Genomic DNA, 57,671 nt, shown 5'->3' with positions numbered 1-57,671 from the left:
ATCGACCTGACCAGGCCAAGGCCGATCGCCATCTCGTAGCTACGGCCTTCTTCCACCAGACCGCACGCGAAATGGCCCGCACTGCACAGGTGTTGGGCCGCACGGAAGATGCAGCGTGGTTCTCAGAGGTCGCCGACAGGGTTCGTGCAGGATTCCGCGCCGAGTACGTCAGTTCCAGCGGCCGCATCACCGGCGAGTGCGCGACGGTCTACGCCCTGGCCATCCGGTTCGGTCTGCTCGACGACAACCAACTGCGCCGCGCCGGCGCGCGCCTGGCCGATATCGTGCGGCGCGACGGCTACCGCATCTCCACCGGCTTCGCGGGCACCCCGCACGTGGCACACGCTCTGACAGAGACCGGGCACACGGACGACGCCTATCGCCTGCTGCTGCAGACACGGGCGCCATCGTTCCTCGATCCGGTCGTCCGCGGGGCCACCACCATCTGGGAGCGGTGGGACGCCATCCTCCCCGACAACACCGTGAACCCATCGGGAATGACATCCCTCAACCACTACGCGCTCGGCTCGGTCGCACACTGGATGCACACCGTCATCGGCGGGGTGCGGGCGACAAGTCCGGGCTACCGGACCATGCGCATCGCGCCTCGGCCCGGCGGTGGCCTGACCCGAGCCAGCGCAGCGCACGACACCGTTCACGGGCGGGTGAGCGTGGAGTGGGAACGAGAGGACGACACCATGACCGTCCGCGTGACGATCCCGGACGGCACCACCGCGGAGGTGGCGCTGCCCGAGCACCCCGCTCGGGCGGAGCGCACCGTCTGTGCGGGCCGGCACGCCTGGACGTACGCGCTCGCTACGACACCCGCCCCACTCACACTGGACAGCCCGGTCGAGTGTCTGGCCATGCATGACGCGCTCCTCGCGTCGGTGTCGGGGATCCTGCGCGAGTACCTGCCTCCGCACATGGACGTGACGAAGCTACTGGACCAGTCCATGGTCCTGCCGTTGTCGGTGCTGCTGAACGAACTCCCCGGAGTGACCGACCGCATGCGCCGCGAGCTGACGGCAGCCATCGAGCGCCACCACACCCCGTCCGAAAGGGCTTTGCTGTCATGACGTATTCCGTGCAGCTGTACTCCGTGCGCGACGCGCTGGAAGCAGACTTCGATGGGGCGATCCGGCGCCTCGCCGAGATCGGCTACCGCCGGGCCGAACCCTGCGCCTTCGAAACCCGTGTCGAGGCTTTTGCCGCGGCGTTCGCGGAGCACGACATCACGGCCCCCACGGGCCACACCTTCGTGATCCCTGTCGGCGAGGTTTCCCCCGACCTGGACCAAGTCTTCACCGCCGCGCGGCGTCTCCGTATCGGCACCGTGGTCCACCCCTTCATCCCGCCCGAGCGCTGGCACGACATCGAGGCGATCCGCGACACCGCGGCCCACCTGAACGTCGCGGCGAAGAAGGGCGCCGAATACGGGGTCCGGGTCGGATACCACAACCATGACTGGGAGATCTCCTCGAAGATCGAGGACACCACGGCACTGGAGGCCCTGGTGTCCCTGCTCGACCCCGAAGTGGTCCTTGAGCTCGACACCTACTGGGCCGCGGTGGGCGGCGAAGACCCCGTGAGGCTCCTGGAACGGCTGGGGCAGCGTGTGAGTGCCATCCACATCAAGGATGGTCCGGTCACGAAAGACACGTCCGCTCAACTCCCGGCAGGGCAAGGCCAGATGGATGTGTGGGGCATCATCGAAGCCGCGAAGCACCTGGAGGTGGGCATCGTCGAGTTCGATGGCTACGCCGGTGACATCTTCGACGGCGTCACCGCCTCGCTGCGCTACCTCGAGGCGGGCCCCCACGACCGCCCGAAGGGCGGTGCCCGATGAACCGCGGGCCGGTCGGGGTCGCCGTCATCGGCGCCGGTGTGATCAGCAAGGAGTACCTGAACAATCTCACGGCGTTCCCGGACCTGATCGTTCACGCCGTCACCGACCTCCTCCCAGAAGCCGCGAAGACCCGGGCGCGAGAATACGGGATCGCCGAGCATGGCACTCCCGAACTCGCCCTGGACCACCCAGACGTCGAGATCATCGTCAACCTCACGACACCGACAGCCCACGTCGAGATAGCGACCGCGGCGCTGCGGGCGGGCAAACACGTGTGGAGCGAGAAGCCCTTCGCGCTCGACCGCGAGAGCGGGCTCGGACTGCTGAAGGAGGCGGACGACACCGGGCTACGCCTGGGGTGCGCGCCGGACACCTTCCTCGGCGCGGGCCTGCAGACCGCCCGACGGGTCATCGAGCGAGGAGACATCGGGGTGCCGCTCACGGCCCAGACCATCCTCCAGTACCCGGGACCGGAATCGTGGCACCCCAATCCGGCTTTTCTGTTCCAGCGTGGCGCGGGGCCACTGTTCGACATGGGCCCGTACTACCTCACCGCGCTGGCGCAGACCTTCGGTAGCGTCCGCCGGGTTTCCGCGGTCGGTTCCATGGCCAAGGCCATGCGCACCATTGGCTCGGGCCCGCGCACGGGCGAGGAGTTCGAGGTCGAGGTGCCCACGCATGTGAGCGCCCTGATCCAATTCGCGTCCGGTGGCTGCGCGAACAGCATCTTCAGCTTCGATTCCCCGCTCGTCCGGGCGGGGTTCGTAGAGATCACGGGCACCGAGGCCACGCTCTCACTGCCCGACCCGAACGCCTTCGACGGAGAGCTGAAGATCTGGCCCACTGGGGCCGACGAGTGGACCACCATTGGGGCAACGGGCCCTGCGGACGGCCGGGGCCTGGGCGTGCTCGACATGGCGCGTTCCCTGCGCCGCGGTGAACCGCACCGCGCGACAGGGGAGTTGGCACACCACGTCCTGGACACGATGGTGTCCGTTTCCGAGTCGATCGACACAGGTTCGTTCATCGACGTCGTCAGCTCCGCCCCGGTATCCAGCCCCGTTCCGGAGGACTGGTCACCGCATGAAGCCACTTCGTGACACCCCGCTCGAGGCAGAACGGTGCCGAACAAGCTGGAAGGAACAGCAGTAACCGATGAAGCGCACTTCTTTCAACGACGGCTGGGAGTTCGGGCCGAAAGCCAATCCGTTCGCCGAGCTCTCCGGCGCCACCACGCCGTTCCGGCCCGTGTCGGTCCCGCACGACGCCATGCTCGGCCGACGGCGAACCGCCGAAGGGACCGCAGCCGCGGCCTTCTTTCCCGGCGGCGCCTACGAGTACCGCAAGACCTTCCAGGTGCCGGCCGAGGACGAGGCCAAGCGGATCCTCGTCGAGTTCGAGGGCGTTTACCGGGACGCCATGGTCTACGTCAACGGCACCTACGTCACTCAACGCCCGTACGGTTACTCGCAGTTCCGCGCGGACATCGGGCCCCACCTGCGCTACGGCGCGAGCAACGAGATCCGGGTCGAGGCGCGAACCCACCAGGACTCCCGCTGGTACACGGGCGCAGGCATCTACCGGGACACCTGGCTCCTGGTCGGAGATCCGGTACGCATCGCACCCGAGGGCGTTCGTGTCACGACCCTGGAGTGCGACCAGGAACAGGCGGTGGTGGAGGTCGCCGTCCGGATCGAGAGCGACGAGCGTGCGGTGCGCACCGTCCGGCTCGGAACGGAGATAGCGGGAGCCGATGGCCGCACGCTGACGACGGGATCGACACCGGTCACCGTGGAGCCGGGGCAGCAGGCGATCGCCCGGCAACGTCTGTACATTCGCGACCCTGCCTTGTGGAGCCCCGACCAGCCCGCGCTGCACACCGCCGCCATCACGTTGGACGATGACCGCGACACCGAAAACGTCACCTTCGGTATCCGTACCCTGCACCTCGACCCAACGCACGGCCTGCGCCTCAACGGGGATCCGGTGAAGCTGCGCGGCGCCTGCGTGCACCACGACAACGGCCCCCTCGGCGCGGCCACGTACGCCCGTGCCGAGGAACGCCGCGTGGAACTCCTCAAGGATGCCGGATTCAACGCCCTCCGGATGTCCCATCACCCCATGAGCAGCGCCATGTTGGAGGCCTGCGACCGGCTCGGCATGCTCGTCGTTGACGAGGCCTTCGACATGTGGACATCAGGGAAATCCGCCTTCGACTACAGCCTGTACTTCGCCGAGTGGTGGGAGCGGGACCTGGAGGCGATGGTCGCCAAGGACTACAACCACCCCAGCGTCATCATGTACTCGATCGGCAACGAAATCCTCGAAGCCGGCTCTCCTGCCGGAGCCGCGTGGGGTCGGCGTCTCGCTGAGAAAATCCGTGCGCTCGACTCCACCCGTTACGTCACCAACGCCATCAACACTGCCTTGGCCGTCATGGCCGATCTGGCCGATCTGAAGCAGGATCAGGACGCCGAGCGGGCGGAGAGTGAAGGCACGGGCATCAACACGTTCATGGCCGATCCCGCCGCTCGTCTGGAGGCGCTCGCCACCTCCGAACTGGTCACGCACAAGACCGAGGAGTCCTTTGCACTGCTTGACGTCGCCGGGATGAACTATGCCGAGGCCCGCTACGCACTGGACCGCAAGCTCTTCCCCGACCGCATCATCCTCGGCACCGAGACCTTCCCCACCCACATCGACCGCATCTGGCGCCTGACCGAGGAACACGGCCATGTGATCGGCGACTTCACGTGGACCGGATGGGACTACCTCGGCGAGGTGGGTATCGGCCGACCCTTGTACCGTACGGACGACGAGCAGCCGGCGGGCTTCATGGCGTCGTACCCGCATCTGACGGCCGACTGCGGCGACATCGACATCACCGGCCACCGCCGCCCCGCCTCCTATTACCGCGAGATCGTCTTCGGTCTGCGTACCGACCCCTACCTCGCGGTCCGACGCCCGCAACACCACGGAAGTACCTACGTCGCCACGCCTTGGGCGTGGAGTGATGCCATCTCCTCCTGGACGTGGCCCGGCTTCGAGAAGGCACCCGTCACGGTCGAGGTGTACGGAGCGGGAGACGAAGTCGAATTGCTCGTCAACGGACGCTCGCAGGGCCGACGGCCCCTGGCGGCCTTCCGTACCGAGTTCGAAGTTCTCTACGAGCCGGGGGAGTTGCAGGCCGTTACCTACGCCGGTGGAATGGAGAGCGGCCGGCACGTAGTACATACGGCCGGCGCCCCGGAGCGTCTGCGGGCGGACAGTGACCGTGCCGTCGTCACGGCCACCGGAGGAGACCTGGCCTATGTGTCTCTCACCCTCACTGACGCGGCCGGTACCTGCAACCCGTCCGCCGACCGCCCCGTACGCCTCGAAGTCACCGGCGACGGCGTTCTCGCCGGCTTCGGAAGCGCCTGCCCCTCGACCGACGAACCCTTCGACTCGCTGGACCACCACACCTACGAAGGTCGCGCGATCGTGATTCTTCGTCCCACAGGGCCTGGCGAGATCTGCCTGGTGGCCTCGGCGCTCGACTGTGCCCCCGTGATGGTGAAGGTCGCGGTACAGGCGGGCCGTTGAGGCCCGTTCGTGTTTCGCGCAGCCGGTCATCGGACTGCCCCGTCAGAGCAACTGCCTCGTTGGGAGGACCCATGATTCACTCGTCGTTCAGGAGGCGTGGTGGCAAACTCCTCGGCCGTGGTGGCTCCACACGCCCTGCCCCTTCGCGGAGATACGCCCACGGGATACTGTCTCGTACCGTACTTGCCGCGACGGCCGTGGCAGGCTGCCTGGCGCTCGCCACCGCTCCACCCGCCCTCGCCGTCGACCGCACGGACACCGCGGGCGGCGAGGGGCGCGTAGACCACCGCACCTACCAGGCGTCCACGGGGGTGAACGACTACCTGGTCTACGTACCCAAGGGATGGAAGCCGTCCGAGAAGCTCCCGCTGTACGTCATGGTGCACGGCTGCGGCACCACGGCCGAGCAGCAGATGCACGCCAATCTGCTCAATCCGCTCGCGGACCGCGAGCGCTTCCTCGTTGCGTATCCCGACAACGGCGGCCAGTGCTGGCGCGCAGTCATCAACGACAAGGCAAGCACGACCCGAGGAGGCGGCGGCGACGCGGACATCGTCGCCGGGATCACCCGCGAGACCAGCGCCGCGTACAAGGCCGACACCGACCGGGTCTACCTCATGGGCATGTCGTCCGGCGCCTTCCAGACGAGCGCGACCGCCACCGCATACCCCGACCTGTACGCGGCAGCCGGAGTGTCCGCGGGAGGCGGCTACGGCATGGACTTCCTCACGTGCATTGCCGCACTCGATGCGACCGCCCCGCTGTACGCACCCCAGGCCGTCGCGCAGATGGGGGCGCGGGCGCACGTGATGCCCTTCTTCTCCATCGGCGGTACCAGCGATGCGCTCGGCGAGCAGCCCGCGCCCGGTGGGTGCGCCCGGCAGGCCTACCTGGAGTGGTTGGCCGTCAACAACCTGCTGAAGCCGGGGGAGGATGGCGCCACCTTCAGCGACGACCCGGCCTCGACGCGGACCGGCCAGGTCCCCGACGGCTATACGTGGAGCAGCAAGGTGGCCCGGGGCAGAGACGGCTGTCAGATCGCCGAGCGGTGGATCGTGGACGGCATGTCGCACTTCTGGCCCGGCGGCACCACCGACCCGAAGTACGCGGGCACCTTCAATGACCCCAAGGGCCCGAATGCCTCGAAGGCCTCGTGGAGCTTCTTCGAGCAGTTCACCCTCAGCGGAGGCAACACCTCATGTCGCAAGTGATCCTGCGGCGTCGCAGCGTGTTGGGGCAGCTCGCTCCGTATCCACACAAGTGCAGTTCACGCATGCGCAACTGTGCAATGTCGACGCATTCCCAGCACCGTGCCGGCTCCCTAGCGTTGCGGCCACCGCAGTTCCGCCTTCGGGAGGCGTGCCGGATGACCTCATGCGCTGGGGTCGGCAACGTTCTGCCTGATTCCGAGGAGAGGCCATGAGATCCACCCTTGTGAGCACACTGGCAGCAACCGTCATCGCAGTGCCCACGCTGGTCGCGTTGCCGGCAACGGCCGGGGCCGCGACGGGGCCGCCCGTCAGGTGCGAAGAACTCGCCGAACTGGCCGTCCCCGCCGACGCCTTGGGCCTCCCGACATCGGGAGGACATGTCACCGACGCGAAGACCGTCCCCGCCTCCGGCGCCGGGTCCGGGGCCGTCGGTGAGTACTGCCAGGTCGATGCGGAAATCTTCCCCGTCGACCCCGAAGCCCCGAACATCGAGATGCGCGTCGCGCTGCCGACCGAGTGGAACGGCAAGGGGATGATGTTCGGCGGCGGCGGCTACGACGGCGCCATTCCCTCGCTCACCACAGACGTCCCCTTCGGCGATGCCGGCGCGGGTACCCCACTCGCCCGCGGATTCGCCGTCTTCGCGAGTGACTCGGGCCACCAACTCGGCACGAACGACTGGAACCACGCGGGCTCGTTCGCACTGAATGACGAGGCGCTGCGCAATTTCGCCGCCGACGCGCTCAAGAAGACACGCGACGCCGCGATGTTCCTCATCGGTGAGCGTTACGGCAGGCAGCCGAGCCACTCCTACTTCGCCGGTGTGTCCAGCGGCGGCCGTGAGGCTCTGGCCGTGACACAGCGCTGGCCCCATGACTTCGATGGTGTGATAGCGGGGGCTCCGGCATGGAACGCCGCCACGCTCGACCTGTGGTTCGGCCATATGGCACAGATACTGCAGCGTCCGGGCGCCTTCCCGAGCTCCGAGAAGCAAAAATTGATCTACGACCGGGTCATGCGGAGTTGCGACGGCGACGACGGGGTACGCGATGGTGTCATCTCCGACGAGGCCGGATGCGACTTCGACCCGAAGGTTCTGCGCTGCCCCGGCGGCGAGGACAGTGGCGCCACCTGCCTTTCTGACGCTCAGATCAAGGCGGTCCGGGATCTGTCCTCGCCCGTCGAGTGGGGCTACAAGCTGGCCAGTGGTGAACGCGGCTACCCCGGCCTTCCCTTCCTGTCGGGTGCGGACATGGGCACGCCCGGGCTCGGGATCGGTACCAGGGCGCCGACGCAGCCGCTGGACCTCACGACAGGTTTCGCGGCTCTGTTCTGGGACCAGTGGGCAAAGTACTTCATCACGCGTGATCCTGACTTCGACGGACTGAAGCTGGATCCGCAAAAGCCCGGAAAGTGGAAGGAACGCATCAGTGAGCTGACCGCACTGCAGGACATCAACAACCCTGACCTCAGTGCGTTCGCCAAGGCCGGCGGAAAGCTACTGCTCGTGCACGGGACCGCGGATCCAGTCGTCAGCCCTCGCTCAACTGCCGAGTACTACCAGAGGGTCCGCGCCACGATGGGGGCACGAGCCACCTCGAAGTTCCTGCGGATGTACACCATGCCCGGCATGGGCCATGGAGGCCCCGCCGCGTTCACGGCCGGTTGGGATTCGCTGAGCGCCCTGCAGCGGTGGAGCGAGAAGGGCATCGCACCGCACGAGCCGGTCGTCACCGACCTCAACCCGTCCGCCTCCGGGCGTACCCGGCCGCTGTGCGAGTACCCGGAATGGCCGCGGTACAACGGTCTCGGTGACCCCGACCGGGCCGAGAACTTCACGTGCGTGCGCTCATGAGTTGAGCTTCTCATCCGGGGATGTCATGTGCCCGGAGCCGCGGTGGTGGACAGTACGTCGCCCATCTCCCGCATGGTCCGCCTGAGTTGAGTCACCATGGCGGCGACCGCGGGACGTCGCAGGGTGTCCTCGCGGGCGACGAGCCAGTAGGCCATCTCAACCGTGACCTCGTCGGGCAGTAGCCGGACGAGGTCACGGTGTGGAGCGATCATGAAGGTGGGCAACAGTCCGATGCCGCCACCGGCACATGTGGCCTCGATGTGGGCGAAGACATTGGTGGATGTCACCGCGTCGCGCATCTCAGGGAGATAGCGCCGCCCCACGTCCAGGTCGTCGACCTGAAGCATGGACGAGATGAAGTAGATCAGGCGGTGGCGGGCCAGATCGTCGAATCCTGTAGGCGTTCCATGACGCTCCAGGTAGCCCGGGGTGGCATACAGGCCCAGGACGTACCCACCGAGCCGGAGCGCGCGGGCCCGCATGACACGTGGCTCTCCGACGACGATCTCTATGTCCAGGCCGGAGCGGTGCTGCGCGGCCCGCCGGGTCGCGGAGACGATCTCCACGCTGATTCCCGGGTGGTCCTGGTGCAATCGGGCCGCCGCAGGGGCGGCGACGAACGTGGTGAAGCCGTCAGGGGCCGACAGCCGGACGACGTCCTCGATCTCCGCACCGACCTCTGAGCCCGACTCCAACTTCTGCAGCACACCATCGACTTGCTCCGCCGCGGCCAGCGCACGGCGGCCGAGGTCGGTGAGCTCCCACCCGGAGGCCGCACGAACGAGCAACTTGCCGCCGACCGCCCGTTCCAGCGTGGCGATACGCCGAGAAACGGTGACCTGGTTGACCCGCAGGGACTCGGCCGCCCTGCTGAACCGGCCACTGCGCGCGACCTCCAGGAGAACCAGCAGGTCGTCGGCGCTCGCACGGGAGGGATGCATCTGCACATTTTTGCAGGGCCGCCTTGCGAATCAAGCCCTTCACGGTGCATTGACCTGACATTCCTGTCGATCGAAACTCTGTCGCACACCCCCCTTGGACCTGGTGCACCCGGGCCGGCTCCGTCCTGCATCGACCACGGACAGGAACTTCCATGCCTCACAACCCCGCTCCCGAAGGCGCGCGCGGGCCGGCACTGCGACGCATCGTGTACGCGTCCATGGCCGGCACGGTCGTCGAGTGGTACGAGTTTTTCCTCTACGCCACGGCGGCGACGCTGGTCTTCGGAAAGCTGTTCTTCCCGCCGGGCAACAGCGAACTGGAGGGAATCCTCGCAGCGTTCGTGACGTACGCGGTCGGGTTCGCCGCCCGTCCGCTGGGCGGCCTGGTCTTCGGTCATTTCGGCGACCGCCACGGCCGCAAGACCCTCCTCCAGGTCAGCCTCGTCCTGGTGGGCATCGCGACATTCGGGATGGGATGCATCCCGAGCTTCGATGCCATCGGTTACGCGGCACCGGTACTCCTCGTCGTCCTGCGCTTCGTCCAGGGCTTTGCGGTGGGCGGCGAGTGGGGAGGCGCGGTGCTTCTGGTCGCCGAGCACAGCCCCGACGAGCGACGCGGCTTCTGGTCGAGCTGGCCGCAGGCGGCCGTCCCGGTCGGGAACATCCTCGCCACCGCCGTACTGCTGCTCCTCACCTCGACCTTGTCCGACGAGGCGTTTCTCGCCTGGGGTTGGCGCTTCGCCTTCTGGCTCTCCGCGGTGATCGTACTGATTGGCTACTACGTGCGCACACACGTCACTGACGCGCCGGTTTTCCAGGCGGCGCAGGCCGAGGCGGCTCAGCGCTCGGCCGAGCAGTTCGGCGTGTTCGAGGCGGTGCGCAGCTACCCCCGTGAGGTGCTCACCGCCATGGGCCTCCGGTTCGCCGAGAACCTCATGTACTACCTGGTGGTCACCTTCTCGATCACTTACCTGTCGGTCGTCGTGGAGACCGGCACCGACCGCATCCTGCGGCTCCTGCTCCTTGCTCACGCCGTGCACTTCGTGGCGATACCACTGGCAGGCGCCCTCACGGACCGGATAGGCCGTCGCCCCGTCTACGCGGCCGGAGCCGTCCTCGGGGGAGGCTGGGGCTTCATCGCCTTCCCGATGATGGACACCGCCCAGGACGGCGTCATCCTCGCCGCGATCGTGATCGGCCTGCTCGTGCACGCGTTGATGTACGCGGGGCAGCCCGCGCTGATGGCAGAGATGTTCCCCACCCGGATCCGCTACTCCGGGATCTCCCTCGGCTACCAGGTCACCTCGATCGCAGCCGGCTCACTCGCGCCGATCATCGCCGTCGCGCTCCTGGAACGCTTCGACAGCTCGGTCCCGATCGCCCTGTACCTCGCCGCGGCCTCGGTCGTCACTCTCGTCGCGGTCGCCTGCGCCAGGGAGACACGGGGCATCTCCCTGGCGTCCCTCGACCGTCCCGTCGGCTCTCACCAGCACAAGGAAATCCGGACATGATCTCCGATACGTTCCAACACACTTGGGACTCGGCCGTAGGCCGAAACCCCCACTCTCCCTTCCTTGTCTTCCGTGCGGAGTCGGGCGAGATCACCCAATGGACATACGAGGAGTTCGACGCCGTAGTGGCCCGCACGGCCGGGGCCCTGCGGGCCGCCGGGGTCGTCCACGACACGGCTGTGCACGTCGCCCTGCGCAACTGCCCCGCCTTCGTAGCGCTTTGGCTGGCGGTGGCACGCCTGGGCGCCTGGATGGTGCCGGTCGATCCGGCCTCGTCCGTGCGTGACATCGACCGGCAGGTGCGTCGGGTGCGGCCCGTGGTCGGCGTGTGCGCGTTCACCCGTGACCACGTCTACCGCGAGGGCGTGGGCGACAGGATCCCGGTAGTTCTGGCGCTGGGGGAGGACGCTGGTGATGTGAACGGCGTCAGTGGGCCCCTCTTCGGCGCGCATCCCGTGGAGAGGGGCGAGCCGGTACGGCCGGTGGACCGTCTCGCGGTCATGTTCACCTCCGGTACCACCTCCGAGCCCAAGGGAGTTGTTCTCACACAGGCCAACTACGCCCACGTCGCAACCGTGATGGCGGAGGCGGCACAGTTGCGGCCGCGCCACCGCTGGCATGTCACCCTTCCCTTGTTCCACGCCAACGCCCAGTACTACTGCTTCGCACCGGCTATTGCCGTCGGCGCGAGCATCGCGCTGAGCGCCGCCTTCAGCGCCTCCGGCTGGGTGGCGCACGCCCGCGAACTGAGGGTCACCCACGCGAGCCTGTTTGCCGCTCCGGTGCGAATGATCCTGGCCCGTACGCCGAGTGAAGAGCCGCCGCTCCAGTTGGAACATGTGTGGTTCGCACAGAGCCTGGGCGCCGAGCACTACGAACGATTCGCACGACTGGTCGGCACCCGCCCCCGGCAGTTGTACGGCATGACGGAGACGGTCGCGATCGTCACCGCCGACGCGGGCACGCACCCTGTCCACGACGCGATCGGCTCCCCGGTCGCAGGCCGCCGCATCCGTGTGACGGACCCGGCGAGTGGGGATGAGGCGGCACCGGGTGTGCCGGGAGAGCTCCATGTGCTCGGCACACCCGGACGCGATCTCTTCGTCGGCTACCTCAATGACGAGAAGACCACCGCCAGGGCTTTCACCACCAGTCCGGAGGGCACATGGTTCGCCACGGGCGACCTCGTCGCCCGCAGTGCCGACGGCGTGCTGCGATTCACCGGCCGCGTCGACGACGTCATCAAGGTGGCGGGCGAGAACGTCAGCCTCACCGAGGTCGAAGCCGCGGTGGCTCAAGCCCCCGGTGTTCTGGAGGCCGCGGTGGTCAGTGTGCCCGACCCCGTACGCGACACGGTGCCCGTCGCCTACGTCGTGGCCCGCGATCCCGGCGAGCCACCTCGCGCGGACGACCTGGACGCGTGGGCCGCCCGTAACCTCGCGCCCGCGGCCCGGCCACGCGCCTGGCACCTCATCGACGAACTCCCGCGCACCAGTGTCGGCAAGGTCCGGCGCTTCCGCGTCGGCAAATGACACCTCACCCACGACAGCACCCGGAGCACGCCCGTGAGCGCACCAACCGCATCACTGAACCCGCACCGCCGCGTCGCCCTGGTCACCGGCTCCGCACAAGGCATCGGTGAAGCCATTGCCCAACGCCTCATCGCAGACGGTGACATCGTCGTACTCCTCGACATCGTGCCGGCGGTCAAGGACACCGCGACCCGCATCGGGGCGGCCGACGCGCTCCGCGTGGACGTACGCGACATACTCGCCCTTCAAGCGGCCGTGCACGATGTTGCCGCCCGCTTCGGCCGACTCGATATCCTCGTCAACTGCGCGGGCACCTGTGGTCGCGAATCTTTCGAGGAACTCACTGTCGCCACCTGGCAGCGGGACCTCGACACCAACCTCACCGCGATGGCGTTCGCCTGCCAGGCAGCGGTCTTCCCGCACATGAAGCAGCAGGGAAGCGGGCGCCTGATCAATATCGCGTCCGTCTCCGGCAAGGTCGGCGGCATCGGCCCGGTCGACCCGGCCGGCAGCGGTGGCCGATCTGGCGCCGCCTACGCCTCCGCGAAGGCCGGAGCGATCAACTTGACTCGCTGGATCGCCCGACAGACCGGTGCCTGGGGAATTACGGCGAACGCGGTGGCTCCCGGGCCGATCGCGTCGCCCATGGCGGCAGGAGCCGAGTACGGAGTGTCCCAATCACCTGTACCCCGCATGGGTGAGCCCGCCGAAGTGGCGGCGGCCGTTGCCTACTTGACGGGGCCCGGCTCCTCCTACACCACGGGCACCTGCCTCCACGTCGACGGAGGGTACGTGCTGGCGTAGGTGTGAGGGCGGACAACTCGCCCGGCTCGTCCTGAACCTCGGTTTCGATGTGCGCCGTGCCCGTGTCCGCGGGGCTGCGCCGGGAGGACCAATGGCCCATTCATCTGTGAAGTGTCCCTGGAACAACAACAGTCGTGGCACATCTTGGCGCTCTGGATCCGCACGCGGATCGACCCGGCCGACGTGGCTTCGTGCGGTGCTGGCCGTGCTCGCCGCAGCGAGTCTCCTGGTGTTCGGGGCCGCTCCCTCCGGCAATGCCTCAATCGATGACGCCGGCGGTGGACAAGGCCGAGTCGACCACCGGACGTACAGCGCGTCGACCGGCGTGAACGACTACCTGGTGTATGTGCCGGAGGGGTGGAAGGAGACCGACGAGCTCCCTCTGTATGTGAATTTGCACGGCTGCGGGACGACGGCTGAGCAGATGATGAACGCCACCCAGCTCAACCCCATGGCGGACCGTGAGCGGTTCCTTGTCGCCTACCCCGACAACGGCGGGCAGTGCTGGGGCGCGGTCGGCGATGACAAGGCCCACAAGACCCGAGGGGGCGGCGGTGACGCCGATATCGTGGCCGGTATCACTCGTGAGACCAGCGCCGCCTACCGTGCGGACCCCGACCGTGTCTATCTCATCGGCGGGTCGGCGGGCGCCTTCCAGACGAGCGCCACGGCTGGGGCTTATCCCGACCTGTATGCGGCCATCGGCTTGGTCGCGGGCGGCGGCTACGGCATGGATTTCCTCACCTGTACCACGATGTCCGACCTGGCTGCTCCGCTCTACGCACCACAGGCGGTCGAGCAGATGGGGCCGCGGGCGCATGTGATGCCCGTCGTCACCCTCGGGGGGACCAATGACGTCCTCGGGGAGCAGCCGGCACCAGGAGGGTGCACCCGACGTGCCTACCTCGCGTGGTTGGCGACCAACAATCTCCTGAAACCAGGGACGGACGGTGACACGTTCCGGGATGATCCGGCCTCGACCGTCACCGGACAGGTCCCCGACGGCTACGCGTGGACCAAGAAGGTTGCACGGGATCGGAGCGGCTGCCAGATCGCCGAGCGATGGATCGTGGACGGAATGGGGCACGCATGGCCGGGCGGGCCGACGGCCCCGGATGATGCCGGCAGCGACCCTCAGGGCCCCAGCGCCTCCGAAGCGTCGTGGAGTTTCTTCAAGAAGTTCACACTCGGTGGAGGCAACACAACCTGTGACGGGTAGCTCCATAACCGGGCCCGGTGGGTCGGCGTTTCGGCCTCATGGGGAGTGGGACGGTACGAGGAGGTCGTCGATGAAGGCACGTACGGTCGCCCGCATGTCGACCTCCTCGGGGTCCAGGAGCCACTGCAACTGGACGCCGTCCAGGACGCTGAGCAGCAGTGTGGCCAGGGTGAGGGGCGGCACGGAGGTGCCGATCTCGCCACGTTCGGTGGCTGCTTCGAAGGCCTCGGTCAGCAGTTCCCGGGCCTTGCGGTAGCGATCGCGGAAGTGCTCGTGCGCCGGGTGCTCGACGGAGGTCGCCTCCGCCGAGAGAACGCAGTGAAGTTCAGCCAGGCCGGGATGCGCGATGTTCTCGGTGAGAATCCGCATCACGTGATCAGTGATGTCTGTGCGCGAGGGGGACGGAGGGAGCGCGGTGCCCTCCGTCACGGCGGGGCGGTCCCGTTCGTCGAGTACGGCGGCGAGCAGGGCGTCTTTGTCCGGGAAGTAGTACGTCAGCCCGGCGGCGGTCATGCCGAGTTTTGTCGCCACGTCCTTGAAGGTCGCTCCCCTGTATCCGGTGGCGCCGAAGAGTTCGGCCGCGGCTTCGACCGCTGCCGCCCGCACCCGGGCGCTCTTCGCGTAGGGTCCCCTCGCGCTCGCCACCGCTGAACCAGCCTCTCTTTACGTGGTCGGGACTCGCCGACAGGAAAACTTACTCCAGTGAGATTTTAGGTGCCTCATGCCGCGGTGACGTCCTGCCCGCCGTAGCCGTCACGGGCGACCCTCCCGAGCCAGCTCAGACTCGGCTTCGGGGTGCGTTCGAAAGTCGTCCGGTCGACTGCGATCAGGCCGAACGTCGGCCCCCAGTGGCCCCATTCGTAGTTGTCGAACGCTGACCAGTGCAGGTAGCCGCGTACGTCGATGCCGTCGTCCACGGCGGCGAACAGTGCGCGGAGCGCCTCGGAGGTGTAGCGGATGCGGAGCTGATCGTCCCGGGTTGCGATGCCATTCTCGGTGACGATGATCGGGGTCCCGTTCGTCACCTCGGCGGCGTTGCGGACGGCGATACCGAGAGCGTCGGGGCGATAGGCCCAGCCGGTGAGGGTGTTGTCCGGGTGTGCGGGGTGGGGGACGATCCCGTTCGCGTCGACGGTCTGGCTGGTGTAGGTCTGCACGCCGACGAAGTCGTCGCCGCGGGAGTGTTCCAGGTAGAAGTCCTCCCAGACGTGTTTCACCTCGGCGAATTTGGCCTCGCTGCCCGGGGCCGGGGTAAGCGCCTGGCAGGCGACGGTCCAGCCGGTTTTGGCGTCGGTGCGCGTATGAAGAACGTCCTGGGCGGCGGCGTGCGCCTCGGCCAGGACCGCACCGATTCGGGGATCGGGTGTGGGCAGGGCTGAATTGGGTCCGGCCGCGACGGTCATCGATGTCGCCCGCCCCGAGACGAACCGGTCGACCATGCGCGTCGACAGTGTCAGGACGTTGGGCTCGTTGATCGTGCACAACCACGGAACGTCCTTGATGATCGTGGCCACCTGCTCCACGTAGCGGGCGAAGCGGTCGACGCCCTTCCCGCTTTGCCAGCCGCCCTCCTGGACGAACCACAGGGGGTGGGTGAAGTGCTGGAGGGTGACGACGGGCGTGAGGCCCAGTTCGAACGCGGTGTCGATCATGCGGCGGTAGTGGGCCAGGACGTCGCGGTCGAACTCACCGGGCGCTGGTTCGATACGGGCCCATTCCAAGCTGAAACGGTATGAGTTGAGGCCCGCTTCGGCCAGCAGGCTCATGTCCTCGGGGTAGCGGTGATAGCTGTCGATGGCCTTCCCGCTGGGCTCCATGGCACTCTTCGGCTGGTTCTCGAGCCACCACCAGTCGTTGTTGGTGTTGTCTCCCTCGATCTGGTGGGCCGACGAGGCGGCGCCCCACAGGAAGTTCGGTGTGTTCGACATGGGTTCCTTCTGTTTCTAGCGGGTGGTCGCGGCATGGTCGGAGCACACGGCCGTGGTCGTACAGGTGAATTGGTGGTGGCCTGCTCCCCGGTGTTGAACGTCGCCATCGGGCAGGACGACCTCAGCGGTCGAGGTCGGGGGAACGTCGACGTCGAGCGTGAAGTGGGTGCCGTCGAGGGCCCAGTTGACGTCGATCGGGCCGCGCGGGGTGAGATGGCAAAAGCGGGCCGCTGTGAGTCCGCCGCCCGGGTACGGGCGGACGACGAAGTGCTCCCAGCCCACCGACGACGAGTGTTGCCGCAGCCCCGCCACGTAGGCATGCAGGAACTGGATCACCGCGCCCTTGCTGTAGTGGTTGAGTGAGGCGTGGGCGTTGCCGTTCTCATCGACGCCTTCCCATTCCTCCCACATGGTCGTCGCGCCGCGGTCGAGCATGCCCAGCCAGGAGGGGATGCCGCGGCGCAGGAGGAGGGCGTACGCCAGATCGGTGTGGCCCGCCTCGGCGAGGGTCGGCAGCAGGAGGCCGGTGGTGAGGAAGCCGGTGCCGATCCGGTCGTCGTTTTCATGGATGAGGGCGACAAGGCGGTCAGTGGCGGCGTCGCGCAAGCCGCCGGGGAGGAGACCGAAGGCGAGCGCGCGCACGTACGCGGCCTGGGTGTCGGCGGCGGTGTGTCCGTCGGGGCGCAGGAACTCGGTGCGCCAGGCGTCGCGTACGCGTTCGGCCAAGGTGCCGTAGTGGGCGGCCTCTTGGGGGCGTTGGAGGACGGTGGCCATGGCGCTGAACCGGGTCAGCGAGCGGAACAGGTAGGCGGTGGCGACCTCGCCCTGGTCGGTGGCGAACAGGTTCGCGACGGACAGCGGTGGGTCGTCGGCGCGGCGCGGCTCACACCACTCGCCGAAGTGGAATGGGCCGTCCCAGACGTACTGTTCGTGTGGCGCGGGCGCGGCGGTGCGGGAGGGGTGGCGTATCTCGCGGGCACAGCGCAGGGCGTATTCGATCCAGGCCCGCATGCTTTCCCAGCTCTCCGCCAGGATCTGGGTCTCGCCGTACTCGGTGTACAGCGTCCACGGCACGTCGATCAGGGCGTCGCCCCAGCCCGCGGAACCGCCGCCGACCAGCCCGCTGTGGTCCGGGTGTTCCCGCATCCGCTCGGAGTCGGGGGAGAACATGGCGGGCAGCCCGCTGTCGAGTTGGTCGTCTCGGACGGACCGCAGCCATTTGTGGCCGATGCCGGCGATGCCGTAGAGGCGCGCGGCGACAGGCGCGTAGAGGCCGAAGTCCCCGGTCCAGCCGGAGCGTTCGCGGGTGGGGCAGTCGGTGGGGATGTCGACGATGTTGCCTCGGAAGCTCCAGTCGGCCGCCCGGTGGAGCCGTTCGAGTTCGGGGTCACTGCAGCTGAACCAGCCGCGTTGCTCCAGGTCGGTGTGGACCGCCACGACGGTGATGTCGTTGCGGTCCAGGGCGCGGCCCGGGTGGGTGACACGCACGTAGCGGAAGCCGTGGACGGTGTGGCGGGGCTCGAACTCCTCGCCCGCGTTGCCCGCGGCGGTCACTTCGTCGATCTGGCGGCAGGGCAGGGGTGTGCCGTCGGGCTTGGCCAGGTCGAGGTGGGCGGTGGTCAAGTCGCCGTCCACGGTGAGGTGTTCGCCGAATTCGAGGCGGGTGTGCGCTCCGTTGGCGCCGAGGTTGCGCAGGCGCAGCCATCCGGAGATGTTCTGTCCTGCATCCACGATCGACACACCTTGGTGTAGCGGGGTGACCGAGCGGGGGCGCCACTGCGCTACGCGGCGCACCGGCGGCGCGGGGGACCAGCTCGGGGTCGGTGCTGTGACGGTGTCCACCCGGACCGGTTCATCGGGCTCGTCCGCGGGCCGGATCCGCAGGTCGATTGCCTGCCCGTGCATCAGGTCGGCCCGTGTGATCGGCGAGGGGCGAGTGGTCCAATCGGGGCCGGTTGCAGCGGCCGTCGTGACCGTGCCGGAGTCGTCCTGCGTCTCCAACTCGGCCCGTACGGCGAGGATTTTGCCCCAGACGTCCCGCATCTGCTGGCCGCCGTTGCGGCCGCGGAACCAGCCGTCCGAGACGGTGAAGGCGAGGGTGTTGGGGCCCGGGCGCAGTAGAGAGGTCACGTCGTACGCCTGGGCATGGAGCGTTGTTTGGTAGCTGGTGAAGCCGGGGGCCAGCTCGATGTCGCCGACCCGGGACCCGTTCAACGTAACCTCGTAGATGCCCAGTGATGTCGCGTACAGCCGTGCGTGCGAAGGGAGTTCGGCGAGTTCGAACGACGTGCACAGCTCCCAGGCGGCGCGGTCGACGGCATCGGTGTCGTGGTCCGGCGGCGAGATCCAGCGGCCTGTCCAATCCGTCTCGTGCCAGAGCGCGGAGCGCACGGTCAGCGTGTCCGACCAGGAGGACGAGTCCCCTCCCGCCACCCGCACGCGGAGGTCGACGCGCGTACGGCTCGGGATCGGGGGCCACGGCCAGACGGCCCGTGGTGCGGGGCCCTGAGTGCGGTGGTGTTGCGGCGCACCACCGTTCCAGCGGGCCTCGATCTCGTACCCCGTGCGGGCGCCCGGACCTGCTGGTGGTAGCCACCTGAGCGGGGGAGTGCGAGTCGCGAGGACTCCCGAGCCGGGCTGCTCGCCGGCGGACAGCCTTGTGGGCCGGGGGTCGAACTGCGTCATACTTGTCGCTCCTTGCTGTGAAAGGGAGGCGTGGGGGTGCGTCACCTGCCCGCTGGTCGTGTCCTCCAGGTGTGAAGGATGGTCAGACGAGGCCGCGCACGCGGCGCACAACCACGCCGCCGATGATCGCGACAGCGCCTCCGGCGAGGTAGAGAACCGGATATCCGCCCAGAGCCGTCATTCCGCCGAGTGCGAGGATCGCGGGCGCCAGCATTGGCCCTATTGAGCGGGGGAGTTGGTCGGCGATCACGAACAGGGACATGAACTTGGCGTTGTCCTTGTCGCCGCCGGGCAGCACGCTGATGACCAGCACCCCGTCGGTGGGAATGAAGAACCCGGTAGCGAGTGCGATCAGCGCACTGCCGACGAAGAAGAGCGGGACCGAGGGGGCGAAGGCAACGACGGCGCTTCCGGTGGCCAGTAGCAGTGCGGAGATCAGGACCAGAGGCTTGCGGCTGCGCACCTTGTCCGTGACGAAAGAGCCAACGATGGTGCCGACCAGCGCGCCCAGCATGCTGAGCACGCTGTTGGCCGAGATCAGCGAGGGCAGTTCCTTCTTGCCCACCCCGAGGTGGTCCGTGAGGTAGTAGATGGCAAAGGACCCTGTGAACGCGATGCCGAAGGTGATGAGGAAGCGGCTGAGCCACACCCAGGAGAAGTCCGGCGCGCTCTTGGGGTTGAAGATGTATGCCCGTGCCACGGTGCGGACAAGAGGTTGTTGCGGGACCTCCGTCGGGCTCAGTGTGCGGTCCCGGTAGATCCACACGCCGATGACGAAGGTGACGATGAGCAGCGGCACACCGCCGGCGGCCATCAGGAACTGATTGTCGATGAACTGCGGCCCCACGATGCCGGCGATGAGCGCGGCGAGCAGACCGAGCATCGACTCGAACCCGACGACGCGTCCTCGGGCATGCTCGGGAATGCTGTCCGGAGTCATGGCCGAATGGGACGCGTTGGCGAGTGCCTGCCCGATGGCGAGGACCACCAACGCGCCGAAGACGGCAGGCAGGCTCCCGGCGAGGCCGAGCCACGTGAGGCCCACGACGGCCAGCGCGGCGCCGATAGCCAGGCCCGGCCTACGCATGCCGTAGCGCGAGGTGGTGCGGTCGCTCAGCGCACCACAGAGGGGGGCGAGGATCATACCGCCGAACGCCGTGATGCCCGTGGCGACGCCCAGTGCCGTCTCCTTGTTGTCCGGCGCGATGCGCTCCATGATCAACGGCAAGGCCACCAGCGCGGGCAGCATGGCCGCCACGGTGTTGCCGAACCTCATGATCAGGATGGCGGTGACGGCCCGCTTGGACACCTTTTCCACTGACACTTGGTCGGCTGGCCCGTCGGCCTCGGTGGAAACCGCGGCAGCGGAGCGTCCCCCGGCGGAGTCCAAGGCATGGGACTCGTGCGTGGAGGTGGCCAGGTCTGGTTGCGGCTCGGGCTGGGGCATCGCAGATCTCCTGTGATCGGCGAGGGAAATCTAGCCGGTGCTAGATATTGACGGTCGGGACCGTAGCAACTAATTCTGTCTGCGCATAGATTTTCGGTTGACGGAAATCCGCGACCCCCGAGGTGCCCGTCCGGCCCGGGCCGGAGTCCCGTGTCACACCTCGAACTGCCGAGGAGAGGCGATCCATTGATATCCGACAGCAGCACCCACCTGGCCTCCCTTCACGCCCACATTCAGAAGGCCGTGGACGACGGGATCTGGCCGGCCGCGCAGTTTGCCGTCGCTCGACACGGCGAGATCCTTGCCCACGAATCTTTCGGTGAGGCGAGGGACAGTGACCGATTCTGCCTCTTCTCCACCACCAAGCCGATCGTGGCATCCGTGATGTGGCAGCTACTGGGCGAGGAGCTCATCACCCTTGACACCAAAGTGGCCGAGGTGTGGCCCGAGTTCGCCGCACACGGCAAGGACACCGTCACCCTGGAACATGTGCTGCTGCACACCTGCGGCTTGACGAACGGAGTCATCGACCGTGAGTCGCTGCCGGATCGGGAGGCCCGGACGGCTGCCATGGCGCAGTGGCAGCTGGAGTGGGAGCCCGGTGCGCGCTATGAGTACCACGGCTTCTCCGCACACTGGGTGCTGGCCGAGCTGATCCAACGGCTGACCGGACAGGACTATCGTGAGGCGCTGCGTGCCCGGGTTCTCGACCCGCTCGGGCTCGACAGCCTCGAACTGGGCGTGCCCAAGGAGCAGCAGGGTGATCTTCAGCGCGTGGTTGCGACCGGCGCGTACCCGCTGGAGGCACTGGAAGTGATCATGGGCCGTGCGGTCGACGCCGCAGTTCTGGAAGCGAGCGACGCCGTGGTGCTGGCTGTCGCCAATGAACCGGACCTGGTCTCGCTCGGTGTGCCCGGTGCGAACGCCTTCTCCGACGCGGCGAGCGTTGCCCTCTTCTATCAAGAGCTGCTTCACAACACGTCCGGCCTGTGGCGGCCGGACGTGCTGGCGGACGCCACGGGCCGGATCCGTAACACCTTTCCAGCCGACCCACTGCGCTCGGACGCCCCCGCCAACCGCAGTATCGGCCTGGTCATCGCAGGCTCGCACGACGCCGGGTCGTTGGAACTCCCCATGTACGACGCCCCCTTGCGGATGCGTCCGTACGGCGGCAATACCTCACCACGTGCCTTCGGCCACACCGGAGCCGGCGGCCAATCCACGTGGGCGGACCCCGAGACCGGCCTCTCCTTCTGCCTGCTGACCAGCGGAATGGACCGGGACATGGTGCGCGACCACCAGCGGCACACCGCGATCGAGTCGCTCGTCCCCGAGTTGGCGTGAAGACGGTCCTTGTCGAGCAGCGGCCACAGAGCACCATCTATTACTGAGGAAGCACATGTCACCCGTACAGCCCAGCCGGCTCAGCCTCCTCGAGCAGGCGTCCCTCACCTCGGGCGCCGGCCCTTGGTCGACCACCGCCGTCCGTGACGTCGTGCGAACCCTGCACGTCTCTGACGGTCCGCACGGGGTGCGGCACAGCAAGCCGGACGATGGGAACGTGTTCGCCGAGGCCTTGCCCGCCACTTGCTATCCGCCCGCCGTCACCATGGGGTCGAGCTGGGACCCTGCCCTGTTGCACCGGGTCGGGGCCGCGCTGGCCCGGGAAGCGTCCGCGCTGGGTGTCGACGTGGTGCTCGGTCCTGGTGTGAACATCAAGCGCAGTCCGCTGTGTGGGCGCAACTTCGAATACTTCTCCGAAGACCCGCACATCAGCGGCGTCTTGGGGGCGGCTCTGATCAATGGGATCCAGTCGCGGGGCATCGGCGCGTGTGTGAAGCACTTCGCCGTGAACAACCAGGAGACGGACCGGATGCGGGTCAGTGCGGACATTGACGAGCGCACCCTGCGGGAGCTGTATCTGCCGGCCTTCGAGCACATCGTGCGGGAGGCGAAGCCGTACACGGTGATGAGCGCCTACAACCGGGTCAACGGGGTGTACGCGAGCGAGAATCCGTGGCTGCTCACGAAGGTGTTGCGTGAAGAGTGGGGCTTCGACGGACTGGTGATGTCCGACTGGGGCGCCGTCACCGACCGGGTCGCCGCGCTTGCTGCGGGCTGTGACCTGCAGATGCCTCCCAACGGTACGGATCACCGGATCGTCTCGGCGGTCGAGGAGGGGCGCCTCGACCCGGAGGTCGTCGCAACGGCTGCCCGCCGCTTCCTTGACCTCCAGGAGCGGATGGACCGGGCCCAGCGCTTCGACGACTGGGACGAGAGTGCCCATCACGAGCTGGCCCGTGAGGCGGCGGGCGCGGGTGCGGTACTGCTGAAGAACGAGGACAGCCTGCTGCCGCTGGACCCGGCGGCGCGTTTGAAAGTGGCGGTCATCGGAGAGTTCGCCCGCACGCCTCGCTATCAGGGACACGGCAGTTCCCGCGTGAACCCCTCGCGCCTCGACAACGCCTGGGATGCCTTGCGCGCAGCGGCCGGGCCGAGCCTTGAGCTGACCTTCGCCCCTGGCTTCCCAGTGGACGGCACCACCGATGTCGCGCTCACCGAGGAGGCGGTGGCGTGCGCGGCCGAGGCGGACGTGGTGCTGCTCTTCCTCGGGTTGCCGGACGACTCGGAGACCGAGGGAGAGGATCGTACCGACATTCAACTTCCCTCAGTTCAGCGTGAGCTGGTCGGTGCGGTATCCAAGGAGTGCCCGCAGGTCGCAGTGATTCTGGCGAACGGTGCCACGGTCTCGGTGAGCGAGTGGCATGACGACGTACCGGCCGTGCTGGAAACATGGCTAGGCGGCCAGGCTGGCGGAACGGCCGTGGCCGACCTCGTTTTCGGCGCGGTCAGCCCTTCGGGCAAACTCACGGAAACCATTCCGCTCCGCCTCCAGGACGTCCCCTCCTACCCGCATTTCCCCGGCCAGGACGGACACAGCGTGTACGGCGAGGGCCGTTACGTCGGCTACCGCCACTACGACACCATGGATCTGCCGGTCGCCTACCCCTTCGGCCACGGCCTGAGCTACACCACCTTCGCCTACAGCGACCTGCACGTCGAGCAGACCGGCGACAACGCGTGGACGGTCCGAGCCATGATCACCAACACCGGTAGTCACGCGGGCGCGGAGATCGTCCAGCTCTACGTCGCCTTCGACGAGGCGCACCCCACTCGCCCGCGACACGAACTGCGCGGCTTCACCAAACTGGCGCTGCAGCCGGGGCAATCGGGTCGGGCGGAGTTTCACCTCACTGGCCGTGACCTGGCCTGGTACTCGACCCGCCGCGGCGGCTGGCGTGTCGACCCCGGCGTATTCACTGTCGAGCTCGGCGCCTCCTCACGGGACATCCGGCTGAGCGCCGAGCTGCACACCCCGGGCGATGGCATCACCAACGAGCTGACATCCCAGTCTTTGCTCGGTGAATGGCTCGACCACCCCGTCGGCGGCAAGCTGCTGCGCGAGCGCCTCGCCGCCCGCCCAGGCGCCGTCCAGCTCGACGGAATCGCGCCCATGGCGCTGAAGATGGCCGGGCAGATTCCGCTCGACCGGTTCGTCGGCCCGATGCTCGGCCTCGACGAGGAGGCCGTCCACGCACTGGCCGCCTCGGTACGCGCGGAGACAGCCGACGTTACGAGCGCCACGCAGTGACTTCCTTCCCACGTCGGCCACAGCACGACCCGCCCCTGTCGGAGGAGCCATCAATGACCACGCCGCAGCACACCTTGCACCCCCAACTCGCAGAGCGAGCGGGCCGGTTGGCGGATGGACCGATAGAAGACCTCACCGCCCGCGACTTCGAGCCGCTCGCCGAGCCATACGGCCCGTACGAAGACTGGGAGTTGGCGATCGACGACCGGAAGGTGCCGGGCCCGCAGGCGCCGATCCCGGTGCGCGTCTACCGCCCGGCCAGCCCTGCGCAGTCGCCGCGCCCCTGCCTTGTCTGGCTGCACGGCGGTGCCTGGGTCGCCGGTGATCTCGACATGCCCGAGGCACACGAGACGGCCCGGGGGATCGCAGGCCGGGCCGACGCCGTCGTGGTCTCCGTCGACTACCGCCTGTGCAACGAGGACGTGCGCTTCCCTGCCCCGCACGACGACGTGGTTGCCGCCTACCGCTGGGTGCACGACCATGCCACCGCCCTGGGCGTCGACTCGGCCCGCATCGCCGTCGGCGGAGCCAGCGCCGGCGGCAACCTCGCGGCCGGAGCCGCTTTGCGCCTGCGCGACGAGGGCGAACCCCCCTGGCAGGCGCTGCTGATCTACCCCTTGGTGCACGCCCCGTTGCCCGGGCCCTCGCGCGAACTGGCAGCCGCCCTGGCCGAACTCCCGGCGGCCTTCGGTCTGCTCACCAAGAACCTTGACCAGGTGTTCGGCCCCTACCTGGGCAACGTACCGATCGAGGCGGCGCCTCCGTACGCCTTCCCGGGCCTTGCGCAGGACCTGAGCGGCTTCCCGCCCACCTACATCGACAACGACGAGTTCGACCCGCTGCGCAGCAGCGGTGAACAGTTCGCCGAGCAGCTCCACGCTGCCGGGGTCGACGTCGAACAAGCGCTCTCGGCAGGGGTGATTCACGGGCACCTCAACCTCGTGGGCCTCGATGCCGCGCATGCCACGCTCGACCGGATGGCTACCCGGCTGCTTGGACGCTGACGGACCGACACCTTGACCTGAAGTAAAGCTAAGGCCTAGCTTGGCTCAAGGTGGGAGTGCGGGTTTCCGCGGAACGCCTGCCTGCTTTCCCCCTGCCCCGCAACACGAGCATGGGGAAGGGGCGCCCGTTTTCGTCCGTGCTGTCGAGTAGTTGGATCGGTGGCAGGGGCGTTGAGTGGGGGGAGTCCACCCCGCCACCGGACTTTGTGTGCCGACCTGAGTCGGCACGCGGAGCCGGGATTGACGGCGGCCAATGGAGATTGGTGTGTGATGGAGAAACCTTTGTCATGCTCGCGGCGATAGCACTCCCGGCCTCTCACCACGTCGGTCTGTGGACCACCAACCGCCGGGAGCCGTCGCTCCGGACCCCCGACCGACGTGTGACAGCGCCACCAACAGCAAGAGCAACAGCAACAGCGGTTCGGTCGTGTCTTGTTGGGCGCCACACTCTGCTCGTGCCGGTAGGCGAAATGAGCCGCTGCCCCCACCTCACTCCGACTCGGTGCGCCGAGCCGGGACTACACCAGCCCGATGGAGGTCGACATGAAATCGACACGGAGCTCATCCCTGCTCGCAGTGTGCGCAGCCGCTGCTCTGCTGTTGTCACCCGCCGGGCCCGTAAGCGCCGATGATCCCGGCGGGAACGAGCCACTGCCCGGCTACACCGACGGCACTCCGCAGCTGCCCCCGCTCATGGTCGATGGCAAGCCCACCCAGGTCGTCCAGGGGATGTACCGCCACGCTGCCTACTATCTGGAGGTCCCGCCGAAGTGGAATGGAGAGCTTGTCGTCTGGGCCCATGGCGATCAGGGCGACGGGACCGAGCTCAAGGCGGAACCACCGGTCGGCGGGCTGCGCAAGCAGTTCGTCGATGAGGGCTACGCCTGGGTCGCTTCGAGCTTCCCCACCACCGGCTACAACGTGGGTCCCGCGGTCACGAGCTCTCACGATCTCGCCGAGTACGCAGCCACTGAACTGCTCGGCCACCGGCCCAGCCGCACCTACATGACCGGCGGTTCCATGGGCGGTCACGTGGTCGCCCGTTCGCTCGAGGAGCACCCGAAGTACTACGACGGTGCGTTGTCCCTGTGCGGCCAGGTCGGCGCTCGCAGACTCTACGACTACTTCCTCGATGGAAACCTCGCGGCCCAGGCCCTGTCCGGCGTCGACGCCTATCCGGCGGGGGCCGACTACCAGACGGACGCGCTGCCGCTGATCAAGAAGCGGCTCGGGATTACCGACCTGAAGCCGGGTGAGAACCCCACGACTGTGGCCGGACGCCAGTACCAGCAGATGCTCACCGAACTGACCGGCGGCCCTCGACCGGCAGCAGATGCGGCCTTTGGTCTCTACGCGGATGCCATGCTGGTGGGCGGGCTGCCCACGATTGCCGGCCATCAGGCGCAGAACCTCACCACGCGCTACGAGCCGACCACACCGGTGGATATCAATCCGACGATCGAGCGCGTGGCCCCGGACGACTGGGACGAGCGCAACAGCATGGAGCTCAATGACATGCCCCGCGTTCTGGGCAAGCCGGGCGTTCCCGTGATGAGCATGCACACCATGGACGACATGCTCGTGCCGCTGTCCATGCAGCAGACCTACACCAAGCAGGTGGCCGACAATGGCCAGTCCGACCTGCTCGTGAACCGCGAGATCCGGTCCGCCATGCACTGCGACTTCTCCGACGTCGAACTTGGCAAGGCGTGGAAGGACCTCACCAGCTGGGTGGAACGCCGCGAGGCCCAGGGGGAGGAGACGGCCCGCCCCGCCGGCGACGACATCCTCGACCGGAAGCAGGTCGCTGCCCTGACATTCGGCTGCCGCTTCACCGACCCGAACGCCCCCGCAACGCCCACTAGCGACTCGCGGAAACTCTTCCCCGCTTGTCCCGAGGGAGACACGCAGGGCTGACGGTGACGCTTGGCTCGCCTACGAGGAGATCGGTGTAGTTCGAGAGACCCGGCCGGCTGCGCGGGTGTTGGTGCCCGAGGGCACCCGCTTGGCCTGTAAGGGCTACCTACCGGGCCGTGACGGCAGTCGGCGGTCCCCGCGTGGGCAGGCACGGTGAGCAGGCCGAGCGAGGTCCGTTCATGGAGGGCGGAGGAGAGCGAGCCAAGCTGGTGGTCGAAGTGAAGTACAGGTGCTCCGTAGACTTGAACGGTGTCCACACGTGCAACCACCAGCTTGAGCGGCCGCCGCTTCGAGGAAGGCCAACTCCTCGACGCGGCACGTGCCGTCTTCCACGCCGAGGGGTACACCGCCGCGCAGGTCGCGGACATTGCCAGGCGCGCCGGGACGACCAAGCCCACTCTCTATGCGCGGCTCGGCAACAAGGAGCAGATCTACCTGCACGTCGTGCGACGTGAGGCCGAGGTCTTCCGGGAATGGGTGGTCGACGCCTACGAGCGGGGGAGTGGTCTGCCGCTCGGGGAGCTGGCGGAGGTTGGCATGGAGCCGCTCTTCCGGTTCGCGACCGAACGAGCTGAGGGCTTCAACCTGCTGTTCCGGGGCGAGAAGACCGGCGACCGGCCGGCGACTCTCAGGCGGGAGGTCGTGAACGGCGTAACCGAGCAACTCACCGCTCTGATCACTCACCGCCAAGAAGTGTTCGGACCCGACCTTGGGTCCAGTGCTTCAGCTCTCGCCGCGGCTTGTGTCGGCGTCGCCCTACAAGTCTGTGAGCACACCATCGACCGTGACGAAGACCTGAAGGCTGCCGAGCGGCTCGCGGCCCGCTTCGTCGAAAATGCTTTCCATAACCTGGACTTCGACGCTTTGCGTAACGCGTGAACAGTTAATGAGAGCCCGCACTCAGGGGAGAGCTCAGAAGCCAGTCTGCGATCCCGTTCCTATAAACGCAACAGGATGACAAGGCGTTGGTCCTGTTTGCTCATCGGGGCGAAGGCCATGATGCGAACTCGAATCTCCTCGCCGCCGTGGTGCGGCAAGGAGAACCGGCGTTCATCCCCGTCCGGGTGGGCCTGCGCCTGGTGCGTCGCCCAGAGGTCGCGTGCTTCGTCATTTCCTTCCAGGATCTCGTCTCGGAGACCGAGGAGTTCTGGGGTGTCGGGATGGGTGGCGATGGCGAACCGGATCTGCGCCAGGAAGGGAATGGCCCAATCTTCCCGCCAGTTCACGAGCTGGTCGCGTGCCTCCGGGTAGAGGAAGGCGAAGCGCATCAGGTTGCGCTCGTAGGGCAACCACGGGAACCAGTCCTCCTGGGGCTGGTTGTGGGCGACGATGTCCCACCAGAGGTTCGACACGTAGGCAGGGTGGGGGAGCAGCGAGTCCAGGACGACCTGTAGATGCACATCGGTCTGCTCGCCAAGGTCGGCGTTCGACGGTGGAGGGGCGTGGCCCAGGGCCAGCTGATAGAGGACGACTCGCTCGTCCTCTTCGAGTCTGAGAGTCATGGCCAGACGTTGAACGACCTGTTCGGACACTGGGCGAGGACCGCCACCCTCCAACTGGCGGTACCACGAACCGGCGACACCGATGAGAGTTGCCACTTCCTCTTGGGTCAAGCCGTCTTTCAGTCGTCTGCGTGTGGAATCGATGCCGGGAATGCGGCGGTAGTCGAGCCGCCTCCTCCAGTGTCGGAGTAGAGCCCCCAGCTCAGGAGACACTGCGTGCTTCCCCGTATGGGTTGCATCACTCACGCGTAGATCGCACCCGCCTTTCGATCGAGAAAATTAAGCGTGTATGTACCATTATCTCCATGCGTTGGCATATGCAGGCTGTGACATTCCGATAGCTGGTCGCGAACCGTCAGAATGGGCGGCGTCGGAAGCGCTACTGCTGGTAGCGAAAGTCCCTGTGCAACATTGCTGGAGCAATAGCAGTGTGAGTAAGGGAGCTGACCGGCCGTGTCCATGTTGTGGCGAACAGCCAGAAACGATTCGCTGCGCAGCCGACCCAAGGAGGGGGCGGCCTCGGACAACAGCACCGGGCGAATGCTTCCCGGCCTGCGTCAGCAGCGTGATGAGGGGCGTGCCGGGATCCGTGACTTGGAGCGTCGGATTCGTCGGCTACTGCGGTCACTCGATGTGCAGCCGCCGTTGAGCGTGCCGGACCTGTGCGCGGCGCTCACCCGCCGACGCGGGCGGCCCATCGAGCTGCGGGCGTTTCCGCTGCCGAGCGACGGACCGCTCGGCGCCTGGCTCGAGATGACGACGGCCGATGTGATCGTGTTCCAGCAGGAGACGACCCCGCATCATCAGGACCACATCGTCCTGCATGAACTCGGGCACATCCTGGCCAATCATCCAGGACCGCCCGGGACCGCCGTGTGGGAGTCGCTTCTGCCCGGGCTCAAGGCGGACGCGATCCAGCGTGCGCTCCTTCGGTGCTCTTACGACACCAAGGAGGAGCAGGAGGCCGAGCTCGTGGCGACGATCGTGGGGGAGTGGGCGACGATTCTCGACCGCGTCGCGCCCGGTCGGCAGAGCGATGATCCGTCGGTGCGGTGCGTACAGGCCGCACTCGGGGACCACCAGGGATGGCTGTAGATGGCCGTCCTGTTCCTGGTCGCGCTCGCCGCAGCCGTCGGCTGGAAGTTTTATCAGCTGGCCAAGGCGCCGCAGAACCGGTCACTGCGCTCGGTCACCTTGTGCCTGACGTGCGCCGCGATGTCCTACCCCGTCGCCATGCCCGGTGGTGCGACCGGATTCGACACGGTGGCCGGACACGGCGCCGCCAAAGTCGTGCAGAACGTACTGCTCCTTGCCACTGTGTACTTCCTGATGTGCTTCTACCTGTACGCGGCCGCAGACGGGGACGGCGGTCGACGCCGGGCCCGCGTTGAGGGGCTGGTCGTTGCCGTCGTGGCAGTGGCCGTCATCGTTGCCGCCGCGACCGTGCCGCATCAGGCACTGGCCGGCAGCTTCTCCACCACAGACATGACCATCTGGCAGGTCGCCTTCTTCTACGTGGTCACGGGCCTGTACCTGATGTACGCGCTGACCGCCGCCGCCCTCTGGACCCGCCGCTACGCCCGGCTGTCGACGAAGCCGCACTCGACCGGTCTGTGGACGGCGGGGGCCGGCATGTTCGGTATGGCGGTCGCGTGCGCGATTCGGGCCGTCATCGTCGGAATCAGGTGGCGCGGCGGGGAAGTCTCTGGCGCGGTGCTGGCTGGGGTCGCTTTGCTTCTCGTGGTGTCGACCCTGCTGTTCGTCTTCGGAATCACGTACCCGGGAGTTCGCGCGAGGATCTCTCTGTGTCGCCTGTGGCTGCGGCATCGACGCGAACATGCGCGCCTCGAACCGCTGTGGATGTTGATGGCGGAGGCTGCCCCGCACGCCGTGCTCAGCACTCACTCGCATTCCCTGCGGGATCGGTGGCGCGCTCGTGGCGTGCACAGGCGGCACCACCGTCGCATCGTGGAGTGCCGGGATGGGCTCGTCGAGATCGGTCCGTACCTGGCACCGGCAGGGGAGGGCGGAGACCAACTGCTCGCGCCAGACTCACAACACCTGGCCGCACAACGGCTTCGCGACGCTGTTCACGCCCACCTGAACGGAGCGGCCAAGCCCGCGTCGGCTCCGCCCCTGACTGCCATACCGAGACAACGCAGCCGTGAGGCCGACATCCAAGAACTCCTCGCCTTGTCCGACGCCCTGCGCTCCGTCAACTGAACCGCCCCACCTGAGAAAGGGAGCCTCCGCATGCTCATCACCGCCGCCCACGTTCTGGCTGGAGCCGACCAACAGGTCATGCCTGACGGGGCTGTTCTCGTACGGGACGGTGTCATCGCCTGCGTCGGTCCGCGCGAAGAGGTCGAACGTCATGCCCGGCCCGACGAGCCCCGGCTCTCCTACCCTGCCGGGACCGTCCTGCCCGGACTGATCGACGCCCACGTCCATCTCTGTTTCGATGCCGGACCTGATCCGGTCGCCACGCTCCAGGAACAGGACGACGAGGCTCTGTTCGCCGACATGAAGACCCATGCTGAGCAGCTGCTGAGCATCGGCGTCACGACTGCGCGTGACCTCGGCGACCGCAACGGCCTCGCCCTGCGCCTGGCGGAAGCGGTCAGTGAGGGCCAGGCCGTCGGCCCGCGTATCGTCTCGGCGGCCACGCCCGTCACACCGCCCGGAGGCCACTGCTGGTTCCTCGGCGGCGAAGTGTCCGGAACCGACGAAGTGCGTGCCCTCGTGCAGCGCAACATCGATGCCGGCGCCAAGGTCATCAAGGTGATGGAGACCGGGGGAGGGCTCACCAAGGGCGGCGCCAAGAGCTGGGAATCCCAGTTCTCCCACGAGGAGTTGGCGTCCCTCGTCGACGCCGCGCACACCGCCGGCCTGCCCGTCGCTGCGCATGCCCACGGCGTCGACGGCATCACCGCCGCGGTCGAGGTCGGCGTCGACACCATCGAGCACTGCACCTGGATGACGCCCGACGGATTCGACGTCCGCGAGGACGTGCTTGCTCAGATCGTCGAGAAGGACATCTACGTGTGCCCGGCGGTCAGCCCGCACTGGCCGATGCTGCCCAAGTTCTTCGGGGCCGAGCGCGCGGAGGCCATGTTCGACGCCGTACGGCAGATGGCCAACGCCGGTGCACGGCTGATTGCGGGAACGGATGCGGGCGTGCAGCGAGCGGGCTTCGACGGGCTGCCCACCAGCCTCACCTTCTACGAGCACCTAGGTCTGCCCAAGGAGCGCATCCTCGCGATGGCCACCACGGAAGCCGCCCGCGCGCTGGGAGTCGGTGACAAGACTGGACAGCTCACGGGCGGCTACAGCGCGGACCTCCTCGTCGTCGACGGCAACCCGCTCGCCGACCTCGGGGCCCTGAAGTCCGTCGAGACTGTCATCGCGGCGGGAAGGCACTACGAGGTTGGCGCCAACGCCTGACCGGCAGAATGCAGTTACTCAGTGCCCGGGGCCGTCGGTCCCGGGCACTTCTCGTTCGGCCATCTCCCCGACCATCTGGTTGAGGAAGGCCAGGAGCTCGTCCGACATGCCTTCGGGGCCGAGTCCTCGCGTGGCGACCCGTCCGACGGCACCTGTGCGTACAGCGGCCAGAAGGCGGAGGCCTTCGACGACCTGCCGGGCGACCCTGTCGTCGGTCTGGAAGTAGAGCGGGGAGACACCGAACAGTTCGGCGAGCCCGTCAGCGACGATCGGGGGCAGTTCCTCGTCGTCTCCGGTTCTCAGGGCGAGGACGCCGTCTTCCGTGATGACCTGCGCGCCCGCGTGTTCGTTGACCGCCCGGGCGATCTCCGTATCCGAGGGCGGAGCCTGGGTTCCGGGATACGAGTGCTCCAGCAGATACGTGATCTTCTCGGCCACGGTCCGAGGCATTACCGAGGCGCTCGCCGGATCCGGCACCTCGTTGCCGAAGGATCGCTCCTGTGCCGCGAGGAGCTCGTCCACGGTCACGCCGTAGGCCCTCGCCAGGGGCTCCTGGAACTTCACGTTCAGTCGGCGCTTGCCGCGCTCGGCGTTGGCGACCGGTCCGGAGCTCTTCGTCCCGATGAGCTCTCTGCTCTGGTACTGGCTGTAGCCGGCGTCGCAGCGAAGATCGGCGAGGTCGGGAAGGTCGCCCGCTCTTCGGGGGAAGAGTTCGTCGAGAGGCAGGCCGAAGAACTTCGCCAGGACGGGCAGCTTCTCGCCGTCCGGTGTCGAGGAGCCCAGCTCCCAGCTGGCCACCGTCGAGTCGCCCACGCCGACCGCTTCGCCCAGCTCGCTCTGGGTGATGTTCCGGGCGCGGCGCAGGGCGCGCACCCGGTCACGGTCGAAGTGGCGAGGGGCCATCTGGAGGCTCTCCCGAAGCTGGTTCTCTAAATCGCGGAAACTTCAGTATGTTGATTCGGCGTCCAAACCGGGATAGGTTCAGTTTGGCGAACCGAGGTGTTCAACCTACACCCTTCGCTGTCCTCCTGCCCAGGTCGAGCCGGGTTGCGCGCCGAGCGTGGCGTCCCGTTCCAGGGCAGGTGAGGGCTGGCTGCGGGCTGGGCGCATCTTCCCGGATGGGGCGTAAGCGTCGAGTCGGCGTCGAAGTGGATGAGCGACAGCGATCCGCTGGAGCTTCCAAGGCGCCACGCATATGTTGCTGGTCCCTCGGCGGAGAGCGTCGAGACAGTCCAACGCGAAGGAGCTGAGCTGGAGTTACCCAGACGCCCACGACGGCGCCCCGGCCAGGGGAAATGAAACCGGCGCCCAGAAGTTCGCACCTTCCGGACGCCGAGGCCGCCGCCCCTCAGGGCGACGGATTCCTAACCAGAGCGGGTCGGCTGACCTTTTCGACGAGAACGGCCGCCCCACTCCACCTACGAGTGAGGAATTCTCGCATGCCCGAGCACCGCCCAGGAAGGGCACTCGCGGTCGAAGCGCCCGAGCGCACAGCCGTGCCCACCACTGCCCGCAGGCTCCGTCTGTCCCGGCTCCTGGCGGAGATGATCCCCGGCGCTCACACGCTCCGCGTCACCCTTCGAGGACCCGCCAGGACCTGGCCGAGCCCGCACGCGAGCGCGTACGACGACTCCGGTCGACGCCTCCCGCTGGCCCCGCCCCAAGCACGTACCGCAGCGCGGTGGATCATCCGCGCCTGCCCCGAGGTGGACTGGCGCCAGGAGCACGACCTCGACCTGAGGACCGGCGGGCTCCTGCGCGTCACCGAAACACGGAACGCTGCGGTCGGTGGTCGCTGACCATGGCCCGCATCCGCACCATCAAGCCCGAGGCCTTCGCCTCCGAATCCCTGGCCTCTGTCTCCCTGAGCGCCGAGCGCACCTTCTTCGGCCTCCTCACCCAGGTCGACGACCGCGGACGCATCCGCGACCAGCCCGCGGTCATCGCCGGAGCGCTGTGGTCGCTTCGCCCGGACCACGGCCCCATGGGCGTCGAGGACGACCTCATCCAGCTGGCCTCCGCGAACCTGATCTGCCGGTACCCCGGGAATGACGGCAAGGCGTACCTGCACGTTGTCACCTGGTCCAAGCATCAGAAGATCAACCGCCCCAGCGGCATACGCACACCGGACTGCCCGAGCCATGACGCGCCGCCCGCTGATCTGAACGACACACGCGAGACGCAAGGAGGGCTCACGGAGGGCTCAGTGAGCAAGCATGACGCACGCACCAACGGCTCACTGCCTACGTCGAGTTGCTATGCGCTTCGCGAAGATGCAGGTCAACTGCCCACTGCTGAGGACTCAGTGAACCCTCACGGAGCAGTCGATGAGCCCTCCATGAGCCCTCACGCTCCGGATCTAGGACCTAGGAACCTGGATCTAGGAACTACTTCCCCCACGGGGGACGCCAGCGTCCCCGCACCGGCCACCGCCTCGGCCCGGCAACTCATCGCCGAGTACGCCGCGGCATGCGCCCACCGGCCACCCCGCGACGTGCTCGGACACCTCGGCCGCGAAGCAGCCAAGCTCCTCGCCGAAGGCATTCACCCCGACCACATCCGGTCCGGACTCACCCGCCACCGCGCCAAGGGCCTGCACCCCAGCACCCTGCCGAGCCTGGTGCACGAGGCCATGAACGCCCCGAACGCGGGCTTGGCCCGGCCGGAATCCAGGCCTACCGTCCCGGCCCATCGGCCCTGGGCCAACCCGACCGACCCTGCCGCCGCCTACGCCGAGGAGCTGTAATGCGCGACTATGACGCCCAGCCCGTCGGCGGCCTCGCACGACGCCTCACCAACATCCTCACCGCCAAGGGCATCGACCCGGCCGCTGTCCCCGACGAACGCCCGGAGCCGCTCCCAGCCCTCCAGGCAGCCGACTCCCGCATCCCGCCCCGCTATCGCAATGCCCTCGCCGACCACCCCGCCGTCACCTCCTGGGTACGGGAAGTCGCCCACACCGGACGCCCGGGGCCCGGCGGTGCCCCGGGTATCGCCCAGGGCCGCTCGCTCCTGATCGCAGGAACCACCGGAACGGGCAAGACCCACCAGGCGTACGGCGCGATCCGCTCGCTCCTCATCGCCGGGGTCCGGCTCCGCTGGAAGGCCGTCACCGCCGCCGACCTCTACGCGGAGATCCGCCCGCGCCCAGGCCACGACGGCGAACGCGAATTCATGGACCTGGCCCGCTGCCCACTCCTGTTCGTCGACGACCTCGGCGCCGCCAAGAACAGCGAATGGACCGAGGAGATCACGATGCGGCTGATCAACCGCCGCTACAACGAGATGCTCCCCACCCTCATCACCACCAACCTCGGCATGGCCGACCTGCGCGCCCACATCGGCGACCGCGTCGCGTCCCGCCTCACCGAGATGACCGACAAGGTCATCCTCGACGGCCCCGACCGCAGACGCGCCCTGGCCGCCGAGCGCCTGAGCGCCGCGGCCGGCCGCTGAATTCACCCGCGAACACTGCCGGTTCGCCTCCCACATGCACCACCCCCCCCGGGGCCCACGCCTGCCCAAATCCGCCCGGGGCCGAACGGAGACACCCCCATGCACACCACCGAGCCCCGTACACTCCGCCTCCTCGGTGACCAGTCCTGGCACGAACACGCCGCCTGCCGACCGACGAGCCACCACGAGGTCGACCTCGACCTGTTCTTCCCCGAGCCCGACGAGATGGACCGCATCTACCAGGCCAAGTCCCTGTGCGCCCAATGCCCGGTACGCCGCACCTGCCTCGACGCCGCGCTCGAGAACGGCGACCGTGAAGGCATCCGCGGCGGCATGACCGAAGAAGAACGCGAGCCCCTGCACAGCAAGTTGGAGCACCGCCTCGACTACGAACGCGTCAACGCCACACTGGCCGGCCGCGACATCCACCTCACCAAGAGCGAACGCCGAGCCGTCGTGCGCGCCGCCTACCAGTCCGGCGTCACACCCGAGCGCCTCGCCTGGCTCCTCAAGATCACCGAAGAACACGCGGACAAGCTGTACCGCCGCACCCGCCGGGAAATCCGAAACCGGACGGTGGAGGAGACCCAACTCGGCGACCAGGCAGAAGCCGAGGACCAGGCACCCCGGTCCGCTGTGGTCCCCCTGGCCCGTCGCCAGGACGACCTCGGGGCAGCAGCGTGACCGACACCGACTCCATCCACGCACGCATCACGCGCTGGGACCGCGCCGCGATCGTCGCCCTCGGCGCCGCCGGATGCGCCCTCTCGTACGACGCCCTGCAACAGATGGCCACGGCCATCCACATCCGCGGAATCCTGACCTTCGTCTTCCCCCTCGTCATCGACGGATTCATCGCCTACGGAGTCCGGGCACTGCTGGTCCTCCGCGCAGCCCCGCTCGCCGCCCGCTGCTACGTGTGGTTCCTCTTCGGCACCGCAACGGCCGCCAGCATCTGGGCCAACGCCCTGCACGCCGTACGCCTGAACCAGCAGGCTTCCGAAGGCTCAGGACTCCGGCTCGGGGACGTCACCGTCGGCGTCCTGTCCACCCTGGCCCCGCTCGCCCTGGCCGGAGCCGTCCACCTCTACATCCTCATCGCTCGCCGAGTCGCTGAGGCAGAAGTGTCCGGGACCCCGGACGGCTTGAGTGTCGGGACACGGTGGGCGGCTGCTGTCCGCGAGGACACAACATCCGCCACCACGGCCCCGATTGCTGTCGACCGGTCACCCGCGGACTCCGGTCGTCTATCGGTCACCAGCGGGCCGGACACCAAGGAGCCTGCGACGACGGACAAGCCGTCCGGACACCTGCAGGACAAGCAGACCGAACCGGAGCCGGAACACGGCGGTCGCACGGCCGACCTGGCCGGACAGCCGGCCACCAGACCCCGCCCGGACACGCCCGCACCCCCGGAAACGCACCCGGTGACCGTCCCGGAGGCCGGACACACCAACCGCCCTGACCGCCAAGACCGGAAGGGCACGGCGGTCACCGACGAACACCTGCTTTCCATCGCCCGCCCCGCGGTCACCAAGGCCGGACGCCTCACCCGCAAGGTCGTCGGGGACGCCATCCGGAGCCACGACCTCGGGCTGGGAAATGACCGCCTGACCGAACTGATGCGGCTCCTACGCCAAGAGGCCGAACAACAGGACACCACTCCGACCGCCTGACCGAACTCCCTTGCTTCCGGTGCGTTCTGGACACGCCATCGCACCGGAAGCCGGACACACTTCGCCCCATTCCCCGAACCGGGAGACACACCATGCGCACCACGCCGGCCACCCACGCCGAAGCCAACGTGTGGATCACCGTGCTCACCAAATACGGACACCTGCACCGCGCCCAACCTGGCCCCGACGGCGCCTGGACAGTGCAACGCACGCCCACCAGCAGGCCCCACACGCTCCACCACCCCGTCCTCGTAATCGACTTCGTAGCCGATGTCCTGCACGACGTCCGCCGCACCGCACCCGGACTGCCTCGATGACACCTGGCGAGAACGCCTGCACACCACCCGACCCGAGCGGAGCACCCTGCCCGGAACGAAGCCGAGCAAGCTGTACCTTCCGAAACTCCTCCGCAGCCATAGGCCGCGGAGGAGTTTCGGAAGGGCATGCCCCCGCCCCAGGGGAGGCGGGGGAGGCCCGGCACCAGGGGGCGCCGGGCACGGAGGCTGCGACCGAGGGCGGATCGCAGCCGGGTGGAGAAGATGACGAACGCGCCAACGTGCGTACGCGCCCACGCCTGCGTCAGAGCGTGCACCGCGACCAAGTCCGCAGCGTCCGCCTGACGCGCGACGAACTCGACACAGTCCACCGCGCAGCCGACGAGGTCGGCCTGAAGGCCGCCGGATTCATCGCCGACGCCGCGGTTGCTGTCGCACGAGCCCAAGGTGGTCCGAAATCCTGGCTGTTGGACCAGCGTGGCCGAGTCGAGGAGCTGATGACGGCCAGCGCTCAGCTCGCCCGCGTCGGCAACAACCTGAACCAAGTGGCCCGTGTCCTGAACTCCGGCGGTCACGCCGAGTACGCGGTCGACGCAGTCGCCCGAGTCCTGCGTGCGGCAGCCCGAGTCGAGGCCGCGGCAATCGAACTGGCCCGGCGGTAACCAGCCGTGGTCCCCGACATCTCCACCGGAGGCCGTACGTACGGCCTCCTCGCCTACCTCTACGGCCCTGGCCGGCGCGACGAACACATCGATCCGCACCTCGTGACGGCCTGGATGCCGGAACTCGCCCCCGACCCGGGACGGGACCGGGCAGCAACGCTGAAGCAACTCGCCGACGCCCTGGACCTTCCGGTCCTGGCGGTCCCCGAGGCCCGGCGCCCGGCCCGACACGTCTGGCACTGCCCCGTCCGCACGGCACCCGGCGACCGGTACCTCACCGACACCGAGTGGTCCGAAGTCGCCCGCCGCATCGTCCACGCGACCGGCATCGCCGAGTACGGCGACGACAAGGCCTGCCGTTGGGTCGCGGTCCGCCACGCCGACGACCACATCCACATCGTCGCCACCCTCAAACGCGAAGACGGACGCAGCCCACGACGCCACCAAGACGGCATTCGCGCCCAGGCCGAATGCCGCAAGATCGAAAAGGAATGGGGTCTACAGATCCTCAACGAGGGCGACGGCACCGCGGCCCAACGTCCCACCAGCGCCGAACGCGCGAAAGCCGAACGCACCGGCCGCCCCGAACCGGCCCGCGAAACCCTTCGTGAACACGTCCGCCAGGCCCTGGCCGGAGCCGCCGACGAAGCCGAGTTCTTCCACCGCCTCACCGAGGCCGGCCTCCGCCTCGAAGTCCGACGCGCTCCCTCTGGCGATGCCCTTGGATACAAGGTGGCGTTGCCGGGCGACCGCAACCGTACGGGACAGCCGATCTGGTTCCCCGGCTCCGGCCTCGCGCCAGACCTCTCGCTGCCGCAGATCCGCCGACGGCTTCAGGACAGCGTGCGCGAAGACAATCTGTCTTCGACGAAGGACATCGCCCAGCGCCCAGCGCACGCCCGCCGTGCAGCTATCGCTGCCGTTGAACAGGCGGTTACCCAAATCGTCGGCCAAGAGGACGCCAGCGGCGCGGCACACCTTGTCGGAGTCGGTACTGTCCTGGACGCCGTCGCCCAGACTGCCTCCACCTCATCGCGCGAGGAACTCGCCAAAGCCGCCCGTGCCTTCGAACGAGCAACCCGCTCTCACATCCGCGCCGAACATGCGGATCATCGAGCTCTGCGTGCAGCCGCACGCGGCATCACCCGGGCGGGCAACGCCCTCGGTAACGGCGAGGACGGCGGCGCCACCGCGATGCTCCTGTCCACCCTGGTCCTTGCCACCATCGCCGCGACCCGCTGGCACTCGGCCCGAGGCCATGCCCAGCAGGCAGCCGCCGCCCGTCAGGCCGCCGAACACCTCCGCGCCGCCTACCGAACCGCCGCCGCCACCCCCATGTCTGCGATGCACGCACGTGGGCGTCGACTCTCCACGCCTCAACGAGACCGCTATGCACGTGCCCTCGAGGAGGCCCTTCCCGAGCGCGCTGGCTCCGACCACCGCGGACCCGGCTGGGACGCCCTCGTCGCCACTCTGGGCGAGGCCGAGGGGGCCGGACACCACGCGGAGACCATTCTCCAACAAGCCGTCGAATGGCGAGAGTTGGTCACGGCGGACAGCGTCCCCGATGTACTCGTCTGGCGCCTGCGCCGCATCGCCCACTTGCCCGCCACGCCAGGCCTGCCCCCTACAGCGACGACGCACATGACACCACCGGAGCCGCCCCAGTTCACCGAAGTTCCGACACAGGCCACCACCACGCCGCACCCCAAAACGGACCATGCCCGCCGTCCCCGGGCTCGGCACTGACACCACTGCAAAGGGCTGGACTGCGCCGGCCGAAAGCTGTTACGGCTGGTCAACAAGAGAACGAGGAGAACAAGGCCCATGGTTAGCGAAGATGTCCAGATATCCAGACCGCTTGCGTCGGCCGCTGATGGATATGAGGACCCGCTGCTGCGCCTGCAGCAGGAGACGCAGCTCGGTGACGGCGTCATCCGCCTGCGTGCCACCACCCACCCGGAGGAAATCCGTGTCACGGGCATTCCCGTGATGTGCCCGAACTGCGGCGCGCGCCGTGACTGGATGGTGATCTGTGACCGCAGCACCATCCGGATTCGCTGCCGTTGTGCCCACGAGTGGGTCGAGCCCGAACTGAACCGTGCGGACTACGAATCCATGATCGACGCTGGAGGTCGTGACCACCCGAGCCTTGAGGCCGCCGCCCAGTCCATGGGCTACGACGGTGCCCTGGCCGGCACGTATTTCAGTACGCCCCGCCCGTAGTAGTACCTGGAGGGCAGTGAGGGGGCCGACGTTCGTGCCGAACGCATAGGCTGGCTCACCACGGCGCCAGTGATCACATCAGGCGTGCACCGGCGCCCAGCCGGGAGTGCGCACGTCGCGAGGATCTGCCCACACCAGGGCACCGTCCACGAGCCCGGGGGCATTGGGTCGACCGATGAACGGCCCGGTGCCCGCCCTCAGCGCTTCGACGACATACCCCACGAGCCCCGGCAAGGTCAGCCCGTTGCCGAACTCGCCATGCATGCCCGGCTCCTCATCCATGCACCAGTGGCCGGTTAGGCCGGTGCCGCAGTCGATGAAGTCTCCGCTCCACGGCTCGCCGACCTCGTCGGCAGTGACCGGGACCCACAACGAGCCCCATTCAGGATCCTCATCCGCGAGGAACGCCCGGGTCTCCAGGGCGACGTCCAGTGGCAGCAGCCCCAGCCCGTTGAGGAACGCGCCCGCGTCGCTGTCGCTGACACCGTCGTTTAGCGACCACAGCCCGCGCAGCTCGGTGTGCAAGGGGAAACCCAGTTGCTGTTCGGCCTGCGCCATTCGCTCGACGGAGGCACCCGGACGCAGCGACGCATGCGACCTCGGCGCACGGTCACGCAGCCAGTCCCCGACCCATGCCCACTTCTCCGTGACGTCATGGCTGTCCATGCACAGCACCCTATGGACAGAGGGGTGTTGATGTTACTTCGGCGTCGACGCGGTCCTCCCGGTGCGCCCGGGAGATGTGGCTTCGTCTCGCCTGCGCCGGGACGGCGATCGCCACAGCGCCCCGGCCGTGTCGGAGGTCGATCAGATACTCATCGCGCGACTGCTGGTAGCCGTGCAGGACGGTGTGGACGTTTACGTCGAGGAGTCGCGCCACCTCCCGGGCGGCGGGCAGCCGGGCGCCGGGGTTCAGGGCGCCGTCGGCCAGTGCCCGTCGCACGGCGGCGGCGATCTGCTCCGAAAGTGGGAGGCGGAGCCCGCGTCGATACGGATCAGCATCTCAGTGGTCCCGACGCACGTCCCGGGCCAGCAGGTCGCCGAGCAGCCCGGCCGCCGCGGCGGCGTCGTGAACGGCCACGACGAACTGCTTGCCGTCGTCCAGCTCCAGCCACACCGCCTGCCCGGATCGCAGCGCAAGTCCGCGCCTGCCGTTGGCGATCCTGTATCCCCGGCCTTCGAGATCCGGCAACGGCCGGACTTGTCGGCCCACGCTTTGTCGATCCGCTGAAGCGGGAGGTGGGTCCGGGGCCTGCGAAGCAGCGGCGGCCGGATGGCAGCCCGCCCTCGTGGACACTCACTTGGGCGCCAGCCATCACCCCGACCCTCGCCGATGGCCCACGGAGCCAGATGCCGTGGGCCGATCTGTGCCATCGGGGTGCTCCCGACGCGTCAGCACGTGCGCCCCGAAAATAGCGGCGGCGGCCAATCCCGCGGCGACGGTCAGGTGCCACAACGGCATCCGCGCCTCGTCAGCGGTGGAGGCGTCGGCGTTCACCAGCGCCAACACCGTGAACAGGTACCCCAGCGAGACGGCCGCAGCCGCAGAAGTGGCATAGAGCGTTCGTAGGGCGAGCGATCCTCGTACCGCGCTCCGGGACACCCCCAGGCCGAGTCCGAGCAAGGTCATTTCGGAGATCAGTAGCAGCTCCGCTGGGGAGGAGGACCGGTTGACGTTCCCCGCCTCGTCGAAGTGGACGGCCATGGGGTCCGGCAGGTTCGGCCACGACACGATGAACACCGCAGCCACCACCAATGCGGCTACCAGGCAGGGGAGTCCGGCGTACCACCGCAGCGGGTCCGGCTGCTGGGTGCGGGAAGTCCGGTCGGGGTGATCCATTCCGCCCCTCGGTGTGCATTGTTCGCATAGCACTAGAGCAATTGAACGATAGTGCAGTCGCCTGGGTAGGGAGTGCCCCAGGACGACGTCAGATGCGGCTGGCTGATCTACACCTGCCGCCTCTGCTGAAACTACGGGGCTGAGTCGCCTTCGGAACCGACGAACCCCGCCTCCCGAGGGGAGGATCGTCGCGACGCTGCTGAACTCACCGCGCTCGCCTGTCACCTCACTGCCGACGGCATGGTTCTGGAAATGTTCGCCGGCCGCCTTCCCGGCATCTACGCCACCGACGGCATGCTCCACACCGTGCTGCGGCGTCGCGCGGGCGGTGAGGCCGTCGAGCAGGTTCAGCCCGACTTGATCATCACCGCCGGTCAGCGCAATCGTCGACGTTGAGCCCCGCCGGGCCGTCGCAGTCGGCAGGCCACCACCGGGCATTCGCAACGGTTGCAAGGCGTGGAAGCAATCCGGCGCCGAAGCCACCGTTGGGACGTGGCCCGTGCTGGGTGGCGCCCGCATATCACGCAATCTCCGGTCACCGGAAGCTGCGGATCCTCTGGACTCTTGAGCTCGGCCGCACGGAATCCGACTGCGGCTGCTTCCGCATTTCCTCAGCCCATCACAGAGGTCAATTCCGCATGCACACTGCCCGACTCGCTGCTTCCGTCGCTATTCTCGGAGCACTGGCAGCCCCTGTCGTCTCGGCTACGAGCGCGACAGCGGCACCGTCCCACGCCTCGGTCTCGCCTTCTCCTGGCGGCGATTGCGACCGCCGTGGACCGTGGACGGTCCTCACGAAGGCTGTGACGATCCGTTCCCACGCGACCAGCAAGTCCACCGCACGCGGTGTGCTCTACAAGGGGCACAAGTTCAGCGTCCACAAGACCCACGGCAACTGGCACTACATAACGGACAAGTCCACCGGCGTCACGGGTTGGGTGTCCGGGGCGTACGTTTACCGAGAGGTCTACATGTGCCTGCACTAACAAATGCGCTGCTGTTCACGGTTCTCGCCGTGGGGTTCCCGAAAAGGTGAGTTCTTCTTCGAGGCCGACGTCGGCGACTGCATGTTGCGCGTCGTTGTGGAGTGGCTGAGGGCGCGTGACGCGGTCGTACGGCTTCCGGTCCTCACCTTGGGGGAGGGCCGGAAGCTGGTGCGTCGCCTCAAGACGCGGGACTCGTGGCGGAGGGAGCGGGCCTACGGATCTCTTCGTTGCTGCTGGCCGTGCTTGGCCTCCCGTAGCCCCAGAGCCAGTTGCTCTACTGACAGGAGGGCTGTACCCAGCAGGACCCAGAGGGCAAGGGCTCGATGCTCGACCCACACGAGCGTGATCACCAGTGTGATCGCGCATACAGCAAGAGCCAGGGCGGCTCCCTTGGCTCGCTGTTCTGCTCGCCAGGGCCCGCTCATTGCGAGTCTCCCTTCTGGTTCTGTGGCGGTACGGGCGAGTTCAGACTCACGACAGGTGATTCAGGCGGGTTCCTCTCGTGGCGCCGACGACACCGACTCAGACTCGCGAGGAGACTACGAGGACTGTGCCGATGGGGAGTCCTGGGGGACCTGTCCCGGATCGGAGCCACATGCAGCGGAGAGTTGCCGGGCCGAGGCTATGTCCCTTCGGCCCGGCACTGCTGGGCGGACAAGGCCAACTTCTCTGCGCTCGCTCGTGGCACGTCAGCCGTAGGTGAGGATGTCCGCTCCTTATAACGGCTAACACAATGAGGTGTATCGTTCCCGGCGGTAGAGGCTGGTTCTCTTCAGCGGCGCCCGCGACTCCGGCGAGAACGCTGTTTGGCGAGACGCTGAGCGCCGAGAGAGACCGTGATGGTGAACACGGCAATGCCGAGCATCCAGACCGCTGCCTGCCCACGTGACCATCCCGCCTGCCACGGGTACATCATCGCAACGACTATGGCTGTCATGGAGAGCCCCCACAAAAGCACGCGGGTCAGACGGTTCACGAATTCAGCTCCTCTCCGCCGAGGGCGTGCCCAGCTTGGCCCCGGGCACGCCCTCGACAAGTCAGCGGAAAGCCGGGACGAACGGTGAAAGAAGGCCGCCCCCGACTCCGGACATCACGGCCGACTCGGGGTCAACGCCGAGTGCAGCGGCAGTTCCGCCAGCGGCTGCCCGCCCCACAGACCTGCTGTGACCGCTCCGGCTGCGGCACAGGCAAGGCCCGCTGTCGCTCCGCAAGCCGCGCCGACGGTAACGGCTGCTGCACCGATTGCGGCTGTGGTGACAACTCCCACTGTGAAGGATTTCCAGTCGAGCAATCCGGTGGGGTCGATGCGGTTGACGGGGTCGCCTTCGGCGTAGAGGTAGGGGTTCTTTTCCTGGCCGGAGGGGTCGGGTTGGGTGAAGCGGCCGATGTTGGGGGTCGTTGGTAGCGGGCTCCGAGGTGGTACGGGTCGATAGGCTCTAGATAAGAGATGGGCGCACGGCCGCCAATGGCGGCCGTGCGCTTCTTCGATCGCGATATGCGAACGGTGTCCCTTGGAGCGCTGGTGCAGCGATAGCTCCAAGCGCTATTACCGAGGATCGACCTACTTCCTCTTCTCGCTCCTGTAGCGCCAGTAGAGCAGTCCAGTCGCGACCAGCATTACCAGGATTCCGAGGACTATCGTTGCGGCAGGATTGTCCTTAAATCCGATTCCTACGAGGGCGAGGTGCACGGATACCGCCTTTCAGAGCCAGCTTCCACTTATCCCCGCGCCGCCGAAGTAGCCCAGCGCGGTGTACCCGAGATCGAGTCCCAAGCCAGTCTTGCCGCCTATGCCTGCAAGCTTGGTCGCGGCTCCTACACCGCCAGTACCCAGCCCCAGAATCCCTACGGCTGCGGTTTGTCCGGCAGAGTTCCCGGACGCGATGGATCCTGCGACGCTCAGTCCGGTTCCAACGGCGCCGGCGCCGATGGCCACTGGCGCACTGACAGGAGCCAGAGCGGCGAGCCCGACCACTGTTCCCGCAAGGCCAAGTCCCTCGCCCAGTGAGAGCAGTCCGTTGGGGTCGATACGGTTGACGGGGTCGCCCTCGGCGTAGAGGTAGGGGTTCTTTTCCTGGCCGGAGGGGTCGGGTTGGGTGAAGCGGCCGATGTTGGGGTCGTAGTAGCGGGCGCCGAGGTGGTAGAGGCCGGTGGGGTCTTGGTGGCCGCCGGCGAACTGGTAGGGCTGTGGGACCTGTTCGTTGGTGGTGGAGCGGGTGACGCCGCGGGGGCTGTAGGCGTAGGTGTTCACCTTGGTGCCGGTCTCGTCGGCCAGGCCGATCACCGAGCCGAGGGCGTCGGTGAGGTAGTAGTAAGCCTTCCCGTTGCGGGTCATGGAGTTCAGAGTGCCCTGCGGTTCGCGGACAAATCCGGTGTCCACACCGGCAGTTGTCTCGGCGGCCAGGCCGATGGGGCCGGGGTGGTAGTAGGTGTTGCCGAGGCGGTGGCGTTCGCTGGAGTCGGTGGAGCCGTAGTCGGCCGGGTAGGTGGTGCCCCCGACGGTGAGCGAGGTCAGCTGGGAGAAGTCCGACCATTTCTCGGCGGTGCGGGTGCCTTCGGGGGTGGAGGCGCCGGCTAGCTCGTTGCCGGTCTTGTCGTAGTCCCAGTTGGTGGTGGAGCCGTTCTTGGAGGTGAGCTGGGAGGCGTCGTTGTAGGTGTAGGTGGTGCCGCGCGGGCAGCCCTGCTCGACGCCTTGGGAGGTGAGGTTGCCGGCGCCGTCGTAGCAGTACTGCCAGGAGGAGTTGAGGGTGGTGCCCTTCTCCTCCTTGGCGTAGGAGAAGCGGCCGGCGCTGTCGTAGCTGTAGGTCGTCTTCATCCCCGCCACCGCATCCGTGGAGGTGCGGATCTTTGCCCCGTCCTTCGTCGTGGAGCCCGAGACGTAGGAGTAGGTGTACGCGAGCGAGACCAGGGTGCCCTTCGGGCTGGTGGTCTTGATGGTCTTGGGGCGGCCGGAGTTGTCCGGGGTGACGGTCTGGACGGTGCCGCCGGGGTAGGTGGTCTTGGTGCGGACGTCGTTGTTGTTGTAGTCGTACGACGTCACGCGACCCGACGGGTCCTTGAGGGACTTGAGGTTGTTGGCCGCGTCCCAGGTGTAGTCGATGGTGCCGCCGGGATCGGTGTATGTGTCGACGTTTCCGGCCGGGGTGTAGGCGAGGACGGTCTGGGAGCCGTCCTGCAGCGTGCGCACCGTCTCACGGGAGAGCGGGTCGAAGTCGTACACCACGGTGCCGATGTCGTCGGTGCGCGTCTTGAGATTGCCGTCACCGTCGTAGGTGTAGCGCACGGTGGTGTTGGTGGTAGAGACCTCGGTGATCCGGTCGCGGTGGTCGTAGGTGTAGACCGTGGTGATCCCGCGCCCGTCGAGGGCCGTCTCGGGCCGGCCCAGGCTGTCGTAGGTGTACGTGGTCGCGCCGAGCGGGGCGGGCGGGGTGACCTTGTCGAGGTTGCCCTTGGTGTCGTAGTGGAACGAAGTGACCTTGCTGCGGGCGTCCTTGACGGTGCACCGCTGGCCCTCGAAGCCGCCGCAGGTGGGGGTGGCCTTGTTGTGGGTGAAGGTCGTCGTGCCGCCTCCGGTCCCGGTGACGGCGACCGTCGCGGTGTTGCCGGCAGTGTCGTAGGTGTAGTCGGTCTTCTCGCCGTCCGGGGTGGTCATGCTGCCCGGCAGGTCGGCTCCCGCGATGGTCTGGTACCCGCTCACCGCGCTGGTGGCGCCCGTGGGCAGTTTCGCTGAGGTCGGGTTGTTGCGGGCGTCCCAGCCGTAGGCCGTCACGTTGCCAGGGGTGCTGCCCGCCCCCATGGCGTCGGTGGCCGTCTTGATGTTGTTGTTCGCGTCGTAGCTGCGCGAACGGGAGTGGTCCAGGGGATCGGTGACCTTGGAGACCTTGCCCTGTCCGTCGTGCGTGTAGGTGGTGGTGTGTTCTTCGGGGTCGGTCACCGTGGTTGTGCCCGCCGCGTTGGGATCACTCGCCGAGTAGTCGTAGCGGTAGGTGGGGCCGGTGTGGGTGGAGCCGTTGAAGTCGGTGGCCCGCAGCATCGAGGTGACCCGGTTCTGGCCGTCGTAGGTGAAGGCGGTGACCCGCCCCTCCGGCGTCGTTATCTTTGTCAGGCGGTGGGAGGAGTCGTAGTCGAAGACGGTTGCCTTGCCCTCGGTGTCCGTCGTCTTCGCCAGGTCACCGGACGGGTTCAGGTCGAAGACGGCGGTGCGGCCTGTGTGGTCCTTGGCCTGCCACTGCGAGGCGTCCGTCTTGACCAGGTCGATCGAGCGGCCGGTGCGGGTCTCGGTGAGCTTGAAGCCCCTGTGCTCGGCCGTCTCATCATGCTGGGTGACCGTAACGGTGTTGCCGTTGCGGTCGGAGACCTTGGTCAGCGTGCCCGAGGCGTTGTAGGTGTCCTTCACCCCGGACTTGCGGTCGCTGAGCGTGTAGCTGCCGTCCGTGTTCTTCTTCAGGTCCTTGGAGTAGCCCGTCGGCGTCTTGTACGTGCCGTCGGTGTTCTGGGTGAAGGCCAGCGAATCGCCGGTGGCATCGTAGACAACCACCTGTCCGGCGCCGATCTGGGCGTAGCGCTCGTACTCCTGCCACCACCGCTGGGACACCTTCCCCCAGGGCGCGTCCAGGGAGTTGTAGGTGCGGGCCAGCCGCAGCGGGCGGCCCAGGCCGGCGACCTCGAAGTCGGTGGCGGCGAGCATCAGGTTCCCGGTGGAGTAGTTGACCCGGGTCACCAGGGAGTCGGTGATGCGGAAGTCGGAGATCTCGTGCCAGGGCACATCTCCCTGTCCCTCGGGCACGTAGTCCTCCGCGGCGGCCGCTGCTGCTTTCGCCTCGGCGGTCGTCGGGGCCGGCTCGGTGGCGCGCTTCTTCTGCGCGGCCCGCCAGGCGCGGCGTTCGGCCGACAGGTCTGCTTCTGTAACTGGTTTCGCCGGCCGGGTGGAGCCCACTTTGACCGGCGGGACCTTTGCCTTCGGCTCGCTCTTGCCCCATGCCGACTGGGAGGGGCCGGGCGGCTCGGGCGCGGCGAGGGCCGGGAGCGCACCGGCTCCCAGGGCGAGGGTGGCCAGCATGGCCACCACGGTGGGTCTGACACGTCTTCGGGCGCGCGAAAGTGACATCTTCCCCCCATGGGCAGACAGCATCAGTGACCCCGATGGTCACCGGAAGGGAACAGAATCCACATGGAACCCACAAGGATGAAAGCCGGTGACCCGAAATTTCGACTGCATGCCGATCGAAATCGGACAATGATTGCGAGATCCACTGCGGTGCAAAGCCCAGGCAGTGAGGGCCTGTTCGGGCATTTCTGCCGAACGTGCAGGTGGCGGCATGACGAGAAACGGTGGCCGGAACAGAGCCTTCCGTGCCTGCCGAAATCGTGTAAGTGATCGCCTAGTGCTTCTGGGGTCGAAGGCGTGTTGTCTGCCGGGCACTAGATAGGGGCGTTGGCTGCTCGAATCGCCGGTTCCCTTTCCCTGCCGACGGTCTGTCACGGCAATTTCCCAACAACCTAGATCGACTGTGGCGGGTCGAAGACAGCGGTGCGAGCGGCGAGGGCCAAGGCGCTTTGAACTCCGTCGGATAGGCCCAGACGGTTCCAGTGGAAGATCACGTGATACGCGAGCGTTCTGCGAATGCTGCGCTCCAAGGTGTTGCAGGCATGCGCCGTCTGGAGGGCGCGGCCCGCGGCTTCGAACGCAGCCGCCCAATCCGCGATTGGGTGGAGGGGCTTCCCCGGGCCGAAGAGGGCGCCATCCCTGGAGAGGCCGCTGAGGAGCAGTGGCCGCACCGTTTCGGCGAGCGCGTCGACCTGGTCCGAAAAATCCGCGACGTTGCGGCACTCCTCGTTGATGACGAGGTCCCAGACGTCGCCCTGCTCGCCCCACTCCAACCCCGCGGCACTCATCATGACTGTGGGCAAGAGGACGGAGAGCTCGCGGCGGCCGAGCGGTAGTTCGGGGACCGTGGATAGGGAGAGAACGTGGCGGCTGTCAGCGGCGAAGAGTAGATGGGCATTCATCATGCCGATGGGGCCACCGAATGCGGCGGTCTCCGGCTCGTACGTGCCTGAGTGCCAACTGCGGAGGTGTCCTGCGCTGGTCAAGTCATCGAGTCTCGAGCCGAGTTCGTCGCGAGTGTGACTCTCGGCGCTGGTCTGCATGCGCAGTCGCCAGTACGGGTGTTTGCGGATGAACCACCACCGGGAGCACGCTCCACCGTTCTCCATGTCGAGTAGCAGCGGCAGGAGGTGTTCAGCGGCGGTGTGGTCGGCGTCGTGCCAACCGGGGAACTCTACGTACACCTGGAGCCAGTTGGGGCGGTACTGATGACGGAAGGTGGCGTCCGTCCCGGCGGCCACGAAGGCATCCACCGCGTCGGAGAGGCTCACGGGGTCCATGTCAATCCGGCGGGCGACGCCGTCAGTTGGCTGGCCGGCGAGCACGTCTAGGACGGCATTGGCTACCTCGCCGGTGACGCGGGGGTACGTGGTGGGGATCAGTCGATGAGGAGGCATGCGTCCCATCCGGTGGTCGGCGCCGTGGCGGTGCTGAGCGTGGTGAGGGCGAGGGCGGAGCCCGCGTCGCCTTCGAGGAACCCCGAGCCCGCCTCCGTGCCTGGGCGGGCACTGGCAAGCAGGAGCTTCCCGAGAGGGGGCAGGAGCTGGTGGAGGCGTGGCGTCAGACTGTCGTGCGCGGCCCGGAACGCGGTCTGGTAGAGGCCCGCCCAGCCGTGGCACAGGCTTGTGTCGGTGATCGTGTCAAGCTGGACGGGATCGCTGAGGCAGTGGAACAGGGCGTCTTCGTAGGCGGATTGCAAGGCGCTGTCGTGCAGGGCGATCCCGGCCAGTTGACCAGCGCGGGCGATGCCGGGGGTGCCGTAGCACCAGCTGGGGCGGCCGGGGCCGCGCTGATGGGGGCGTCCAGCCTCGACGTCGGCGAATGTGATGTGTTCGGGCCACCATGGGCCCGCCTCGCTGTCCTGCCGCCAGGTGTCGAGGTGGTCGCAGATGGTCCGGATGGCCTGTTCGTGCCCGGGTACCGCGTGCCCTCGGCGTAGTGCCTGGGCGAGTAGCAGGAGAGGTCCTGTGATGCCGTGGGCCGCACCGAAGTTGCCGTGGCCGCCGGGCAGTGCGTGCTCGCGCCACGGGTCGTGGTCGACCCACCAGCCGGGGGTGTGTTCGTCGAGCGGCTTGGTCAGCGCGACGAGGTAGTCGAGAACGCGCTCCATGGCGTTGCTCTTCGGGTCGGTGCGCAGGAGGTAGGCGCCGATTCCGGTGAGGCCGATGAAGGTGTCGTACTCGGCGAATGTGGCTGGCCGGCGTCGGGCGATGCGTGCGAAGGCGGCATCGGCCCGTCGGTGGGTCAGGGTGAGGATGTGGCGGTGCAGCGTGTCACGGGCCCCTTGATACAGGGGTGTTCTGTCCTGCGGGACGTTTTGGAGGGCGAACGCGGCGGCGGTCGCGCCGAGGTACAGGCCGGTGGATTCCTCGGCGCTGAGGTCGTCAGCTGTGGCCTGTTGAAGCCACTGGTGTGCGATCCCCCACCTGGCCAGGCCCCGGGCGGCGTACTCGCTGTGGAACAGTGCGGTCCCGGCCGCTCCCGACGCGAGTGACTGCCCTGCCCAACGCGAGTCGATGGCGGGTGCTGAAGGCTGCTCGAGATGACCCGCGAACTCCGCAAGCACATCATGGACGCGGGCGAGCGGGGCGCTCACCGTACGGCCTCCAGGGGCAGGTAGCGAAGCGCCACGGTGCGGGCCAGGTGCAGCACGGCTTCTTCCTCGGTCGGGTCGGCGCCGAGCGTGCGGACGTGGTGCTGGTGCAGGAGCGTCCGCAGGATCGAGCCGGGGGCGCGCCCCTCGTCCAGGAGAGCGTGTCGGTAGGCGGCGATGGCTTTGGCGCGCGCCTCCCAGGCCTCGGTGAGTCGTTCGCTGTTGGGGAGTGGGTGTCCGTCGTAGAGCCGGATTGCTTGGCGGCGCAGCTCGCGGTCGGGTCGGCCATGGGCGGGGGCGTGGTCGATGAGCCAGGCGAGGCCTGCTTCTCGGAATCCATGCAGCCGGGTGGCGAGGTCGACCAGGCTGACCGTGGTGAGCATCGAGAGGTCGACGTCGTGCTGGTCGGCGTACCGGATCTGTTCAACGGCCAAGTGGGAGTCGGTGGCGAAGAGTTGATGCGCGGCCTCGGTGGCTGCCGGCGAGGACCCGTACCGCCCGTGGTGCGGCTGGTACGTCTCCAGGGTGAGGCGGGAGAGAAGGCCGGTGTCGTGCAGCTCGTTCGCCCACTTGTTCACCGTGAGTGCTGTCGCCGCCCAGCGGTCGGGGGACGTGGGAAGCATCAGATCCAGGAACTGGCCGTCTTCGGGCCTGGACAGGTCGCGATGCCGTGTGAACCATCCCGTCTGCGCATGGTGGTCGAGCCGGTCCCAGAGGAGCGGAAGCCAGGTCGTGAGGATCTCGTCGAAGCGGCGGGGGTGGCCGTACAGGTTGGCACGCAGTACGTCTCCCGCGCCGGGGAGTTGGAGCGGGGCCGGGCGCTCTACGTGGGCGGACGGCATCGGGTCCGTGGGCGGTGCCGGAGTCTCACGGTGAAAGGCCACCACTATCTCGTGGGCGCGCCCGATCCAGCCGTATGCGTCGATGCCGGGGCTTTCACGCAGCTCCAGTTCGCCCAGCTTGTTGAGGGCCGAGCGCACTAGACACCGGTGGGCGGCTTGATCGAGGCACAGGGAGAGGCGCTGGTCGTACTCGCTCATGGACACCCTGTCGGGGACACGCAGAGCGCGGCACCACTGGGCGAACCGGTCGTCCCACTGCTCCTGCGTGGCGCTGTGGCCTGGCAGTTCGCTGCTGGCCAGGCGCCAGCGGGCAGGGCTGAGGATCGCACGGCCGTAGCGCACCCGGGGCAGATACGGCAGATGGGCCGCTGCCCCGAAGTCGAACTCGCCGTAGGCGGCGTGGCGAGCCCCGCCTACCTCGGCGAGGAAGCGCGCCAGGGGCGGCGTCTGAATGCCGGCCTCCAGGGCGTGCGGCACTCGGACGTCGACAGGGCGGCCGGTGGGGTGGTGCACAAGGAACAGATGTCGTGCGCTCGCGGTCACCACGAGATCTTCCAGGCGGATCGTCGCGCCTGTCTCTGGTGGGTGCTCGCCGAGCGGGATCACGCGGGGGAGGAGTTGTCCGGTTCGGGCGACGTTCTCGTTGCGGCGCCGTCGGGGCCCGAACGACAGTTGGGCCGTGACGGCGTGCGGGCGCGTCGTGAACGAGTCGGCGATCTGCTCCTGCACAGCCGCCGGCAACGCGTGGACCGAGCGGCCCAACATGCTGCTGGCGGGCCGGGGGACACCCACGACTGCGAGGTGGAAGTCGCCGTCAGCCAAGGCCCGGCACGAAGGGGCGTGGACCTCGAAGGCCAGTTCACTGCGGTCGCTGTAGGCCTTGTCATCGGTTGCTGCGGCTTCGGCGAGTTCGATGACCTTGGCGTCGTCCAGTACGAGTTCGGTGTGGCCGTCCAGCTCGGCACGCTGAAGCAGACGCAGCAGCAGCCGGTCCCGGTCGGTGACTTTGGCCGGCGCCTTGCGCCGCTCGGACCCGATGTACTGCGCGGGCCAGCCCAGTCCGCTGTCCTTGACCAGGTCGAGTACGGGTACTGCGGCGCCGGGCCCGTATCGCTCGCGAAAACGCCAGTGCCAGTCTCGCCATTGGTCATGGCCGTGGGGCAGCGGACTGACCTCGTGCAGCACGGCAACGGCCTTCTTGGCCTCCGTGATGACGTCGCCGGGTATCTGCACGTCACAGTCCAGGGCGGTGTCAACGACCACGGGCAGCGGAGAGACGTCGGAATGTTGGTGCATGCGGTGGGTGAGTGTGCCCAGATCTGTGTCCGCGGCCGAGGCGGAGTGACCAACGAGCGCGCCACGCAGCTCGTCCAAGTCCTCTGCCTGGCCTGTGAGGTTGGCACCTGCGAGTTCTCGGCACACGTGGTCGAGCGGATCGTGAACGGTCATCGGCGGGCGCAGCTTGGTGATCAGCAGGTTGTGCGCGACGAGGTCACGCAGTAGTGCGTCGATCTTCCCTGCGGCTCCGGACGGGAACATCGCGGACAGGTGCTCGCGCAGAGCGCGGTATGTGATCGGAGTGGCTGCCGCCTGCAGGGCGGCTTCCACGGGGCGCGTCAGGCGCAGGGACATTTCCTCGGGCGCCATGAGCCGGTCGTGGCCGTCGGCGGGTATGCCGGGTGCTGCGAGCCGCTTCCCGCGTGGGTGCGCGGCGTTGTTGGCCACCAGGGACAGCTTCTCCAGAACGGCTGGGTTCTCCTCCAGCGTCCGGACGACGTCGCTGATCCACTCTCCGTCGGCGCGCAGGAAGACGGAGTGGGCGTCGCCCCATCGCACGATGGGTCTCGATCCGACCGTCACGGGTGCCGTCCCGGCGAACAGGGCGAAGGGCGTGGGGCGGTGCTGCCACCGCAGCAGGTAGGAGGTGACGGAGAGGGCGGCACGGCGGATCTGCCGGGGCCGGACCTGAGCGCCCTGGACCATGGACTCGACGGTGCGGGTGAGTGCAGGGCTGGCGGCGGACAACGCGTTGCGTACGTCCTGTTGAGTGAAGAGCTGAGCGAGCCACCGTCGAGTGCTGGCCGGGTCGTCCAGGTCGAATTCCTGGGCGGGAGCGGCGAGGGTGGGTGCGGTGGTGGAGCGGAGCACTGCGGCGCCGGTCCACCGGTAGGTGACGTCGAAGGTCATGGTTCCGTCCTGTCGCTCACAGGGGAGGGGCACGAGCGGGCGCGGGGGCGCCGAGGGGGTGCGACGCCCCCGCTGGGCAAACCGGGTTTGTCGTCGACTACGTCACTCGGGGTCGCGGAGCAGGGAGTTGCACGAGCTGGCCCCGTTCGTGCAGGTGTTGCCGCAGCCGTCGCTGGTGGTGCACATCAGCCGGCCGATGGGGTGGGTGGCAAGGACGACTTGCACGTTCAGGGGCGCGAAGTCGTCCTCCTCCTCGACCTGCGAGGGCGTCGGCTTGGCGAGTACGGCCGTGGTGCTCATGTTGATCACTCTCTTCCGTGAGTGGAGTGGTGCAGGACGACCTGGCGGCGCGGCGAGGCGTCAGGCCGCGGGCCAGGAGAGGGAGATCCGGCTGTGTGCCTTGTCGATGACCCGGTCGCCGACGATCTGGTCATCGATGGCGTCTGCCGGATAGACCCGGATGATCGGGTCGGGGCCGCCGCGGCGGAGAGTTGCCCAGTCACGCAGGCTCGCGGTGAGTTCATCAGCGAGTTGCTGTGCATGCTGGCCCAGTGCGTGAACGCCGTATTCGACGTCCGAGTCCCCGGCCGGGCGGACCACGAGGTAGGCGAAGGAGTCACCGGAGACAGCGGCTAGCGAGAAGCGGGGGTTGGTGGGAGCGACGACGCCGCTGCTCTTCTCTTCGTCGAGACTCATGGTGCAGAAGCCAGGCATCGTGATCGCGAGGTGCATCTGGAGCGTGGCCAGTGGCTCGCGGCGGCCGATCGTCACTCCCGTCCAGGTCTCGATACGCGGTGTGGTCACGGCGTTGTCGAGCTGACCCGGCTCGATCGGTAGCCCGTCGTCGAAGCGGAGAGCGACCTCCTCGGTGCCGGCCACGAGCAGGAGCTGCTCCTGGTGCTCGGTGGCACCCTGCATCGGGACGAAGCCACAGAGCTTGGCCGACTCGGACTCCAGGTGACCGTCGTTCAGAACGAAGGACACCGAGCGGGTCAGGCCCCGCATGCGCAGCGGGACGACGAGTCGGCCCTTCGGGTTGAGTTGGTGTGTCCAGGCCGGTGGGATGTCCCAAGCTCCAACGGTGACGAGGATGACGTCGGCCATGCCCAGGCCCTGGATGGGCTCGGCCGCATCCGCGGTCACCACACGCACCCGGTCGTATCCGTTCTCGGCGAGGAGGCGTTCGGCCCGCGCGGTGACGTCCGGATCGATGTCGACGGTGGTCACCGACCCCTCAGAGCCGACGAGTTCGGCGAGATAGGCCGCATTCATACCGCCCGAACCGATCTCCAGGACGGTCATTCCCGGCTTGACCTGGGCCTGCTCCAGCATGAAGCCCTGGACTTGCGGGGCGGACACGCTGCTGGTCTGCACGCCGTGCTCGGACGTCTTGGTGACCACGGCGCTCCACGGGTCGTAGACCTCGGCCAGCGGAGTGCCGGGCGGGGTGAAGCGCTCTCGCGGCACTTTGCGCATCACGGTCTCGATCTCGCGGGAGGTGATCCAGCCCTCGTCACGCAACTGGTCGATCATCTTGTTGCGCTGGCGGGTGGCTTCGCCGGTGTCGGACGTCGCGTCTGTCATGGGAGGAAACAGTCCTTCGTCAGTGGAACGTGTGAGTGGGGGCGTCGTGGCCTCTGGGAGGCGCGGCGCGTATTCGGAACGCCGCACCAGGTAAACGTTTGCGGCCGCTCTGGGCGTCTTGTCGGGTGGCAGCGAACTGTCCTGCAGGGGCGGACGACCGCAGATCGGGTGCCGCACGGCGGCCTGCCCGGGCTTGGCTGCCAGCGCCGAGAACTGACGAGTGAGTGCGCATCACGTGTCATCTCCCATCTCGTCGAGGAGCGCGCTGATCGCGACGGCGAAGCGCCTGACGTACGACAGGGCATGCTCGAGTGCAGGTTGCTCGTCATGAAGAGTTCGCAGGCCCGCGATCTGAGCGGTGGGGCAGAACACCGTCCGGTACGGGGCAATGTGGATCAGCTGGCGGCCTGCACTGCGCAAGGTGTTGGAGATCTGCAGCAGCTGGTCCGGGGTGAAGTCCGTGGCTGCGTCCAGGACTTCATTGAGGGCGTCGTAGATCGCATCGCTGATGCCCTCGTCCGCGAGCGAACGGGCGAGTGCGTTGATGATCCGGTGTAAATCCGGCTCGCGGGGCGGCAGCGGAGGTCGGTCTGGCCAGCAGGTCCTGGAGGCGGTGGGCATCACGTATCCCCTTCGAGGAGGATCGTGCACCAGGTCGTTGTGCCGCCGTCGCTGGTGCCCCAGCGGTCGGTCAGGAGAGCGACGAGGTAGAGGCCGCGTCCGGACTCTTCGTCGTCAGCGGGCGTGTGCAGAACAGCTGGTCGCGGGTTGCCGTCCGTGACCTCGATGCGCAGTTCGGTCTCCGACAGCCGGACGCGTAGAGCCGTCTCTCGGCCGCCGTGTTCGACGGCGTTGGTGACCAGTTCGGAGACGATGAGGACGGCGTTCTCGGCGACTGACTCGGGGACCTCCCACAGACGCAGCGTGGCAGTAGCGATCCGTCGGCAACGACCGACGAAGACAGGCTCAGGTGCGAACGCCAGCTCAATGGCACGGTGGGTGTACGGGGGCGTGGTCACGGGGGCGATGGCTGTTGCAGTGATCATTGGCTGCCTCCCCGGCTGGTAGGGCAAGAGAGGCTGCGGCGTCTGCTCACGCTGCGCCGCGTCGTGTACCCCGCCACGCTGATCACTGTGTGCGTTGGCGCGACGGTCGGCGAACGCCATGCGGCGAGGACTCGGACATGATGCTCAGGTCGCGGCACCTCATCAGCCACCATGTGCTGGGTACGGCACCGGAACCCGTCCCTGACATGCTGGGTGTCATGGTGACTCTCGATGGAAAGCCCGTGTCTGTAACGGACTTGCTTCCTCTGGCCCTGACGAACGTCGGTCACTTCACGTCCATGCGCGTCGATACCGACGGCATCCGCGGCCTGAGCCTGCACATGGAGCGCCTGGCTCGGGACTGCAAGGTCGTGTGGGATGCCGAGTTGGACACGGGCCGCGTCCTCAACTACGTCCGCCAGGTCCTTGAGGGCCAGGCGCGTCCCTGCACCATCCGTGTCACCATCTACGACCCCAAGGTCGACCTGGGGCACCCCCTGGCCGCTCAGGAACCGCACATCCTGGTGACGGTGCGCGGTGCCGGCACGTCGCCCCCGGAGCCGCTTCGCGCCAAGAGTGTCGTCTACGAGCGCGACTTGCCCGAGGTCAAGCATGTCGGCCTCTTCGGTGCCCTGTACGCGCGAGGAGCCGCGCAGCGTACGGACTTCGACGACGCTCTGTTCGTCAGGCGGGACGGGCGCGTCTCCGAGGGCGGCACCTGGAACGTCGGATTCGTCGATCACCAGGGCGCCGTGGTGTGGCCGCAGGCGCCCGTACTGCCAGGCGTGACCATGACGCTGCTGCAGCGGCACACTGAGCACCGCATTGACAGCGTGACGCTCGATCAGGCGAAGGGCATGGCAGCCACGTTCGCGACAAACACGTCGATCGGCGTACGGCCCTTGGCGGCGATCGACGACACCACGTTCCCCGTCGACCACCCAGTGCTGCATCACCTGCAGCAGACGTACCGCGCGATCCCCGGCGAGAGCCTGTAGCAGCTGGCGATGACGAGAAGTGGCTTCGGGTCCTGCTTCGCCGTGCGGGCGTGAGCTGCGCACCATGGCGACGTTGGCGGGTCGGCCATGGGAGGAGTTCATGTGGG

The 57,671-nt window shown here is 67.8% G+C and carries 52 protein-coding genes (1 of these 52 running past the window's edge); 30 read left to right on the top strand and 22 right to left on the bottom strand.

Annotated features, from left to right (window positions below):
* From ACYSUO_RS37165 to ACYSUO_RS37140, 6 genes are all read left to right on the top strand, one after another.
* A protein-coding gene (locus tag ACYSUO_RS37165) for a family 78 glycoside hydrolase catalytic domain (RefSeq protein ID WP_461780616.1) crosses the window boundary here: on the top strand, positions 1-1,079 show its final stretch. 1,447 nt of this gene lie to the left of the window's left edge; the window shows 1,079 of its 2,526 coding nt (coding positions 1,448-2,526); its start codon lies beyond the left edge, outside the window; the stop codon is at positions 1,077-1,079.
* Positions 1,076-1,849: a sugar phosphate isomerase/epimerase family protein gene (locus ACYSUO_RS37160; protein ID WP_461780615.1), complete on the top strand. Its 774-nt coding sequence runs from the start codon at positions 1,076-1,078 to the stop codon at positions 1,847-1,849. The genes ACYSUO_RS37165 and ACYSUO_RS37160 overlap by 4 nt, the downstream gene beginning before the upstream one ends.
* Positions 1,846-2,949: a Gfo/Idh/MocA family protein gene (locus ACYSUO_RS37155; protein ID WP_461780614.1), complete on the top strand. Its 1,104-nt coding sequence runs from the start codon at positions 1,846-1,848 to the stop codon at positions 2,947-2,949. Before ACYSUO_RS37160 ends, ACYSUO_RS37155 begins: the two co-directional genes overlap by 4 nt.
* A 55-nt stretch (positions 2,950-3,004) precedes the next feature.
* Positions 3,005-5,434 (top strand): glycoside hydrolase family 2 TIM barrel-domain containing protein, encoded by a 2,430-nt coding sequence (locus ACYSUO_RS37150; RefSeq protein ID WP_461780613.1) that lies wholly within the window; start codon positions 3,005-3,007, stop codon positions 5,432-5,434.
* A 197-nt stretch (positions 5,435-5,631) separates the two neighbouring features.
* Positions 5,632-6,645, top strand: coding sequence for an extracellular catalytic domain type 1 short-chain-length polyhydroxyalkanoate depolymerase (locus ACYSUO_RS37145; RefSeq protein ID WP_461780612.1), 1,014 nt, complete (start codon positions 5,632-5,634; stop codon positions 6,643-6,645).
* 208 nt (positions 6,646-6,853) lie between these two features.
* On the top strand, positions 6,854-8,500 hold the full coding sequence (locus ACYSUO_RS37140) for a tannase/feruloyl esterase family alpha/beta hydrolase (RefSeq protein WP_461780611.1): 1,647 nt from the start codon (positions 6,854-6,856) through the stop codon (positions 8,498-8,500).
* Positions 8,501-8,523: 23 nt separating this feature from the next.
* Here the strand turns inward: ACYSUO_RS37140 and ACYSUO_RS37135 are convergent, their stop codons facing one another.
* Positions 8,524-9,441 carry a LysR family transcriptional regulator gene (locus ACYSUO_RS37135; protein WP_422479674.1) on the bottom strand — a complete coding sequence of 306 codons (918 nt, stop codon included), beginning with the start codon at positions 9,439-9,441 and terminating at the stop codon, positions 8,524-8,526.
* Between the two features lie 152 nt (positions 9,442-9,593).
* Between ACYSUO_RS37135 and ACYSUO_RS37130 the strand changes: the two genes are divergently transcribed.
* The 4 genes from ACYSUO_RS37130 to ACYSUO_RS37115 all read left to right on the top strand — a co-directional run bounded on the left by ACYSUO_RS37130 (position 9,594) and on the right by ACYSUO_RS37115 (position 14,507).
* The gene (locus ACYSUO_RS37130) at positions 9,594-10,952 is read left to right on the top strand and encodes an MFS transporter (RefSeq protein ID WP_422479676.1); all 1,359 of its coding nucleotides are present in this window, start codon (positions 9,594-9,596) and stop codon (positions 10,950-10,952) included.
* Positions 10,949-12,484, top strand: a complete 1,536-nt coding sequence (locus ACYSUO_RS37125; protein WP_461780610.1) for a class I adenylate-forming enzyme family protein — start codon at positions 10,949-10,951, stop codon at positions 12,482-12,484. Before ACYSUO_RS37130 ends, ACYSUO_RS37125 begins: the two co-directional genes overlap by 4 nt.
* A 33-nt stretch (positions 12,485-12,517) precedes the next feature.
* Positions 12,518-13,288: an SDR family NAD(P)-dependent oxidoreductase gene (locus tag ACYSUO_RS37120; RefSeq protein ID WP_461780609.1), complete on the top strand. Its 771-nt coding sequence runs from the start codon at positions 12,518-12,520 to the stop codon at positions 13,286-13,288.
* A 196-nt stretch (positions 13,289-13,484) separates the two neighbouring features.
* The gene (locus ACYSUO_RS37115; RefSeq protein WP_461780608.1) at positions 13,485-14,507 is read left to right on the top strand and encodes an extracellular catalytic domain type 1 short-chain-length polyhydroxyalkanoate depolymerase; all 1,023 of its coding nucleotides are present in this window, start codon (positions 13,485-13,487) and stop codon (positions 14,505-14,507) included.
* Positions 14,508-14,543: 36 nt separating this feature from the next.
* Here the strand turns inward: ACYSUO_RS37115 and ACYSUO_RS37110 are convergent, their stop codons facing one another.
* The 5 genes from ACYSUO_RS37110 to ACYSUO_RS37090 all read right to left on the bottom strand — a co-directional run bounded on the left by ACYSUO_RS37110 (position 14,544) and on the right by ACYSUO_RS37090 (position 20,876).
* Positions 14,544-15,152, bottom strand: a complete 609-nt coding sequence (locus tag ACYSUO_RS37110; protein ID WP_461780607.1) for a TetR/AcrR family transcriptional regulator — start codon at positions 15,150-15,152, stop codon at positions 14,544-14,546.
* A 74-nt stretch (positions 15,153-15,226) separates the two neighbouring features.
* Positions 15,227-16,435, bottom strand: a complete 1,209-nt coding sequence (locus ACYSUO_RS37105; RefSeq protein WP_461780606.1) for a glycoside hydrolase family 1 protein — start codon at positions 16,433-16,435, stop codon at positions 15,227-15,229.
* Between the two features lie 15 nt (positions 16,436-16,450).
* Positions 16,451-18,826 carry a family 78 glycoside hydrolase catalytic domain gene (locus ACYSUO_RS37100; RefSeq protein WP_461780605.1) on the bottom strand — a complete coding sequence of 792 codons (2,376 nt, stop codon included), beginning with the start codon at positions 18,824-18,826 and terminating at the stop codon, positions 16,451-16,453.
* A gap of 376 nt (positions 18,827-19,202) precedes the next feature.
* Positions 19,203-20,567 (bottom strand): MFS transporter, encoded by a 1,365-nt coding sequence (locus ACYSUO_RS37095; RefSeq protein WP_461780604.1) that lies wholly within the window; start codon positions 20,565-20,567, stop codon positions 19,203-19,205.
* A gap of 153 nt (positions 20,568-20,720) precedes the next feature.
* Entirely contained in the window at positions 20,721-20,876 is a 156-nt protein-coding gene (locus ACYSUO_RS37090; RefSeq protein ID WP_461780627.1) for a hypothetical protein, read from the bottom strand.
* On the opposite strand from ACYSUO_RS37090, the gene ACYSUO_RS37085 reads away from it, so the two are divergent.
* From ACYSUO_RS37085 to ACYSUO_RS37065, 5 genes are all read left to right on the top strand, one after another.
* Positions 20,811-21,911, top strand: coding sequence for a serine hydrolase domain-containing protein (locus tag ACYSUO_RS37085; protein ID WP_461780626.1), 1,101 nt, complete (start codon positions 20,811-20,813; stop codon positions 21,909-21,911). The two genes, ACYSUO_RS37090 and ACYSUO_RS37085, sit on opposite strands and share 66 nt — an antisense overlap.
* A gap of 217 nt (positions 21,912-22,128) precedes the next feature.
* Positions 22,129-24,219 (top strand): glycoside hydrolase family 3 C-terminal domain-containing protein, encoded by a 2,091-nt coding sequence (locus tag ACYSUO_RS37080; RefSeq protein ID WP_461780603.1) that lies wholly within the window; start codon positions 22,129-22,131, stop codon positions 24,217-24,219.
* A gap of 53 nt (positions 24,220-24,272) precedes the next feature.
* A complete protein-coding gene (locus tag ACYSUO_RS37075; protein WP_461780602.1) occupies positions 24,273-25,223 on the top strand; it encodes an alpha/beta hydrolase in 951 nt (316 codons plus the stop codon).
* 531 nt (positions 25,224-25,754) lie between these two features.
* Positions 25,755-27,140 carry an alpha/beta hydrolase family protein gene (locus ACYSUO_RS37070; RefSeq protein WP_461780601.1) on the top strand — a complete coding sequence of 462 codons (1,386 nt, stop codon included), beginning with the start codon at positions 25,755-25,757 and terminating at the stop codon, positions 27,138-27,140.
* A gap of 249 nt (positions 27,141-27,389) precedes the next feature.
* Positions 27,390-28,019 (top strand): TetR/AcrR family transcriptional regulator, encoded by a 630-nt coding sequence (locus ACYSUO_RS37065; RefSeq protein WP_461780600.1) that lies wholly within the window; start codon positions 27,390-27,392, stop codon positions 28,017-28,019.
* Between the two features lie 59 nt (positions 28,020-28,078).
* On the opposite strand, the gene ACYSUO_RS37060 is transcribed toward ACYSUO_RS37065, so the two are convergent.
* The gene (locus ACYSUO_RS37060; RefSeq protein ID WP_461780599.1) at positions 28,079-28,855 is read right to left on the bottom strand and encodes a helix-turn-helix transcriptional regulator; all 777 of its coding nucleotides are present in this window, start codon (positions 28,853-28,855) and stop codon (positions 28,079-28,081) included.
* Positions 28,856-29,293: 438 nt separating this feature from the next.
* Here ACYSUO_RS37060 and ACYSUO_RS37055 point away from each other — a divergent pair, with 438 nt between their 5' ends.
* Genes ACYSUO_RS37055 through ACYSUO_RS37045 form a run of 3 tightly spaced genes read left to right on the top strand, consistent with a single transcriptional unit; the run spans position 29,294 to position 32,086 of the window.
* A complete protein-coding gene (locus ACYSUO_RS37055) occupies positions 29,294-29,737 on the top strand; it encodes a hypothetical protein (protein ID WP_461780625.1) in 444 nt (147 codons plus the stop codon).
* Positions 29,738-30,865 (top strand): MAB_1171c family putative transporter, encoded by a 1,128-nt coding sequence (locus tag ACYSUO_RS37050; RefSeq protein WP_461780598.1) that lies wholly within the window; start codon positions 29,738-29,740, stop codon positions 30,863-30,865.
* Between the two features lie 30 nt (positions 30,866-30,895).
* Entirely contained in the window at positions 30,896-32,086 is a 1,191-nt protein-coding gene (locus ACYSUO_RS37045) for an amidohydrolase family protein (protein WP_461780597.1), read from the top strand.
* 18 nt (positions 32,087-32,104) lie between these two features.
* Here the strand turns inward: ACYSUO_RS37045 and ACYSUO_RS37040 are convergent, their stop codons facing one another.
* On the bottom strand, positions 32,105-32,989 hold the full coding sequence (locus ACYSUO_RS37040; protein WP_461780596.1) for a helix-turn-helix domain-containing protein: 885 nt from the start codon (positions 32,987-32,989) through the stop codon (positions 32,105-32,107).
* Positions 32,990-33,525: 536 nt separating this feature from the next.
* Between ACYSUO_RS37040 and ACYSUO_RS37035 the strand changes: the two genes are divergently transcribed.
* From ACYSUO_RS37035 to ACYSUO_RS36995, 9 genes are all read left to right on the top strand, one after another.
* Positions 33,526-33,885 (top strand): hypothetical protein, encoded by a 360-nt coding sequence (locus ACYSUO_RS37035; RefSeq protein ID WP_461780595.1) that lies wholly within the window; start codon positions 33,526-33,528, stop codon positions 33,883-33,885.
* Between the two features lie 2 nt (positions 33,886-33,887).
* Entirely contained in the window at positions 33,888-34,832 is a 945-nt protein-coding gene (locus ACYSUO_RS37030) for a hypothetical protein (RefSeq protein ID WP_461780594.1), read from the top strand.
* On the top strand, positions 34,832-35,542 hold the full coding sequence (locus ACYSUO_RS37025) for an ATP-binding protein (protein ID WP_461780593.1): 711 nt from the start codon (positions 34,832-34,834) through the stop codon (positions 35,540-35,542). Before ACYSUO_RS37030 ends, ACYSUO_RS37025 begins: the two co-directional genes overlap by 1 nt.
* A 99-nt stretch (positions 35,543-35,641) precedes the next feature.
* The gene (locus ACYSUO_RS37020; protein WP_461780592.1) at positions 35,642-36,226 is read left to right on the top strand and encodes a WhiB family transcriptional regulator; all 585 of its coding nucleotides are present in this window, start codon (positions 35,642-35,644) and stop codon (positions 36,224-36,226) included.
* Positions 36,223-37,218 carry a DUF2637 domain-containing protein gene (locus ACYSUO_RS37015; RefSeq protein ID WP_461780591.1) on the top strand — a complete coding sequence of 332 codons (996 nt, stop codon included), beginning with the start codon at positions 36,223-36,225 and terminating at the stop codon, positions 37,216-37,218. Before ACYSUO_RS37020 ends, ACYSUO_RS37015 begins: the two co-directional genes overlap by 4 nt.
* A 92-nt stretch (positions 37,219-37,310) precedes the next feature.
* Positions 37,311-37,535: a hypothetical protein gene (locus ACYSUO_RS37010; protein WP_461780590.1), complete on the top strand. Its 225-nt coding sequence runs from the start codon at positions 37,311-37,313 to the stop codon at positions 37,533-37,535.
* 269 nt (positions 37,536-37,804) lie between these two features.
* Positions 37,805-38,155, top strand: coding sequence for a plasmid mobilization relaxosome protein MobC (mobC, locus tag ACYSUO_RS37005; protein ID WP_461780589.1), 351 nt, complete (start codon positions 37,805-37,807; stop codon positions 38,153-38,155).
* 6 nt (positions 38,156-38,161) lie between these two features.
* Complete coding sequence (locus ACYSUO_RS37000) at positions 38,162-39,904, top strand: relaxase/mobilization nuclease domain-containing protein (RefSeq protein ID WP_461780588.1); 1,743 nt, start codon at positions 38,162-38,164, stop codon at positions 39,902-39,904.
* A 78-nt stretch (positions 39,905-39,982) separates the two neighbouring features.
* The gene (locus ACYSUO_RS36995) at positions 39,983-40,381 is read left to right on the top strand and encodes a hypothetical protein (protein WP_461780587.1); all 399 of its coding nucleotides are present in this window, start codon (positions 39,983-39,985) and stop codon (positions 40,379-40,381) included.
* 78 nt (positions 40,382-40,459) lie between these two features.
* On the opposite strand, the gene ACYSUO_RS36990 is transcribed toward ACYSUO_RS36995, so the two are convergent.
* From ACYSUO_RS36990 to ACYSUO_RS36975, 4 genes are all read right to left on the bottom strand, one after another.
* On the bottom strand, positions 40,460-41,047 hold the full coding sequence (locus ACYSUO_RS36990) for an SMI1/KNR4 family protein (protein WP_461780586.1): 588 nt from the start codon (positions 41,045-41,047) through the stop codon (positions 40,460-40,462).
* 10 nt (positions 41,048-41,057) lie between these two features.
* A complete protein-coding gene (locus tag ACYSUO_RS36985; protein ID WP_461780585.1) occupies positions 41,058-41,324 on the bottom strand; it encodes a GntR family transcriptional regulator in 267 nt (88 codons plus the stop codon).
* A gap of 60 nt (positions 41,325-41,384) precedes the next feature.
* Positions 41,385-41,594 carry a hypothetical protein gene (locus ACYSUO_RS36980; protein WP_461780584.1) on the bottom strand — a complete coding sequence of 70 codons (210 nt, stop codon included), beginning with the start codon at positions 41,592-41,594 and terminating at the stop codon, positions 41,385-41,387.
* A 102-nt stretch (positions 41,595-41,696) separates the two neighbouring features.
* On the bottom strand, positions 41,697-42,221 hold the full coding sequence (locus ACYSUO_RS36975; protein WP_461780583.1) for a DUF1648 domain-containing protein: 525 nt from the start codon (positions 42,219-42,221) through the stop codon (positions 41,697-41,699).
* 252 nt (positions 42,222-42,473) lie between these two features.
* On the opposite strand from ACYSUO_RS36975, the gene ACYSUO_RS36970 reads away from it, so the two are divergent.
* Positions 42,474-42,617, top strand: a complete 144-nt coding sequence (locus ACYSUO_RS36970) for a hypothetical protein (protein ID WP_461780582.1) — start codon at positions 42,474-42,476, stop codon at positions 42,615-42,617.
* 242 nt (positions 42,618-42,859) lie between these two features.
* Positions 42,860-43,207 carry an SH3 domain-containing protein gene (locus tag ACYSUO_RS36965; RefSeq protein ID WP_443063163.1) on the top strand — a complete coding sequence of 116 codons (348 nt, stop codon included), beginning with the start codon at positions 42,860-42,862 and terminating at the stop codon, positions 43,205-43,207.
* Positions 43,208-43,979: 772 nt separating this feature from the next.
* Here ACYSUO_RS36965 and ACYSUO_RS36960 read toward each other — a convergent pair.
* The 10 genes from ACYSUO_RS36960 to ACYSUO_RS36915 form a co-directional block, all read right to left on the bottom strand.
* On the bottom strand, positions 43,980-44,183 hold the full coding sequence (locus ACYSUO_RS36960) for a hypothetical protein (RefSeq protein ID WP_461780581.1): 204 nt from the start codon (positions 44,181-44,183) through the stop codon (positions 43,980-43,982).
* Between the two features lie 114 nt (positions 44,184-44,297).
* The gene (locus tag ACYSUO_RS36955) at positions 44,298-44,747 is read right to left on the bottom strand and encodes an RHS repeat-associated core domain-containing protein (RefSeq protein WP_461780580.1); all 450 of its coding nucleotides are present in this window, start codon (positions 44,745-44,747) and stop codon (positions 44,298-44,300) included.
* Between the two features lie 162 nt (positions 44,748-44,909).
* Positions 44,910-48,266 (bottom strand): RHS repeat-associated core domain-containing protein, encoded by a 3,357-nt coding sequence (locus ACYSUO_RS36950; protein WP_461780579.1) that lies wholly within the window; start codon positions 48,264-48,266, stop codon positions 44,910-44,912.
* 440 nt (positions 48,267-48,706) lie between these two features.
* Positions 48,707-49,711 (bottom strand): thiopeptide-type bacteriocin biosynthesis protein, encoded by a 1,005-nt coding sequence (locus ACYSUO_RS36945; RefSeq protein ID WP_461780578.1) that lies wholly within the window; start codon positions 49,709-49,711, stop codon positions 48,707-48,709.
* Positions 49,693-50,910 carry a lanthionine synthetase C family protein gene (locus ACYSUO_RS36940; RefSeq protein ID WP_422479737.1) on the bottom strand — a complete coding sequence of 406 codons (1,218 nt, stop codon included), beginning with the start codon at positions 50,908-50,910 and terminating at the stop codon, positions 49,693-49,695. Before ACYSUO_RS36940 ends, ACYSUO_RS36945 begins: the two co-directional genes overlap by 19 nt.
* A complete protein-coding gene (locus tag ACYSUO_RS36935) occupies positions 50,907-53,936 on the bottom strand; it encodes a lantibiotic dehydratase (RefSeq protein ID WP_461780577.1) in 3,030 nt (1,009 codons plus the stop codon). The genes ACYSUO_RS36940 and ACYSUO_RS36935 overlap by 4 nt, the downstream gene beginning before the upstream one ends.
* A gap of 102 nt (positions 53,937-54,038) precedes the next feature.
* Positions 54,039-54,236 (bottom strand): FxLD family lanthipeptide, encoded by a 198-nt coding sequence (locus ACYSUO_RS36930; protein ID WP_461780576.1) that lies wholly within the window; start codon positions 54,234-54,236, stop codon positions 54,039-54,041.
* 60 nt (positions 54,237-54,296) lie between these two features.
* Positions 54,297-55,520, bottom strand: coding sequence for a methyltransferase, FxLD system (fxlM, locus tag ACYSUO_RS36925; protein WP_461780575.1), 1,224 nt, complete (start codon positions 55,518-55,520; stop codon positions 54,297-54,299).
* 231 nt (positions 55,521-55,751) lie between these two features.
* A complete protein-coding gene (locus ACYSUO_RS36920) occupies positions 55,752-56,141 on the bottom strand; it encodes a hypothetical protein (RefSeq protein ID WP_461780574.1) in 390 nt (129 codons plus the stop codon).
* Complete coding sequence (locus ACYSUO_RS36915; protein ID WP_461780573.1) at positions 56,141-56,566, bottom strand: ATP-binding protein; 426 nt, start codon at positions 56,564-56,566, stop codon at positions 56,141-56,143. Before ACYSUO_RS36915 ends, ACYSUO_RS36920 begins: the two co-directional genes overlap by 1 nt.
* Before the next feature lie 206 nt (positions 56,567-56,772).
* Here ACYSUO_RS36915 and ACYSUO_RS36910 point away from each other — a divergent pair, with 206 nt between their 5' ends.
* A complete protein-coding gene (locus tag ACYSUO_RS36910) occupies positions 56,773-57,564 on the top strand; it encodes an aminotransferase class IV family protein (RefSeq protein WP_461780624.1) in 792 nt (263 codons plus the stop codon).
* Positions 57,565-57,671: the final 107 nt, after the last annotated feature.

The sequence above is a fragment of the Streptomyces sp. UC4497 genome (assembly GCF_054871485.1).
Note: the sequence above shows the minus strand (reverse complement) of the source record. Positions and strands in the feature narration are given on the sequence as shown.

Coding starts and splice junctions, on each gene's coding strand:
- ACYSUO_RS36965 (WP_443063163.1), top strand. CDS start 42,860: ATGCACACTGCCCGACTCGCTGCTTCCGTCGCTATTCTCGGAGCACTG.
- ACYSUO_RS37045 (WP_461780597.1), top strand. CDS start 30,896: ATGCTCATCACCGCCGCCCACGTTCTGGCTGGAGCCGACCAACAGGTC.
- ACYSUO_RS36910 (WP_461780624.1), top strand. CDS start 56,773: ATGCTGGGTGTCATGGTGACTCTCGATGGAAAGCCCGTGTCTGTAACG.
- ACYSUO_RS37155 (WP_461780614.1), top strand. CDS start 1,846: ATGAACCGCGGGCCGGTCGGGGTCGCCGTCATCGGCGCCGGTGTGATC.
- ACYSUO_RS37130 (WP_422479676.1), top strand. CDS start 9,594: ATGCCTCACAACCCCGCTCCCGAAGGCGCGCGCGGGCCGGCACTGCGA.
- ACYSUO_RS36945 (WP_461780578.1), bottom strand. CDS start 49,711: ATGCCTCCTCATCGACTGATCCCCACCACGTACCCCCGCGTCACCGGC.
- ACYSUO_RS37020 (WP_461780592.1), top strand. CDS start 35,642: ATGCACACCACCGAGCCCCGTACACTCCGCCTCCTCGGTGACCAGTCC.
- ACYSUO_RS36950 (WP_461780579.1), bottom strand. CDS start 48,266: ATGCTGGCCACCCTCGCCCTGGGAGCCGGTGCGCTCCCGGCCCTCGCC.
- ACYSUO_RS37160 (WP_461780615.1), top strand. CDS start 1,076: ATGACGTATTCCGTGCAGCTGTACTCCGTGCGCGACGCGCTGGAAGCA.
- ACYSUO_RS36935 (WP_461780577.1), bottom strand. CDS start 53,936: ATGACCTTCGACGTCACCTACCGGTGGACCGGCGCCGCAGTGCTCCGC.
- ACYSUO_RS36915 (WP_461780573.1), bottom strand. CDS start 56,566: ATGATCACTGCAACAGCCATCGCCCCCGTGACCACGCCCCCGTACACC.
- ACYSUO_RS37030 (WP_461780594.1), top strand. CDS start 33,888: ATGGCCCGCATCCGCACCATCAAGCCCGAGGCCTTCGCCTCCGAATCC.
- ACYSUO_RS37035 (WP_461780595.1), top strand. CDS start 33,526: ATGCCCGAGCACCGCCCAGGAAGGGCACTCGCGGTCGAAGCGCCCGAG.
- ACYSUO_RS37050 (WP_461780598.1), top strand. CDS start 29,738: ATGGCCGTCCTGTTCCTGGTCGCGCTCGCCGCAGCCGTCGGCTGGAAG.
- ACYSUO_RS37125 (WP_461780610.1), top strand. CDS start 10,949: ATGATCTCCGATACGTTCCAACACACTTGGGACTCGGCCGTAGGCCGA.
- ACYSUO_RS36970 (WP_461780582.1), top strand. CDS start 42,474: ATGTTCGCCGGCCGCCTTCCCGGCATCTACGCCACCGACGGCATGCTC.
- ACYSUO_RS36975 (WP_461780583.1), bottom strand. CDS start 42,221: ATGGATCACCCCGACCGGACTTCCCGCACCCAGCAGCCGGACCCGCTG.
- ACYSUO_RS37095 (WP_461780604.1), bottom strand. CDS start 20,567: ATGCCCCAGCCCGAGCCGCAACCAGACCTGGCCACCTCCACGCACGAG.
- ACYSUO_RS37105 (WP_461780606.1), bottom strand. CDS start 16,435: ATGTCGAACACACCGAACTTCCTGTGGGGCGCCGCCTCGTCGGCCCAC.
- ACYSUO_RS37070 (WP_461780601.1), top strand. CDS start 25,755: ATGGAGGTCGACATGAAATCGACACGGAGCTCATCCCTGCTCGCAGTG.
- ACYSUO_RS37135 (WP_422479674.1), bottom strand. CDS start 9,441: ATGCATCCCTCCCGTGCGAGCGCCGACGACCTGCTGGTTCTCCTGGAG.
- ACYSUO_RS36930 (WP_461780576.1), bottom strand. CDS start 54,236: ATGAGCACCACGGCCGTACTCGCCAAGCCGACGCCCTCGCAGGTCGAG.
- ACYSUO_RS37140 (WP_461780611.1), top strand. CDS start 6,854: ATGAGATCCACCCTTGTGAGCACACTGGCAGCAACCGTCATCGCAGTG.
- ACYSUO_RS36920 (WP_461780574.1), bottom strand. CDS start 56,141: ATGCCCACCGCCTCCAGGACCTGCTGGCCAGACCGACCTCCGCTGCCG.
- fxlM (WP_461780575.1), bottom strand. CDS start 55,520: ATGACAGACGCGACGTCCGACACCGGCGAAGCCACCCGCCAGCGCAAC.
- ACYSUO_RS36995 (WP_461780587.1), top strand. CDS start 39,983: ATGGTTAGCGAAGATGTCCAGATATCCAGACCGCTTGCGTCGGCCGCT.
- ACYSUO_RS37150 (WP_461780613.1), top strand. CDS start 3,005: ATGAAGCGCACTTCTTTCAACGACGGCTGGGAGTTCGGGCCGAAAGCC.
- ACYSUO_RS36990 (WP_461780586.1), bottom strand. CDS start 41,047: ATGGACAGCCATGACGTCACGGAGAAGTGGGCATGGGTCGGGGACTGG.
- ACYSUO_RS37025 (WP_461780593.1), top strand. CDS start 34,832: ATGCGCGACTATGACGCCCAGCCCGTCGGCGGCCTCGCACGACGCCTC.
- ACYSUO_RS37010 (WP_461780590.1), top strand. CDS start 37,311: ATGCGCACCACGCCGGCCACCCACGCCGAAGCCAACGTGTGGATCACC.
- ACYSUO_RS37040 (WP_461780596.1), bottom strand. CDS start 32,989: ATGGCCCCTCGCCACTTCGACCGTGACCGGGTGCGCGCCCTGCGCCGC.
- ACYSUO_RS37075 (WP_461780602.1), top strand. CDS start 24,273: ATGACCACGCCGCAGCACACCTTGCACCCCCAACTCGCAGAGCGAGCG.